The following is a 57,671-nucleotide window of genomic DNA, read 5'->3' as shown; positions in this document are numbered from 1 at the left end:
AACAGATCCACAGCGGCTTTTTTCATCCATAATACAGGCATCTAACGTCACCCGACCTTCTCTGTCCGGACGGCCACCAATACCGACAGAAGCACCTGTTGGATCATTCTCCACTTCCATCACCCCTTTTTCAACGGCATCTAAAGCGGTGCCTCCGGCACTCAATATCTCCCAGGCCTTTTTATTGGCCATAATGCCATGGTTCCAGGTAGAAATAACAACTGGTTCCTTCGAAGGAAGAATAGGTGTGTTTTTACCAAATGTTGAGAATGCGTTGAATGAAAAGAGACTGCCTAATGCAGATAGTTTTACGAAATTTCTTCTTGAAGTCATGGAGCTGTTTTTTTGTAAGCGGGGCAAAAATTAGCTAATTAATTTGAGTTGGGAATAACCGATAAAGTAAAATGTCTAATACCGATGTTTTAAAACCTCTGTGTTTCTCTGTGCATTCTGCGGTTAAATTTTAACCACAGATGCCACCTAAAGGCCGTAGAGAAAATTGTCATCGTTATAGAATTTCAGATAATCATGTAATTTGGCAATCCTATTAAATACACAAGCATTTATAATGAAACAGACGTTATCCACCTTAATCATCTTATCAATCCTATTTTTTTCCTGTAGCAAACAAGAAAAAGCACTTCACGAATATGTCAATCCGTTTATTGGCACCGGGGGACATGGCCATACCTACCCTGGCGCTTCAGCACCTTTTGGAGGAGTGCAATTAAGTCCGGATACGCGGCTAGAAGGTTGGGATGGCTGCGGTGGCTATCATTATTCAGACTCTATCATTTATGGTTTTTCACATACACACCTGAGCGGCACCGGTATTCCCGATTATGCAGACTTTCTTTTTATGCCGGCTACTGGTGAACCCAAGTTTGATAACGGCTACAAAACCTCTCCTGATCAGGGTTATGCCTCCAGGTTTTCACATAGCAACGAAAAAGCTGTGGCGGGCTACTATCAAGTTTATCTCTCAGACTATAATATCAATGTGGAATTAACCTCCACCACCCGGGCAGGTTTCCACAAATACAGCTTTGATAATCCTGAAGATGCTTACATAATAATAGACCTCGAACACCGCGATGAGCTATTGGACTATAAACTGGAAGTGGTTGACAATAAAACAGTGCAGGGTATGCGTGTATCTAAAAGCTGGGCCGTTGAACAGTATGCTTTTTTCTATGTTGAACTCTCAGAGGCTGCTGATGAATTCATATACAATCAGGATTCAACAAAGTTGATTATGAAATTTAGCCCAAAAAAGGAAATCCTGGCTAAGACCGGTATTTCAGCAGTGAGCACAGAAGGTGCCAAAAAGAATTTACATGCTGAAATTCCTGATTGGGACTTTGAAGATGTAAAAGCACGAACGCAAATGGCCTGGGATAGGGAAATGGCGAAAGTAGAAGTTGAAACCGTAAATGAAGTTGACAAAGAAATTTTCTACACGGCCCTTTATCATACCTACCTCAACCCCAATGCTTTTCAGGATGTGGATGGTCAGTACAGGGGTACTGATTTAAAAGTTCATGAAGCAAATGGCTTTAATAATTACACCATCTTTTCGCTTTGGGATACTTTCAGAGGCGCTCATCCGCTTTATACCATCATTCAACAGGAACGCACCAGGGACTTTATCAAAACCTTTTTAAATCAATATGAAAATGGTGGCAAGCTACCGATGTGGGAGCTCTCTGGTAACTACACTTATTGCATGGTCGGCTACCATTCTGTGCCAGTTATCCTGGATGCTTTTAACAAAGGACTGACAGATTTCGATACGGAGTTGGCGTTGAAGGCGATGATAAAAACGGCAACTGCCAATGAGCTGGGCAAACAGGATTACATCCAAAAAGGCTACATGGCCTCTGATGAGGAGCATGAGTCTGTTTCTAAGAATCTGGAATATGCGTATGACGATTGGTGCATAGCACAATTCGCCAAGGCCTTCGGAAATGAAGCCGTTTACAATGAATACATTCAACGCGCTCAGTACTATAAAAACATTTTTGAACCAACCTCTGGTTTTATGAGAGCGAAAAGAAACCAGCAGTTTACTGAGCCTTTTAATCCAACTGAAGTAAATTTCAACTTTACAGAAGCCAACTCATGGCAGTATAGCTTTTTTGTACCTCAAGACATCTCTGGCCTAATAAAACTTCATGGCGGTAAAGATCAGTTTGAAGAAAAACTGGATTTACTCTTCTCAACCACTAATGAAACTTCTGGTCGTGAGCAGGTGGATATTACAGGCCTGGTTGGACAATATGCCCATGGCAATGAGCCAAGTCACCACATGACCTATTTGTACAACTTCATTGGCAAACCATGGAAGACGCAAGAGAAAGTAAGGCATATGCTGGATGAAATGTACACTGACCAGCCTGATGGATTGATTGGTAACGAAGACTGTGGTCAGATGTCAGCCTGGTATGTTTTGTCAGCCGTTGGTTTTTACCCTGTTACACCAGGAAGTACCGATTATATCATTGGATCGCCCAAAGTGAAGTCTGCGAACTTGAATCTTGAGAATGGCAAAACCTTCTTTATCACTGTCAATAATCAATCAGAATACAATATTTACATAAAGTCAATTTACCTCAATGGCGAACCCTACAACAAGTCATTTATAGCACATGCTGATATTGTAAAGGGTGGAGAATTGGTGTTTGAAATGTCTTCGGAACCAAATAATAAATGGGAACATGAGATACCAGCTACAGCTATTGAAGATCAGCTGATTACAGCGGTGCCCTATATAGAAGCCAAAGGTCAGGTGTTTTTTGATTCTCTAAAAGTGGAATTGAAGAATATTGATGCCAATGCCCGTATCTACTACACGCTTGATGGCAGCACCCCTACTGCTCAATCGACCCTATATGCTGGCCCAATTATGCTGATGAATACAACAACTATTAAAGCCATGGCAATGGCTGAGGGCAATGGCCAGAGTAAGGAGACGGTTTCGAAATTTATTAAAGTAGATAACAAACGAACAGTCACTTACAAGAACAAGTATAACACCCAATATGCAGGTGGCGGAGACAATGGATTGATAGATTATATACGCGGTGGTGATGATTTCAGAACTGGCGCATGGCAAGGCTGGCAAGGTCAGGATGTAGAGTTGGTGATAGATCTTAATACGCAACAGCAAATATCAACCTTAAGTGCTGGCTTTTTGCAGGATATAAAATCATGGATCTGGATGCCGAAGAAGGTGATCTATTCTGTGTCCACAGATGGTAAGAATTTTAAAGAAGTGGCCACTCTTACAAGCAAAACAGACGACCATCAGGAAGGTGTGGTTTTGGATGACTACACTGCCAAAGTAGACGCTAAAGCAAGGTATGTAAAAGTGCAGATAGAAGCTTACGGTCAGGTACAAGACTGGCATTTAGGTGCTGGCGGCCAGTCTTGGGTATTTATTGATGAGGTGGTTGTGGAGTAAACGACAGGAAATGAGGCTCAATAAACTTTTAAGTCAAGTTGATCACCGTCCATGGCCGCTTCCTTCTGGAAAGTGGAAGTTTTATCAGGAATGGAACAAAGCAGTTTTCCTTCATTGGCAGGTTGATTCTAACATGCTACGGGATTTGGTGCCCAAAGAATTGGAAATCGATTTATTTGAAGATAAGCCTTGGGTTTCAATTGTGGCGTTTACCATGGAAAATGTGAGGCCAAGAGTTTTACCTACCTTTCCGCCTGTTTCCAACTTTGAAGAAATAAACATCCGCACTTACGTTAAAAACAAAGGCAAAACAGGAGTATATTTTTTAAGTATTGAAGCTGGAAACAAAGTATCCACCTGGCTGGCCAAGAGTATTTCAGAATTACCTTATAGGTTTTCAAAAATCAAAAGACATACAAATAGCTTCGACTCCAGTAATGCTCGCTTCAAGGATAACCTTTCCATCAATTACAACATCCTTGAAGACAAAAATGATAAAACTCAGTTGGACAAATTTTTAACTGAAAGGTATGCCCTATTTCAGGACTCCTCTTCAGGAATAAATAAATTTGAAATTCATCACCTAGAATGGCCCTTACACAATATTGAGATAAATGAGTTAACATATTGCTATCCACGTTTTAAGTCACTTTTTGAAGGTAATCCTGCGTTAGTTCATTATTCAAGTGGGGTAAAAGTATTGGCTTGGGGTAAAGAAATTTTATTACGCAAATAAATCCAATGAAATCAATATTCATAATGGTACTGCTTTGCTTATCCCCAAAATTGGTTCATGCTGATTGCTTAGCATGTTGGAGCCTCAGAAATGTAGAAATCTCTTTAGCAAATGGTGATACGATATCAGGATTTATTTATTGGAATGATCAATGGGTTAATAGCACAAAGCAAAACCAATTTCCTAAAAACCTTCTTGAGTTTCACCGAGATAAAGGTGATTCCGTATTTACTCTTCTCAAAGAAGTAAAGACAATAAATAATGACTCAATATCTGAAATCAAAGCTATCAATGAGGACGATAAACTGTTGATTCGAGTAGAACAAGTCATCGCCATTAAGGAAATAAACAAAGATGATGATATATATTGGGGTGCAGGAGAACTTAATACCTTCACATTAGAGGAAATAAACAAACTTAATACAAACCCTATTTCATTTTTTCACAAGGAGATTCCCGTTACTGATATCTATTACCTCAGCTATAATTCAGAAATTAATAAGAAAAAGCTCATAGAATTAAGTGAATTGTCCAACCAGACTCATATTTCATATGAAAGTATGGGAGTTATTATAATTACAGTTAACTATGACTGATTATGCTCAGAAACAAAACTTTCATCATCAATGCTTAGAGCAATTATAAGAGCCACCTTTACCTTTCTTGGTATTTCAGCACTTGCATTGTCATTCCTTGCTTCAGGTGATATTATCAGCATGGTTATCAGCGGATTAATATTTATTGGAGGAATTTATGCATCATACTACGTATTCAGACTTATAAAAAGCAGGCCATTTGGGGAAATAAATAATTTCTCATCTCCTGATTTAGACCATCTTATTCCAACCGCAGGTTCTGGAGTTAAAGAAATAGCCAAAGAAGAGCTTGTTGAACTCTATCAAACCGGAGTATGGAAACCTGGCAATGGGGTATTAAAGATTTGGGGAGATTGGAAAGCAAAGAACCTTGATAAACCAAAGAAAATAACAGCCATAGCATTTAATAAGGAGACAAATCAGCTTGTTATTTCCTTTAGTAAAGGAAGAGTGCTAGTGCTATCTCCCAGAATAATTCATATAACTAGTTCTTCACTCAAGATAATGTATGCTGACAAAATTTTATGGAATTGGGAAGGTGAATCATCTTTAATCTATGAGAAGCATCAGAAGGAAATAACTCGTGCATCGAACATTGAAATGGAACTGGGGGAGTTTGATGTTGATGTAAGTCAACCCGCTTTGCTATTTTATTAGAATTTGAAAAGTCTTCTTCAAAGGAATTAATTAGATTGGAATCAAAAATAATTGTTAATCAACATGGAGACAACCTATCAATTTGAAACTGAATATTTCAGATTTTCTGGTAATGAAATAGAACTTCTAAGAAGTAACTTTCCATATAAAAAAGTGAATTTTAGCGATATAAAAAGGTTATCTGTTAACAAATCAATTTCCGTTAAAAGACCATTACTACTTGGTTCTTTTGGGCTCGTATTGACTTGTTCTTCTCTCTATTTTCTGTTTTATAGTACCGGAATAATTGACTTCATTCTTTTTGACAGAAACCCACATACTCAAAGTGCAAGGGCCATAGGTAGTATTATAATAATGTTTGGTTTTTTGCTCGTTCTAGGATCAATCGCTATTTATCAAGCAACTATTCCTCAGCTTGTTTTAAGAACTGAGTTTATTGATGGAACATTTGAAATATTCAACCTTAAGACTCTTTCAAAAAAGGAAGGTTTGGACAACTTTATATTATTTCTTAAGTCAAACTTCCAACCTAATCAACTCGAAATTGATTTTAATATTTTTAGATAATTCAAGACACATGCAATACAACCTCACCCAAGCCATCCATATTTTAGAAAGAACACCTGCTGTTCTTAAGACCTTTCTATATGGTTTATCAATCGAATGGACAAGCTCAAATGAAGGACCTGACACCTGGAGTCCATTTGATATTATTGGCCACCTTATTCATGGCGAACAGGAAGACTGGCTCAAACGAAGCAACCTCATCCTTAGTAATAATGAAGACAAGACCTTTCAGCCATTTGATCGGTTTGCTCAATTTGAACATAGCAAAGGCAAAAGTATAAACGAACTGCTAGATGAGTTTGAAGTGCTTAGAAATAAGAATATTGAAAAATTAAAAGCACTCAATATCTCTGAAGAGCAACTTAAACTTAAAGGTAAGCATCCGGTATTGGGTGATGTTACCTTAAAGGAACTCCTCTCCTGCTGGGTAGTACATGACCTCGGCCATATCAGTCAAATCTCAAGGGTAATGGCCAAACAGTACAAAACCGAAGTCGGCCCATGGATTGAGTTTTTAGGGATTTTGAAATAAAAGCACCAGCTTCAGGCTGGTGCTTTTGGGTTTTAGTTAGATCCTAATGTCTGCGCTTGAACAACTTCATTTTCATTCACTTTATAAAAATCATATTCCTTTTCGAGAAACTCCAGATAAGACTGTCCTTTGGCATAATCGATATTATCGCCAAAGAGTACTAACACACCTTCCAAAGGCTCGTCATAAGGGTTATAAATAACGTGCTTAGTGTATGGCCCTATAAATACACTCATCCCTGGTTCTACCTCTATCTCCTCATCTCCAAACAATGCTTTACCACGCCCCTTAGTAAAAATGAAAAGATTGGGCACTTGTCCTTTATCCAGATTCCTATCGGCATTGGCTGCTTCTTCTGCACCAATCGAAAACCAGGCCACTCGCTTGTCCTTCATCGTATAAAGTGACACTATCTCAGCTCCATGACTTGGCAGAGAGCTGTCTCTAGCAAAACGGGTCACTTCAATATCATCCTTTTTCCAAAAGTGCTCCAACACCACATAACTAAGGGCTGCATCCTTTTGAGTAGACACAAATCCATCCATATCCAATATGTCCATGGCTACCACATCAGAAGGCATTGATTTGGCTGCAGCTGTACTTGCAGTATAAACCTTATTATTTACATTTTCTAAAATTGACTTGTCAGCGAACTTAAAATACCATGTCGGTTTTTCTGGCTTGCCTTTGTGTAGTTCTACCTCATGCGGCCCCAGATTATGAAAGGTGTATTGCTTGCCTTTCCCTACTTTATAACCTTCTTCTTTACGCTCGGTAATAACGTGCCACCAATCATCACCTACCGCTATTCCAAAAGTAGCTGTCATGGTCATAGGGTCCGTCTTATAACTTTCAACAAATGAGGTAAGCATCTCTTCTGTTGTTTGAGCTTGAGCGTAAGACATTGAAAAGATAAAGAGTAGCATCAAGAGGCCTTTGTAAGCAAAATCACCTCCACCCTTTTCGGTTGTTTTTTGTGTAATCATCATTTTAAATTTTGAGTTATTAATTTGTTACTGACCGCTAATTACGCAGCTCAGAAACCCTTGAATGACGATTTATAGCAGTTTGTGGTGAAATTCACCTATTTGGGATGAATGAAACAACTTATTGAAATTGCTTGTATTTTTTCAACTGCTCCATGGTTCCGACCATGTACTTTTTAGATACCGGAATTGGCTTTTCGACATGGTTTAAAAAAAGTTGAAGATCATTTTTGCCACCGCTTATTGACTGAACATGAAATAGGTTAACCATGTAAGACCGATGACAGCGGATTATAAAACCATTTTCCACGCTTTCCTCTACTAATCCCATAGAAGCTCGGATGAGAAAAGATGTGAGTTGGTTGTTATGCAAATAGGACAGTTCAACATAATTGTCCTGGGATCTGGCATATATAAACTCGGATACAGATATAGAGATTTTGTCATTATTCCCCTGACCTTCAAAGTTGATCATCGTCTTTTCATCCATTGAGCTTTCAATGTTAGTAAGCACCACATCAAACTGCTCCTTCAGTACCTTAAATTTATAATAGAAGAAAACACCAACCATAGGAAATATAAATACAGTTGATGTATTGAAAATGAATTCAATCCCACTTAACAATCTCCAATCATGCCAATCGCCTAGATAGTTGTAAGTGATAAATAAAATGACCCCTAAAAAAAGGAATGACCAAATATGCCAAAGCACAATCGATCTGACTGTCGCGGATACTTCAATTAAAGGTTTTATAAGGAATTCGTTTATCAGAGCAACAACGAGGACAACAAAAAAGAATATGCTCAATTCAAATATAAACTGCAGTGTATATTCATGGAAAGGATTATAATTACTCACCCCAAAAGGAAGAAATATTATAAGGAAGAGGTAAAGAAAGACCGCAAGGGAGATACTTAACTTCCATTTGTAATCATTTGAATTAAAAAAAGCTAAGTCTCTGTTTTCCATTTAATTCCAAATTTCTCATTTCGATTATTAAAAGCAAATAAATAAAAGTCACTTCAGCCTTAGTTTAGTTAATCATTTGAGTTCAGGTCCATTAATAGGTTTTAAATAAAGTCTTTGGTAAATTCAATTGCAATCTCCAATTCAAAGTAAATGCTCTAGAAACACATTAGTTTTCCATATTATGACCTTAAAACCAATCTTCACTTGCATTATTTACACCCTGTTAATTTTTGCTACAATTACATTATCAATTGCTCAAAACGTACCACTTAACCAGGAAGCACTAGTCAATCATCTTGATCAGGAGTTATCTGGTGAAGTGCCCAAAAGAAATCTGGAGTACATTAGCCGCCTGCATAGGATGCGTGGATCTGATGATTATAACGAGGCCATTGCCTTTATTTCGGGCAAGCTGAAAGACTACAACCTTGAAGAAATTGAACTGATCAAAATACCTACTGATGGGAAGACCATGTACGGCACACAAAAGGCAAGGCCTGCCTGGAATGTTGAGTTTGCCCAGCTGTGGGAGCTTGAAGAAAAAGATGGGGCATGGGTGAAGGCTATTAAAATTGCAGATTGGGAGTCCATACCCATGGTAGTAGCACAGGACAGTGAAAGTGGAGAAGCATCGGCTGAGCTGGTTGACATTGGCTCAGGTAGATCAGAGTCTGATTATGAAAACAAAGAGGTGAAAGGCAAATTGGTACTTACCTCCTCACAGCCTGAAAGTGTAGTGCCGCTGGCCATAGAAAAATACGGAGCTGCAGGAATTATTAGTTATGCTCAAAATCAGGTTACTGCATGGTGGAAGGAAGATGAAAACCTCATTCGTTGGGGTCATCTTGACACTTTCTCTGAGACCAAGACTTTTGCCTTTATGGTATCACTAAAGCAGGCCAGATTCTTTCAGGAAAGGCTTGCCAAGGGTGAAAAAATAAGATTGCATGCTAAAGTAGTTGCAGCTAAAACCAATGGAAGTTATGAAATATTAAGCGCTGCTATTATAGGCGCTGATGCTAATCTGGGTAAAGAAGAAATAGTATACACCTGTCATCTGGATCATCCAAGGCCGGGAGCTAATGACAATGCCAGTGGCTGTGTTGCTATTCTTGAAGTGGCACGCACGTTAAAAAGGCTTATTGATGACGGACTTGTTGCCAGACCCAAACGCACCTTAAGATTTATCTGGTCTCCAGAAATTGAAGGAACTACGGCATTATTAAATTACAGACCAGAATTTGCCACTAATACTAAATTCAATATCCATATGGACATGGTGGGTGGTGGACCAGAGACAAAGGCCATTTTTCATGTTTCAAGAAGTCCGCAGAGTCTACCGAGTTTTATTAGAAATATAGGCGCTGCCTTTGGGGAATTTTTGAACGAGAGTTCTGACAACTACGCCAGTGGTGCTCCTACTCAATATCCAGTAGTTTCATCAGAAGGCGGCAAAGAACCTTTGCATGCTGTTATTGGCAAGTTCCATATGGGCTCCGACTTTGAAGTATTTACAGAAGGATCCTATAGAATTCCATCCATCTATTTGCATGACTGGCCGGATAGGTACATCCATACCAACTATGATCTACCTGGTAATATTGACCCTACTAAATTGAAAAGAGCGGCATTTATAGGAGCAGCATCAGGTTATTATATCGCCAATTTTGGAAGTGCTGATGTGGAAAGCCTTATAGAATTGATAAAGAAACAAGTGCTTCAAAGGACCGCTCAATTGATGGAATATATCAGACCATTGTCGAAAGAAGAACAAGAGAACGCCAAGTATTACCATTGGCTCTATGAGAGAGATGCTTTCACATCAATTAAGCCTTATGCATCAATAAATAAAATTCAGGAAGAACAGTTTATTTCCTATTTGGAGGGATTGAAGAAAACCATTGGAGTAGGCAACAGATTTGAATCTGCTAATAAAAAGTCTAAAATAGTTTACAAAAGAAATGACCAACTAAAAGGCATGATGTCTGTATTTGGATACAGCTATTTTGATGATCATTATGATAAGTCAAAACCTATGCCTCAATTGATGAGCTACAGTGGCATTCTGGGTTCCGGATCTGATTATACTTATGAGGCACTAAACCTGGTAAATGGCACGAATGAGGTGATGGATATTAGAAATGTGCTTTCTGCCGAATTTGGTCCGGTAAGTTTAGAACTTGTTATTGAATATTTAGAAGCCCTTGAGAGTATCGGGGTGATCAGTAAATAAATTTGTCATCGAAAAATAAGCTTCATGAACACTTTAAAATTGTCTCTATCACTCCTGATTTTGATGTTCTCCTTTGCACAGCTTAAAGCTCAGGATGAAACCAATGAAAAAAAACTGTACCATGTACTCCTATTTCAATGGGCAGCAGATGCGGACTCAGAAGTTATAAATGAAGTAATCAGCCTTTTTGAAGGTCTTCCTGCCAAGATTGATGGATTCGAAAAAATTGAGATCTTAAAATTAGAGGCATCATCAGATAAGTTCGATACCATCATTATTCAAACCTACACATCTAATGAAGCTTTGGAAACCTATAAAACGCACCCTGATCACATAAGAATCACACAAATAGCTCCCAAACAGTTCAGCGGATTTAGCAAATTTGATTATTGGAAGTAAATATTAGATGGATTTTTAAGGATTCGTATGCTTAGGTAACCACAATTCAAAGCACTATAAAGTCGTTTAACCATTAAAATGAACGGCTTAAAGGAAAACACAGGTTAGTTGAAAATTTTTGGACACCAAATTATAATAAAACATATTACTTTCGTTTTATTCCCTGTCCACCTAACCTAACAAGTTGATTACAAGTAGCTTAAAACAGAGAAGTATATTCTGCTGTGTTCTGCTGCTCATGCTGATTAAAGCCAGTGCAATGGCCCAGAGCATAAGCGGAACAATCACCAATGAAAAAAACGAACCTGTACCTTTCGTAAATATTTTTGTTCAGCAACTGAACTCAGGCACATCTACAGACGATCAGGGAAAATATTTTCTGCGATTAGATCCGGGCATTTATGATATAGTGCTGTCTTCTATTGGCTATGAATCTCAGATAGTAAAAGTATCCGTTGGAGATAAACCTACCATCAGAAACTATCAAATGGTTTCTTCAGCACAGGAGCTTGAACAGGTAATTATAAAAGCCTCAAAGCGTGACCCTGCTTATGAAATTATTCAAAAGGCCATTGACCATCGAGATGACTTTTTCACACAGATTACCAGTTTTAGAGCTAATGTCTATACCAAGGCAACTGAACTTATGGAGCATAAACTAAAGGACAAAAAAAGTAAAGTAAATGTTGCTGTTGAATTCAATGGTCCGGAGGGCGTAGAAGATCCATTTGACAAACCCACCATTGACGACAAGTTCAAGAATATTAATATGGTGGAGATCAAAAGTACTTTAAGCTATGAAGCTCCTGAAAAATACAAAGAAGAGAGAACCGGTTATAAGCTTTATGGAACAAAGGCAGGTCTTTATTTACCTAACTTTAGCGAGACTGACTTCAACTTCTATCAGAACCTGGTAGAAATGAAAAATCTTGGTTCCTCTCCTATTATCTCGCCCTTGAGTAGGACTTCTATTCTTACCTATAAATTCAAATTGGAAGAGACAAAGAAACAGAATGGTATTGCTGTTCATAAAATTAGGGTTACACCAAGAAAATCGAGTAATTCTACCTTTGAAGGGCACATCTATATCAATGACAGTATTTGGAATATTAATAGATTAGAACTTACCATTGAGAAAGGTGGGCTTAAGCTCTATGACGAGTTAACCATAAAGCAAGATTATAATCAACTTGCAGACGGCACGTGGATTCCTTATCGATTGGAATTTGATTATTTCACTAAGGAAGGAAGACGAAAAAGCTTTGAGGGGAATACCCTCATCTTTTATAAAGACTTTGAAAAGAATGTCCAGTTCCCTAAAAAGTTTTTTAATAATGAAGTAGCTGTTACGACAGCTGAAGCCTACAAAAGAGATTCCAGTTATTGGAATCTGGAAAGGCCAGAGCCTTTGACAATAGATCAAAAGAAAGTAATCAGTTATAGAGATAGCATTGAACTGGCGCTCAATGACAAAGACTATCTAGACTCCATTGAAGCGCGCTATAACAAAATAACCCTTGGTGAAATAATCTATGATGGTGTTGGATGGCGTAATACTGAAAAAAAACGAGATCTGTATTTTGGATCTCTACTTAGTACCATAGAATTTGAAGTTATAGGAGGATGGCGCTTGGGGCCACATACTTCTCTTTTTAAGCGCTGGGAAAGTGGTAGACTATTATATACATTCGGCCATGTAAATATCGGCCTCAAAAATGAAGACCTGCAATGGGGCAATAGTACCTTTTTTAGATATAATCCCTATTCCTTAGGTGATGTGCGGCTATATTTTGGTAGATCCTTTTATTCTGTCAATAGCTTTGATGCTTATCTAAATCAGCTGAGGATTTCAAACTACATCCTTCATGATCATGTAGGCCTTTGGACCAGGAGGGAACTCTTTAATGGGTTTTACATTAGTGCTGAAGCTAAGTATAGCCAGCGGCAGTCAGTTGAAGACTACGACCGCACTACAGTAATTAATAAAGTCATTGATGAAAATGATCCCCTCTCCTTTGAGGACTATGAAGCTTTGATAACAGAAACCCGAATATCATACACACCCATGCAGAAATACATGCGCGAACCTAATAGGAAAATAGTGCTGGGCAGCAAGTTTCCAACTTTCAGTGTTGGACATAAAAAAGGATGGCCAGGTCCTTTAAGTTCAGATATTAATTTTGATTTTCTTGATTTCTCTATCAATCAGGATATCATTTTAGGCATATTTGGCAACTCAAAATATAAAGCTCAGGTGGGCAAGTTTGTGAATACCAAAAAGCTTGAGTTCATTGATCTAAAGCGGTTCAGACAGTCAGACCCCTACCTTTATTCTGATCCACTAAACTCTTTTCAACTGCTTGATACAGCACTTAACGCTACAGACTACTATCTGGAATTCCACCACATTCACCATTTTAATGGGGCTTTAATAAATAATATCCCGCTGGTTAAAAAGCTGAGATTCAATGTTGTGGCTGGGGTTGGCGCAATGTGGATAAAACAAAGTGACTATCTGCATAAAGAGATATTTGCGGGGGTGGAACGGGTGTTTAAACTAGGTGCAAGAAGAAGGCTAAGAATCGGCATTTATGGTGTAGCCGCAGACTCAAACAAAACGCCTTTTGATAAGGATTTTAAAATCTCCTTTGACATTATAGACACCTGGAAGAAGAATTGGTCTTATTGACGAACTGGCACCACTAACTAACTTATTAAAAAAGTGTATTTTTAAATACACTTAACTATCAGGTAATCGCACCAACATCATGAATGGAGTAGCCTTGCTCGATATAAAATCAAAACTATAATGTTCAAATCACTCAAACATCTTTTACTACCATTGCTGTTTTCAATACTTCTTACAGGTTGTAAAGATGATCTTGAAGAAGATGTTAATAATAACAATCCAGATGAAGGTGAATTCTCTGTAGACATTGGTGATAGTGAAATTCCATACATCACTATTGATACCCGTGGAGTTAGCATTGAAAATGAACCAAAAATTATCGCAGATATGGCGATATACGATAAAAAAATATTATCAAACACAGGCATTATTGGCATTGAATATAGAGGATCTACCTCTTTTCGACTTTCTGATAAAAAATCATTTGGTCTGGAGTCATGGGATGAAGGTGGTAATGATATAAATGCCTCATATTTTGGATTTCCTGAAGAAGAGGACTGGATATTAATGGGGCATGTTGTTAATGAAAAGGAGGGGTATATTTTTGATAACACATTGATGTATCACTTTCTAGGTTATGAAATATCACGCAATATTGGGAAGTACGCCAGCAGAACAAAATTTGTAGAACTGGAGCTAAATGGAGAATATCAAGGAGTATATGTTTTCATGGAGAAACTTAAAAGAGATAAGAACCGAATTGATCTCTCAAAATTAGAACCCTCTGAGATAGAAGGTGAGGATATAACCGGAGGCTATATATTAAAAATTGATAAAACTTCAGGGGGTGATCTCAACCTTAACGAACCTTTAGAATATTTTTTAACCAACTGGGATGATGATGCCCGGTATTCTGAAAACCTTGGTTTTAGATCAAATTATGATATTAACGGTAATATCATTGACTTCCCGGCTTTTGGTGAACCCTACCATGAAAATCAATATTTAGAGACCTATTTTCTTTATGAGTATCCTGATGCTGATGATATTGCAGATGAGCAAAAGACCTATATTCAGGACTATATCAATTCGTTCGAAACAGCATTATTGACCGACAACTTTGACACAGAAGAGAGAACCTATACTGACTATATGGACATTGGAAGTTTTGTAGATTATTTCATTATTAATGAGTTGTGCCGTAATGTGGATGCCTTCAGACTAAGCACTTATCTAACTAAAGATAAAAACTCCAAACTAAGTATGGGTCCGGTTTGGGATATGAACATAGGTTACGACCATGGTGACAGAGTGCCTATTGATAATTGGGTTATCAACTATAACCAGTATGTAGAAAAAGATGCCTGGATGATGCCATTTTGGTGGCCTAGATTATTGGAAGACCCACAATTTAGAGCAGCAGTAAAGTCAAGATGGAACTCTTTAAGATCAGATGAGTTAAGCACTGCCAAATTACATTTGATAGTAAATGAAACATCTAACTATTTAATTAAACATGGCGCAATTGAAAGGAATTATAATCGATGGACAATAGGGGTGCCCGTTGATTATCTGGGCAGTATAGAGAGCTTGAAGGATTTCCTTCAGACACGCGCTGAATGGATGGATTCAGAAATATCGAATTTTTAGAACTGGTAAGTATGCTTCAATACTATTCATTAGTAGAAATATAAACCAATATAAGATGACCAAGGAAAATAATATTCTAGAAATCACGCCCGTATTACCAAGTTCAGATATTAAGAGAGACGTACAGTGGCATAAAGAAAAGACGGGGTACGAATGGATTGGTGGCGATGATATGTATTGCATATTAAGAAGAGAAAACTCTTTTATTCACTTACAGTGGCATGCAGACACGGATGATGACCCATTGCTGGGAGGAAGTGTGATTAAAATTTTTGTAAAAGACATTGAGCCGATTTTTGAAGAACTGGTAGCAAAGGGTGGGGTTAACAACGATTTGTTAAGACGAAATACAGCCTGGGGTACTCACGAATTCGGAATGTATGACCCAAATAACAATTCCATTTTCTTTGTACAGGATGTCTAGTGCTTAGGCTTTCTTAAACTCTACAAAAAAGGTCGCCCCCTCTCCTTCTACACTTTCGCACCATACTTTTCCATTCAGTGCTTCTACGTACTTCTTAACAATAGAAAGACCTAGCCCGGTAGAGTCTTCTCCTGCCGTGGGTCGAGCGCTTAATTTATGGTATTTGCCAAAAAGTTTCTTCATATCTTCTTTATTGATACCCTGCCCCTCATCTGAAAAACCAATTTTTACATACTCACCATTTTCCTCCATGCCTACATTAATTTTTTTCCCTATTGGCGAATATTTTACAGCATTTGACATCAAGTTTTCTAAGACCTCAGTAGCATAACCCCTATCAACTTTCACATTAGAAACTGCTGGTAGATTTTCCACAATCTCTATCTCCTTTTTGGCAGCCATATCATCAAAACTCTTTACTACCTCATCGAGCAAGACATTAATATCCACTTCTTCAATAGTGACATTTAATGTTTTGGACTCAATAGCACTGACGTCCAATATCTTACTTACCATCCTTTTCAACCTTGATGTGGACTGGTCTATTCTGGCTATATAGTCCTGCTGCTCTTGATCTTGTTTCTTTGAAGTCAATTTGATGATATCAAGCATACCACTTATTTGATTCAATGGGCTCTTCAGATCATGAGCCACAATGCTAATCAGATCGTTCTTTTCTTCATTTAACTGCACTAGCTCTGCATTGATATTTTCAATCTGCTCTTTTTGCTTTTGTATTTCCAAATACTGAGCCTTTAGCTTATTGTTATCACGCTGCTTAATTAGATATGCTAAAATACCCAGTGCTATAACACCAAGAGCTAGTACGGTGGCGTAGATTAGATATCGCTGTCGGATACTACTTTTTTCAAGCTGGGCTTCTTTAAGCTGTAAGTCAGACTCTTGAAGCTCAATCTGGGAGTTCTTTAACTCCAGCTCTCTTAAACGTTCCTTTTCCTGAAGCTCATTTTTTTGAAGCTCAATATTTTGTAAATCCCTCTTCTGCTCAAGTAGAAGAATTTCCTGATTTTGTCTTTGGCGATCTATTTTCTGCTGCTCTAGAAGTAAACTTTGTAGTTGCCTTTCCTGATCGAGCTGCTCATTTTGCAGGGCTGCATTTTGCAACTCCTTTTCTCGAAGTAAAAGCTCAACTTCCTGCTTCTCTTTTTCTGCATTTATTTTTTCATTTCTCAGCTCCAAAGACTGCATTTCGTGATCAATGATATTAAGTTTAGACTCCTTTTCAGCTGATTCTATGACAAAGGATTTGTGCTTTTCCTGAGCCTGCTGTACTTGTTCCCGGTATAGCAGACTGTCTTTGACCAACGAGTATTTCTCATAATTTTCCAGAGCACTTTTGTAATCATTTTGCTTTTGGTTAATCTCTGAAAGCCTCTTATAATTTGTGGCTAACATTCGCTTATTTTCTGTGTCTTTTAACAAATTAATGGCCATTTGAGTATGCATTTCTGCATCTCTGAACTGACCTGAGCTCACCTCAATAGTTGCCAAATAATTATGCATTACTGCAATCTCTACAGGAGTGCCGCTTCTTTCTTTTATTTTCAATGCCTCATTAAATGCTCTCCTTGAGTCCCTCAACTCTCCCTTTTGCTGGTAGATAACACCTATATTAATGAGGTTGGAAACTATATTATTATCATTTAAGCCATTGCGGTTCATTTGCTTATTTAGATCTAGCGCAGCTTTGTAATAAGAAAGAGATTGATCCAGATTTTTAAGATCTTTATAATGATACCCTATGGTATTATAAGAAATAGCCATGTTTATTGAGTCCTTAAGGCTTTGATTGATCTTGAGGATTTCAAAGTGACACTGGAGCGAATTTTGATAATCACCCAACTGATAGTAAATAGAAGCTATCTTTTTATAAGTGCTTATGATTTGATCCCGATTACCCTCTGATTTTTCAATCTCAAGGACACTATTATATTTTTCAAGGGCTTTTTTTCTTTGGTTTAAGGCCAAGTGCACTTCCCCCATGCTATTAAGAAGCTTTATATCCTCTTTACCGAGTTCAGTTGACCTGAACGACAAAACCCTGTTGTAATAGACTAGCGCCTTTTCTGGCACATTCCACTCATGAAATAGTTCACCTAATCTGTGGTGAGCCCACTGTTGATTTAAAGTGTCATTTCTTTTCTCAACTACATCAAGTGCTTGTAAGTAGTAATTGAGACTTCCTGAATAATCGATTTTAGACTTTAAAGCCTGGGCTATAATAAAAAGACTATTAACCGTTCCTTCATAATGATCAAGACTATCTGCAAGGCTGAGTGATTGATTGGCAACCTCTATTGCCTTGTCATAATTGTAGGTCCTTAGCTCGGTATGTGCCTGCTCCACAAGGGCCTCAATCTTTGCACTATTATTAGAAACCTTCTGACCATAGGTTTCCCCCAAACAGAATATCAGGCAGCTTATAAAAACTAAATGCTTACAATACAAGCGTTTTATCATGTGGTTGATTAAAGCCTTTCGAACTAATTTCTAAAATAAGATAGGTATAATAAATGATTATTTTAAAAGACTGATAGGCATTAAAAGCTGATAAATAACAGTATTACAATTGATTATGAGATAATTACCATACTCAGGCCATGAGTGAATCCATAAAAACCCAAAATACGTCAGGCATAATTCTATAAACGAAATAGTTAAGAAAGAATACAAGTATCTGGGGAATACCAACTGACAGAATTGCTTTAACCCATTGTTTCACACTGTTAGCTTTAAAAAACAGAATAACAACCAAAAGATTGTATCCAAAATTAACCGGGCCATAAAACAATCCTAGTGTGTTTGAATCTATCAAGAGGAGTAATGGAGCCATCAAAATAAGGATAATAAACTGACCTACTCCTATGTAGATATTTAAGACCACATTCTCAACATAGTTAAAGCCACTGCTAAAGAAGAAAAGCCAGGTGAATAGACTAAAAAAAGGAATTGCTGTAAGTGTAAAAAAAGAAAAGTACCTTGATGAATAATTAAAAAAACCTTTAAGATCTTTTAGCTGAAAAAAGACTGCATCAGCATTTCCAGGGTCGAAAAAATCAAAATTGAAAGTAATGAAAGTTGCAAGAGCTCCTACTAAAATGGCCATCTTCACCGGGCTTGCGTAGCGCATCCGTTTACCTTCGATGTACTCTGATATTATTACTTTAGGTTTGATAATAAGGCAATAGGCACTGAATAGAAACCCTTTATTAAGCTCCGCAGAATTGATAACAGAATTCCAGAAAAATTTCCAATTGAACCTTCCTTGATTTGTCTTTTGACCACAATTAGAACAATATTTATTCTCAACACTATGACCACAGTTCAGACATACATTATCAGAACTTTCCATTTTTTTTACTAAGGCAGATGATAATTGCCTTATAAGGTATAAATTATATTACTCTATATCAATTTGAGCTATGTCGATAAAAACAAAAAGGCCATCCGCTAGCTAGCGGATGGCCTCATTTTACTTGTGGGTTTATAATTATAATAAACCGTTCGTTTTACTTACTGCAGCAGCACTTTCTTCTAGTTTAGCTTTTTCTTCTGCGTCAAGCTCGATTTCAACAATCTTCTCAACTCCATTACGACCGATGATTGCAGGTACACCAATGCAGATATCGCTTAAGCCATATTCACCATCCAGCATACATGAACTTGGAAACATCTTTTTAGTATCACAAGCGATGGCCTGAACCATAGCTGAAACCGCAGCACCTGGCGCATACCAGGCAGAAGTACCTAATAATTTTGTAAGTGTTGCACCACCTACTTTTGTTTCTTCTTTCACATAAGTAAGTTGATCAGCACTTAAAAACTTAGAAACAGGAACACTATTTCTTGTAGCTAATCTTGTCAATGGAATCATTCCAGTATCACTATGTCCACCTATCACCATGCCGTCAACATCAGAAGCAGGGCAATCTAAAGCTTCAGACAACCTATATTTAAATCTTGCAGAGTCTAATGCTCCACCCATTCCGATAATTCTATTTTTTGGCAATCCTGTAGCTTTATGAGCAAGGTAAGTCATTGTATCCATCGGATTAGAAACAACAATGATGATTACGTTTGGAGAGTGCTTGATCAAATTTTCAGCTACAGACTTAACAATTCCTGCATTAGTAGAAATCAACTCTTCTCTGGTCATCCCTGGCTTTCTAGGAATACCAGATGTGATAACCGCAACATCACTATTAGCAGTTTTAGAATAATCGTTTGTAGTGCCAGTTATTTTGGTATCAAAACTGTTCAAAGAAGCAGTCTGCATTAAATCCATAGCTTTACCTTCGGCAAAACCTTCTTTAATATCAATTAGTACTACTTCAGCGGCAAAGTCTTTAATGGCGATGTATTCAGCACAGCTAGCTCCTACGGCTCCTGCACCTACAACGGTAACTTTCATATGATGTAAGTTTATTATGTTTTATAAAAGAATTAAATCGATTCAACAAAGTTAAAAAATAGGGTCTAATAAGCTAAGAAAGGAATGATAACATTTCGTTACTCTTATTCAACCTTTCTGGCCTCATAATTGCTTTACCGAGATCAAAACCAAAAATCTATATCAACCATGAAAAATACTACTGCCTTAATTATTACTCTATTATGTTTATTTTATTCACTAAATAATTATGCACAAGAAAATGCTTTTGAAAACCCGTTTTCAAAAGGCAAAAAGCTGATTGGTGGAGGAATAACATTTCAAGATTCTGCTAATGAATCAATCCCATCAGATTCAAGCGACTATTACCGAGAAAATAGCTCAAATGGATTTGGAATCTCGCCCTATTTTGGTTTTTTCTTAAGAGAAAATGTTGCGATAGGAGTTAAAGCAAATTATTCTACATCAAACTATGAATCAGAAACTAAATATGCTAGTAATGGATACTCCAATAGCAGAAAAAGCAAAGATTATGGAGTTGGCTTTTTCTTGATACGTTATTTTACAATTAAAAACCGATTTGGGTTATCTCTTAATCCAACCATAAATCTTACTCGTTATAAAGCTGAGCAACTCAGTAATTCTTTCAATTTCGATCCTTATGATCTATACAATTCTAATTCAGATGACTCAAAGGGAATAGGTATTTCAGCAGGGTTAAATGCAGGCCTATATTATGCAATCAGCAATAAATTCATAATTGAAACCAAACTTCTAGGGCTATCAGCCAGATATTCTGAGGGAAATACAACAAGAAAAAATATCAATGGGGATACTGTTTATACAACAGACGATAAAAACAATTCCATCAACCTCAACTTTGTAAACACAATCTCATTCGATCAGGTGTTTACAATCAACTACATTTTTTGATTAATCTTCTTTATAAACCTGTTTAAGATTAAAGAAACCGAGTGATGATTTGTAGGTCTTAAAAATACTGGTGTTGTAGTCGCTATACATGCCAGCAAGTGCTTCCAACATTTTGGTTTTTATTTTAATGTTATCATCAAAAATAGAGAAGATGTTCTCCTGAGGGATAACATAAAACTCAGCTGTTTCAGAAGTAACAAAGGCATTCAATTGCCTTTTTCTATTTTTAATCAGGCAACTCTCGCCCAAAGAGGCTCCAGATTTTACTTTTGTTAAAACTTCAAAAGTATCATTGACATCTATATTCAAAGAAACCTCCCCTTTCTTCAAAAGATACAATGCATGACTCGGATCATTCCTGAAAAACACAACCTCATCCTGAACATAACTGCGTTCATGCATGTGCGGAATAAATTGATACAACTGCTTATAGTTCAGATCAGAAAAGATTCTCATTTTAGTGAGAAACAAAAAGATATCCTGCTCTTTCTGTGTGTATGTCTTTTTAAATGGATTGATCATGTGCTATTTCTAGGCTATACGCTTTTTTGGTACTGGGAGTAATTTTAAACCTTTCGTCTATTCTATGACCTACTACCCAAACTATCTTATTTTCAGAAAGCAACACCATTACGCGCTTTTTCAAGTTTAGAGGAATTTTCGCATCTATCATAAAATCACTTAGCTTTTTTTTGCCCTTCATTCCCAAAGGTTGAAACCTGTCGCCTTCCCTCCAATAACGCAACCTTAAAGGGAACTTAAGTAGGTCAAAATCTAGCTTAGCCACTTGAGAATCAATTGAATATGATAGGTCATCGCTAACTTTACCACTTATAGTCAACCCATTTAAAAACCCATTCCCATCCTGCTGGATTTCTACCGGCAAATCATCGTTTTCTAACTTAGGAGAGATTATGATGTGGTCCCTATCAATATTCATGAAGTGAGAACTGGACTCAAATTGCTTGCCTGAAAGCACATCTTCACTTAAGATATCCAGTGTATTCTGCAGGTGATCATGATTAAATCCATATTCCTTTAAAACACTTTCAAGAACAACCCATTCTTGTTTTTGAAATTGCGACTTCTTAATAAAAAGATGATCGCCTTCTATTTCAAAAGCTTTTTTAAATTCTAAAATCTGTTTCTCCAGCAAAGACTCAAGTGATTGCAAACGCTTAGCAGTAACTAAAAAGGATGACTCTAGTGAAGGATTGATTTCCTTTAACAGCGGAACTACTTTCTTTCTGATAAAATTACGCTTGTATGCTGTGCTACTGTTACTTACATCCTCCCGCCACTGAATTTTAATATTCTCAGCATAGTCCAGCACTTCTTGCTTGGTAAATTCCAACATTGGCCTGACCAATTGATCATTCCTAATAAGGATACCTCGGAGGCCAGCAACACCAGTTCCTTTGACAAAATTGAATATTGAAGTCTCAATACTATCATTTAAGTGATGAGCAGTAATCAGATAGTCAAAACCCTGTTTATCCATTAATTCATCAAACCAAGTATAGCGTAATTCTCTGGCTGCCATTTGAGTAGAAATTGAGTTATCCGTGGCATACTTTTTGGTATCAAAAGATTCAGTTAAACAATTAAATCCCAAGCTTTCAGAAGTGTCTTTCACAAACTTTTCATCACCATCACTATCAGAGCTACGGAGCTTAAAGTTGCAATGTGCTACTGTGACACTAAATCCGCCTTTCTTAAGCAAATCTAACAGAACCATTGAGTCTATCCCGCCACTAACCGCAACCAATAACTTCTCATTAGGGGTAAACAATTTGTGTTTTTCGACAACTGCTAAAAACTCTTTTAACATAGAGGAGCGTAACTTTTTAATTAGTTTTGCAACAGAATTACAAACATGATAAAATTAATCATAAAATATCCATTAGTTGTTTTATTAACCTTGGGCTTATGCTTTAGTGCTAATGCTCAAAAGAAGGTAAAGCTAAAGAAGGCAGATAAGCTGGTAGGTGGCATAGATCAAAGTGGAAAACGCTTTGATCGCTTTGTTGGAAATGTAGTTTTTGAACAAAACGAAACGACCATTTACTGCGACTCGGCAATTCTTTTCAAGAAAGAAAATCTTGTTAGAGCTTTTGGTAGAGTTAGAATTACGGAAGGTGATTCTATAACAATAACCGCCAAAAGACTGAATTATAACGGTGATAATAAGAAAGCAGAATTGCGTGAAAATGTGGTTTTTAAAAAGCTAAAAAGTGTAACACTCTATACTGACTTTCTTGATTATGACAGAAATCGGCAGCAAGCCAAATATTTTAATGGCGGCCGATTGGTGGACTCAACCAATGTATTAACAAGTAACAAGGGCTACTATCAGGTGAATACTAATATGGCATCTTTCAAAAAAGATGTTGTTGGCAAAAACCCAGATTATACACTTAAGTCTGATACGCTTCAATATCATACTAAAACTAATATTGTTTACTTCCGGGACTATACAGAGCTTACAGATGTGGAAGGCAACCAATTCTATTATGAAGAAGGAGAATACAATACCAATATTCGAAGGTCCGATCTGGCGGATGGTGAGGTTGAAACAGAATCTTACATTCTTACAGGTAAAAGACTTCTCTTAGATGACCTTAAAAAACTATATAGCGCCACAGGAGATGTAAAAATGGTGAGCAAGGAGCAGGATGTAATTATAACAGGCGATTACAGCTTGTATCAAAAGGACAAAGGCATAGCTAAAGTTTATGGCAATGCGCTTATGAAAAAAGTAATGGGGCTTGACACACTATTCTTAACTGCTGATACTTTGATGGCTATTGAGAATAAAGATCCAACCAAAGAGCGAGTACTAGCTTATAAAAACGTGCGTATTTTTAAGTCTGATTTACAAGGTAAGTCAGACTCCTTATCATATATAACTGCTGACTCTACTTTATTCTTCTATCAGGATCCCGTTCTATGGACTTCTGGGAATCAATTGACTGCTGATTCAATAAATGTTTTAATTAACCAAGGCACTATTGATCGTTTAAATATGAATGAAAATTCCTACGTGGTTTCTACTGATAGTATCGATAATTTCAACCAGGTAAAGGGTAGGAAGATGGTAGCCAGATTTAATAATGGTAGTATTAATAAAGTAAACGTATATGGAAATGGTGAAAGCTTGTTTTTTGCTCTAAATGATGAAGAGACTGCACTCATGGGGATGAATAAGATTTTTTGCAGCGATATGGTCATCAACTTTAAAGCGAACAAAGCTGACAATGTATCATTTTATGTGAATCCTGATGCCTCATTTATTCCTCCACATGAGCTAAAAGAACCAGACAAAAAACTTAGTGGATTTGCATGGCGGATTGAGGAAAAACCAACTTTAGAGGAGATGAAGCTACTTGATAAAGCAGAAGTTGAAATTGACAATTCGCCTCCTGTGAACACGCAACAGGTTAACAAAAAGGAGGTTTTGAAGTCGAAAATTGAGAAAAAGAATTAGATTCAAAAAAAGGTTACTAAAATCCTATAAATCAGTATTAATTTTTAGGTTTTTTTATTAACTTACCTATCAGTTTAAAAACTATTGTAAGCTTTTGATGATGACTTGATTATGAAAATGTTTTTTTCAGCGGTTTTAATCCTAATTTCAGGCTTGTGTTTACAAGCTCAGAATTTCGAGGTTGCTGAGACAACAGAAATCTTCAAGGGCAAAGTTGGTGAGAAAATAGTAGCTCAAATTCCAATTAAAAACTTATCAGACAGACCTATTCAACTCGTTGTGAAACGTTTGGATAAAGTCATTGGCACAAGTCAAACCACCTATTTCTGTTGGGATGGTCAATGTCAGCCAAGTACTCAGGACATATTACCAATATCAAAACGCTTATCTGCAAGTGAAACTTCACTAAAACTCGAAAGTGTTTTAGAAGCCGGCTTAGTACCGGGAATTAGTTCAGTGAAGTATTTAATATACAACAGAGACAATCCTGCCGAAGCTGTTGAGTATGAAGTTAATTATACCATTGAAGAAGATAATGAGGGTAAAATCCTTTATTCATCTCCCGATGTTAAATTAAAAGACATCTACCCAAACCCAGTTACAGAATATGCTATCATTGATTATGAATTAATCAATGATAACACCAACGCCAAGGTTGTTTTGCATAATGTGCTAGGCAGTGTGGTTGGAGAGTATGTTTTGGCACCATTTGAGAGCAAACTCAAGATAAATGCAGACGAGTTTAACCCAGGCGTATACTTCTACACACTCTACATCGATAATGACGGTGTGATCACTCATAAGCTTATTATAAGAAAATAAGTCTCTAGTGAAATAATTTCTATACTTATGATGTTTAACAGTAAGTCATCACTTGTTGATTATTAGTAATTACTGACCTATATTTGCAGGCTTATGTTGAAACAGGGGTATTTCCACTATTTTTTTATTGCTATTTTCATTTTTTTACTGGCTTCATGTAGCAAATTCAGAAAAATTGAAAAAAGTCAGGATTGGCGTGTTAAGTACGATGCGGCCATTAATTATTATGAAAATAAGGATTACTATCGTTCCAGCATTTTGTTTGAACAAATTCTACCTATTGTAAGAGGTTTGCCTGAAGGTGAAAAAGTACAGCTATTTTATGCCTACGCTCATTATTATCAGGAATTCTATCTTCTTGCAGCTCACCATTTCAAGGTATTTTACGAAACTTATGGAAGAAGTGAGTTTTCTCAAGAGGCCAGATACATGCATGCATATTCGCTGTATGCTAATTCGCCAGCATATAACCTTGACCAGACTTCTAGTATAGAAGCAGTGATAGCGATGCAGAATTTCATGAACAAATATCCTAATAGTAAGTTCAGAGAGGATGCGGCAAAAGTTATAAACGAGATTCAGGTTAAACTGGAAGAAAAGGCTTACGCAAATGCAAAGCAATATTACAAGCTTGAGTATTTCAAAGCATCTATTGTAGCATTCGAAAGCTTTGCCAATGACTTCCCAGACTCTGAATACAATGAAGAAATTGCATTTTTGAAATTCATGGCTCAATTTAGGTTGGCCGAAAAAAGTATAAGTTCTAAACAACTGGAGCGTTATAGAGTTGCAAATCAATTCTATCTACAATTCCTTGATGACTATCCTAATAGTGAATATCTTAAGGAAGCAGACAAACGCTATGGCAGTAGTTTGGAGAAAGTAAATCAACTAGCAAAAAAGTAAATAAATAATAATATGGCTATTCAAGCATCAATTGAAACAAGAGATATGGATAAGATTGCCGAAAAAACTGGCAATGTGTACGAATCGATTGTGGTTATCTCTAAAAGAGCTCGTCAAATAGCGGTAAACGTTAAAGAAGAGTTGAACTCTAAACTTGCGGAATTTGCCTCTACTGTTGACAACCTTGAAGAAATCTTCGAAAACAGAGAGCAGATTGAAATCTCTAAATTCTATGAAAGACTTCCTAAGTCTACTAATGTAGCTATCGAAGAATTTGTAGAAGACAAAGTGAGTTACAGACATAGAGAAGCAGAAGAAAATAAATTAGAACTTTAATCAGTTATCACATGCTCCGCGGTAAGAAAATAATATTGGGAGTATGTGGAAGTATTGCGGCATATAAATCCGCACTGATTGTTCGTTTACTTATCAAAGAAGGTGCAGAGGTTCGTGTTATAATGACGGACGCTGCACTTGGTTTTATCACCCCACTTACACTCTCCACACTTTCTAAAAATCCTGTTTACAACAAATTTAGTAACAGCGACACTGGAGAATGGCATAATCATGTAGACCTTGGGCTTTGGGCGGATCTTATTTTGATCGCTCCTGCTAGTGCCAATACAATAGCTAAAATGGCCAATGGCTATTGCGACAATTTATTGCTTGCTACTTACCTGTCCGCAAAATGCCCTGTATTTGTAGCTCCAGCTATGGACTTGGACATGTATGCCCATAAGAGCACTCAGGATAATCTTGAAAAACTTATCTCCTATGGCAATACAATCTTAGATGTAGCAAGTGGCGAATTGGCCAGCGGCCTTGTAGGTGCTGGTAGAATGCAAGAACCTGAAGAATTAGTAAATGCTTTGGAGAAACATTTTTCTACGGGAAGATTGACAGGCAAAAAAGTTTTGATAACGGCTGGACCTACTTACGAAGCTCTGGACCCCGTTCGGTTTATCGGAAATCACTCTACAGGTAAAATGGGTTTTGCCATAGCTGAGGCCATGGCCAATGAGGGTGCTGAGGTTGAACTTGTAAGTGGCCCAACGGTACAGAAAAAAACGCATGCTAATATTAATCTGCATCCAGTTACGTCTGCGGAAGATATGTTTTTAAAATGCAAGGAGCATTATCAAAACTCCGACATTACTGTACTATCAGCAGCTGTAGCAGATTATAGACCAAAAGTGAAGGCTGATCAGAAGATTAAAAAGAGTGGTAATGAAATGGCCTTGGAACTTGTCAAGACTTTCGACATTGCATTCGAGCTAGGCAAACTCAAAAAGAACGGCCAAATAAATATCGGCTTTGCTCTAGAAACAGAGAATGAGAAAGTTAATGCCAAAAAGAAGATAGAAGCCAAGAACTTTGATCTCATTGTACTTAACTCATTAAACGATAATGGAGCTGGTTTCGGACATGACACCAATAAGGTCTCAATAATCGACAAACAAAATAATATTACAGAATTTGAGTTAAAGAGTAAGCAAAAGGTTGCTTCAGATATTGTGAATTCTATAATTGATACACTTGCAAAATAATCTCCTATCCATATTCTTTATTTTTCTTGGGCTCAATGCATTTGGGCAAGAGTTCAACTGTAGAGTTACGGTTAATGCGGATCAGGTACAGTCATCAGACCGTGGAGTATTCAAAGACATGGAGACGGCTTTTGCTCAATTTGTAAACTCCAGACAATGGACTGATGATACCTATGAGAGTTTTGAAAAGATAAATGTTAATATAATTATCACACTTCAAAACCCTAAAACCATTGGGGTTTATGAGGCCAATGTTCAGGTACAATCTGCCAGACCTATTTACAATTCTAATTATGAATCGATACTACTAAATTTTGCAGATAGAGACTGGCAATTTGATTACATAGAGTCACAGCCTTTGGAGTTTAATGACAACAGCTACATCACCAACCTCACTTCTCTACTAGCATACTATTGTTATATAATATTGGGCCTTGATTACGATTCTTTCAGTGAGTTGGGAGGAACTGAATATATTCAAAAGGCACAGAATGTTGTTAATAATGCTCAGCAAGCAAACAGACCGGGATGGGATGCTCTGGGAAGCACAAGGAACCGGTACTGGTTGATGGAGAACTTGACCAACCAGCAGATTCAACCTTTAAGAAGAGGATTTTACAAATATCATAGACTGGCATTAGACAATTTTGAAAAAGACCCAGATAACAGTAGAAAATTGATTCTTGAGGTTCTTAGAGAATTACGAAAAGTAAAGACTTCATTCCCCAACTCTATTTTAGTAATATCATTTCTTGATGCCAAAAAAGACGAGCTTATCAACATATTCTCTGAAGGCAATATCCAGGTAAGAAGAGAGGCCTATGACATCCTCGTTGCCGTTGATCCATCAAAGAGTGGTGATTATGAAAAGATCATTAAATAAGACAAATGGCTAAGCGTCTTGTCAGATATAACTCAATAAAAAGCATCTTGGACAACGCCTCAGAAATTACAGGCAAAAAAGTTAATATTGTATTCCGCAACGGACAGGTGTCTTTCGCTCTGGCAACTTCAATTTCTAACAACGAAATTGCTTATAGAAACATGCGAAATGCAAGTCAAAAAGCGGATTTAGAAAATATTGCTGAAATAATCATAGACCTCAACGCATAGATGCTCAAACATCTTTCGATTAAAAATTATGCACTAATTCAGGAGCTGAACATCTCTCCTTCTGATAACCTCAATATTATAACCGGGGAGACCGGAGCTGGTAAATCTATTATGCTCGGTGCCGTTGGGTTGTTGCTTGGTAATAGAGCAGATACCAAAGCTTTGCTAGATGAAAATGTTAAATGCGTTATTGAGGGGCTATTTGAGATCAGCAATTATAATCTTAAAAATGTATTCAGCAAAGAAGACCTTGACTACGAAGCTAATACAATAATAAGAAGGGAAATTAGCCCATCAGGCAAGTCACGTGCTTTCGTTAACGACACCCCTGTAACCCTTGATATCCTAAAGAAATTAGGAGTCAAATTGATGGACGTTCATTCTCAGCATGAAACACTTCAATTAGGTAAAAATAGCTTTCAGCTAAAGTTTGTGGATGTGTATGCTGGCACATTACAACTGAGAGCTGAATACAACCGGTCCTTTCAATTATATAAGCAGTCACTGCAAAAGCTTCAAATTTTAGAAGATGAGAGTGCCAATGCAAAAAAAGAAGCTGAATACAATACCTTCTTACTTGATGAGCTGGTTAAAGCCAATCTCAAAGAAGACGAACAGGAATCGCTTGAAGAAACGGTTCGGCTTATGGAGCATGCTGAAGAAATTAAACTGAAGCTTAACCAGACCATAGAAATACTATCACAAGGAGAATATGCAACAACTTCTGGTTTACAGCAGGTGCGTGCATTATTTACCAATCTTGCCAAGTATGGTGACACCTACAAGAACCTTCACGACAGGTTGGAAAGTGCATTGATTGAACTTAATGATATCGCTGGAGAAGTAGAGAAGGAAGAAGAGAAAGTAAGCTTTAACCCTGAAGAAGCTGAAATAGCACAAGAAAGACTCAGTAGCATTTATCAGCTCCAGCAAAAACATGGTGTGCTTGATATTAGTAGCCTTTTGCAAATTCAAAGCGAGCTTCAGCATAAGGTAGAAAGAACCATGAATTTGGAGGATGAAATAGCCAACGCTACTTCAGAAAAAGAAAGATTACTTAAAGAGACACAATCACTTGCAGAACAGTTGTCAAAAAAACGAACAGCTTGTTTCTCTAAGCTTAGCACTCAGCTGATGTCTTTGCTGAAAGAGGTAGGCATTGGTGATGCTACCGTACAAATAGAAAGGAAGCAGATTGAACTGGAAGCTTCAGGATCTGATGAAATAAGTATCTTATTCAGTGCCAATAAAGGTATAGCACCTCAAGAGTTAGCAAAAGTGGCCTCAGGTGGAGAATTTTCCAGAGTAATGTTCTGCATTAAATATATCCTCGCTGAAAAAGTATCGCTTCCAACAGTAATATTTGATGAAATAGATACAGGTGTCAGTGGAGAAATAGCCATTAAAATGGGTGGTTTGATGAAGAAAATGGCACAAAATCATCAGATTATTACCATAAGCCATTTGCCACAAATTGCTGCCAAAGGCGACCAGCATTATTTTGTTTTTAAAGACAACTCAAGTGCCAAGGCAGTTAGTAAAATAAGAGAATTGCAAGGTGAAGATCGCGTTACAGAAATAGCCAAGATGATAGGGGGCGACCAGCCATCAAATATCGCGTTTGAAAATGCGAAAGAACTCATGCAGTCTACTTAATTTTTTGTATAATACAGGTTGTTATGGATAGAATGCCCAAAATAATTGAAGGATTTACCCATACTGAATACCTAACTGTATTCAGTGCTATCATATTTGGTTATGTAGGTGCAGAGTACTTTCAAGGATGGGGAGCAATCATCAAAAATAGAAGGCGCGTAAAAGCATATTGGCAGCACACGCTTTGGACAATTTTTGCTTTTACATTATTTATCCAAAATTGGTGGGGTATTTGGCCTAGAACAAGACTGATTAATGAGAGTATTTTCTATTTCTTCTACTCTCTTGTACCTATATTCTTATTCTATATTATAAGCGTTATTCTCTTTCCAGATTTCAAAACCAGCAAGGACAAATACGACCTGAGAGAATATTTCTACGATAATACGCGATACCTATTCGGGTTATTCTCTTTGTATTTTGTATTCACCATTATTAGTTCCTTTGTCTATCCGGACATTGGTAATGTTTTAGTGCAAAATCTCATAAGAGGCTTTGGAGTCCTTTTAGCAGCAGGTGCCGCATATTTTCATAAGAACAAAGTAATCCACGCCATATTTCTGGTCATCGGTTATATAGCTCTATTTATGTTCTTTATGGCACTGCCAAGTTAGTAGATAATGCACAGGATAATTGGATTCATACTTGGCCCCTCGTTATTTATATTATTACAAGCCTCTGGTTTTAATGAACCCATTTATGATGTTATTGGATTAGCCATCTGGATGATTGCATGGTGGGTTACGGAAGCAGTTCCAATACCTGTAGCTGCACTTTTACCAATTATAATTTTACCACTTACTGGCATTTTCACAGTTTCTCAGGCCACAGCTCCTTATGCAAGTCCGATTATATTTCTGTTTATGGGCGGTTTTCTTATTGCATTAGGTCTGGAAAAGCATGGCCTTCACTTAAGGTTGGCATTAAGTTTATTAAAAATTACTGGTTCTTCTGGTAACGGCATTATTCTAGGTTTCATGATTGCCTCCGCCTTATTAAGCATGTGGATTAGCAACACGGCAACAGCCGTAATGATGCTTCCTATTGCAAGCTCTGTAGTAGCCTTGTTGTCCTCAAAGCAAGGGCTTAATAAGAATTTTGCACTTGCCTTAATGTTGAGTATTGCTTATTCAGCCAATATAGGTGGCACAATTACATTAATCGGAACACCTCCGAATGTGGTAATGGCAGGGTACCTTAATCAGTTACTTGATTTTCAAATGGGGTTTGCAGAATGGTTAATGATAGGAATACCATCAGGGCTGCTGTTATTGACCATTACCTATTTCCTTTTGACTCGAGTCCTGTTTGCTAATAACATCAAACATGTAGAAGGCTCATCAGAACTTATTGGTGCCGAGTTGAAAAAACTGGGTAAAATATCAAAAGAAGAGAAATTGGTCATTACAGTGTTTTTAATTACAGCCCTTGGTTGGATTTTAAAACCTCAAATCAATGATCTTATTGGAAAACCACTGCTTACAGATCATGTAACGGCTATGATTGGTGGAGTGTTAATGTTTTCAATGCCTGTAAACCTGAAAGATCAAAACTTTTTGATGCGTTGGGAAGATACTTCAAAGCTTCCTTGGGGTATATTGCTACTATTTGGAGGCGGAATGGCACTAGCCAATGCCCTGGCAGAAGTTGGCATTATTGAGATGATTGGCGAGTTTGTATCTTCAATAACAGAAGTTCAACCGCTTGTTTTTATATTAGTTATCACACTAATAGTCTTATTAATGACAGAAGTAATGAGCAACGTGGCTTTAGTAACCATTCTAATTCCTGTAATCATAGGGGTGGCAAATGGCATTAATTTAAATCCACTACTATTGATTATACCAGCAACTTTATCCTCCAGCTGCGCCTTTATGATGCCAATCTCAACTCCACCAAATGCTATTGTTTTCTCAAGTGGACATATAACCATGAAGGACATGATGAAAGCCGGTGTCTGGCTAAACCTTATTGCGGTTATAGTAATTGCATTCTTAAGCTATTGGATAGTTCCATTTATCATCCAATAAAAAAGCTGAAACCATTGGCCTCAGCTTCTTTTAATAATATTTAGTTTGAAATTCTATAATGAATCATTCTTCTTTTCTTCAATGATATAGGAAATACCTAATCCCAAACCTCCGAAGATAAAGATCATTGAGAAGTAGGCTACTTCTTCCATTCTAAACAAGCTATCTAGCATGTACCCACAAAGAAGGCCAAGTCCAGCACCTATAAAAAGAAGTCCAAACCTAAGCGCCCATGATGTATTTGCCATTCTTTTAGTTGAGCCCGGATCCATGCCTTTTTCTATCATGGCTTTTCTTTCATCGTTCTCATATCTTCTCCATTGCACTACCCCATAGGCAATCGCTGTTATTGCTATTATTGGGATAAATACTGCTATTACTCCTGGTTCCATAATCTTATAATTTGAGTTTTTAATTTTTGGGCATTTGACACCAATCTTTTAAACTAGGTTACACCCCAATTTAAATTTTATTTTTATTTTGATAAAGCTGTAACTTAATACTCGAGAAGGTAGTCCAATGACCGTGAATCAACTGACAGATGACGAGGTTATCGATAAAGTACTTGGGGGCAACTCTGACTCCTTTAGTATTTTAGTTGATAGATATAAGGATCACAGCTTTACTTTAGCTTTTAATGTCATGAAAGATGAAAAGGAGGCTGAAGATATAGCTCAGGAAGCCTTTATAAAAGCTTATAAGAACCTCAAGAAGTTTAACAGAGAATCTAAATTTAGCACCTGGCTTTACAGGATAACTTTTAATACGGCCTTAACTGCTAATAAGAAAAAAAAGAAATACAGCAGCACCTCTTTTGATGATTCTCCAATTGAACTCATTGACTCTACTAAGAATGAACTTGAACAGGCCGAGAAGAAAAAATTCATACTTCAGGCTCTGGATCAACTAAACGAGCAAGACAATGTGGCTTTAACTTTGTTTTATTTAAAAGAACAGTCATTAGAAGAAATCTGTGAGGTGACAGGCATGAGTTTGTCCACTTTAAAAGTAAGACTCCACAGAGCAAGAAAAAGAATGGCTATTGTGTTAAATGACATATTAAAAGAAGAAGCCTTAAATTTATAATTATGGAAAATATGAATATTTCAGATGAAGAATTATTAGACTTCATTGATGGCAATTCATCATCTTCAGAAAAGAAAAAGATAGAAAATATATTAGAGAATGATGCTGACCTCAATGAGCGTGTAAAGATGTTCTCTAAATCAGAAGGCCTTTTAAAAAATGAAATAAAGAGCAGTCCGTCAAGAAACTTTACCGCTATGGTGATGGATAGGGTTACTGCTTTAAAGAATCCTTATCACAAAGGTGGTATTGCCATTTGGATACTCACATTGATAAGCGTAATGGCCTGCTCCTACTTCTTAACAGATATTACCCTCAATATCAATTTAGATTTTATTGACCAATATATTCCCGAACTACCAATTATTGACACACCTACTGACATCAAAGTAGACCAGCCTTTTAATATGCTATTAATTAGTAAGGTACTTCTCTATGGAATGCTGTTTATAGCCCTAATGCTACTAGACAAAACTGTATTGAGGCCATATTTTAAAAACAGACAAATGACGCATCATTAAGATGTCTAATATAAAATAAGTTTAGAATATTTAATCTGATCTGTTTCTGTGGTGATTGCGAGGAAGTAAGTACCTGGTGGGTACAAGAATGTTAACAGATAAGTCAAATTATTTGAGCCCCTAATGCTCTTTGTTTGAATATGCTTGCCATTAGGGTCTATAATCGCGATAGATTTTAAAGTCTGGTCTTCATTAAGTTCAACTGTTACAAGCTCACCTAATCTTGCCGGGTTTGGATATACATTAGATGTGAGTACCACTGACTCCTCTTCAATATTTTCACAATCAAAAATTGTTTCTCCAATCATTTCTTTAAAAGACTCTAGCTGTACGTAGGTATTGGTGCCCGGACATAGTGTGCTACATCCATCTCTATGTCCAGCAAGTGTGTTTAACTGCTCTCCTCTATGAATTGAAGATGAAAATGGATCAAGAGACTCCTTTATCAGTTTCCAGGACGTCAGCTTAATAAGAGATTCAATAGCTTCTTCACTGGGAGTAATATTACCTTCTTCAAAATTTCCCAGCAGACAAATCCCCATTGTACCGCTATTCTTTCCACAAAAGTGTGCACCTATCACATTGTCCTGATCTCCATCATCAGGGTCTCTCCCTTTATAAATTGTTCCTTCTTTATCAATCAGATAATTATACCCTATATCTGACCATCCGTTAACTTCTGTATGGTACAGGTAAATATCACGAACAACCTGAATGTAATTAGTACTTGTATTTGAACCTGCCGAGTGGTGAATGATAACATGCTCAACATCACTAAATGACCTACTAAAGTTTGGAGCCTGCAGACCCGATCGCCATTCTGATTGATCTACAGACTCAGGTTCAGCACAAGGTTCATCACCGTCCATATCAAGCCTACTTCTCACATCTGTTTTAAAATGTCTATAACTATTCAATAAGTAGATGATGACCTCTCCCTGATATGGACCAGAATTAAGAACCAATCTCTTTGCAGGTGAGTTTAAGGAAACTAAATTAGCCTGATTTCTAGCTTCTGGAGCGTGTTCATCTTTTGAAAGGATGTACTCTTCGGAATCTACTTGAATTGAAGTTCCGACAGGAAATGTGTCATTAGAAAAGCTTAGTGAAAATGCTGTAAATTCAAAATTCACATCCAAAACATAGGCTTGATTAGGCATGACAGTCAGTGATTGCTCAAGGTAATAATCACCTCTTTTGACTTCATATGCACTTTGAGACCACGATGTGTAAGTGCATAAAATCAAACCTATAACTCCTATCAATCTTTGAATATTCATCGCTTCAATATTAGATCGTTATTATCATTAATGAACGACCATTAATATAACTCTTAAACAAAATTGAAGTTTCAACTTTACTAGTGCAATTACGAAAAGACAAGGCACAAAAAAAGGCCGTTGAATAACGGCCCCTTTTCAAAATAAATATTCTATTTATTAATATCTGTAAGCTTCTGGCTTGTATGGGCCTTCTACCGTTACCCCTATATAAGCAGCTTGTTCTGGAGTTAACACATCCAGTTCCACACCAATCTTAGCTAAGTGCAGACGAGCCACTTTCTCATCTAAATGCTTAGGCAATGTGTATACTTTGTTTTCGTATGCATCACTGTTAGTCCAAAGTTCAATTTGAGCCAGTGTTTGGTTAGTGAATGAGTTAGACATTACGAATGAAGGGTGACCAGTAGCACAACCTAGATTTACTAATCTACCTTCAGCCAATAATATAATATCATTACCATTTGCCAAAGTGTACTTATCTACCTGCGGTTTAATTTCATCTTTAGTTGCATTGGTGTTCAACCAAGCAACATCAATTTCATTGTCAAAATGGCCAATGTTACAAACAATAGCCTTGTCCTTCATTGATTCGAAATGCTCACCTAAGATAATGCTTTTGTTTCCAGTAGTGGTAACAATAATATCACCTTCTTTAACCGCATCTTTCATCTTCTTAACTTCAAAACCATCCATTGCAGCCTGCAACGCACATATTGGATCAATTTCAGTAACAATTACTCTTGCTCCTGCACCTCTCAAAGAAGCTGCAGATCCCTTACCTACATCACCATAACCACCAACTACAGCCACCTTTCCGGCCATCATTACGTCAGTAGCTCTTCTAATTGCATCAACTAATGATTCCTTACAGCCATATTTATTATCAAATTTAGACTTCGTAACAGAATCATTTACGTTAATGGCTGGCATCACTAAGGTGCCATTCTTCTCTCTTTCTACCAATCTATGAACGCCTGTAGTTGTTTCTTCAGAAAGTCCTTTAATACCAGCAACAAATTCAGGGTATTTATCAAATACCATATTGGTCAAATCACCACCATCATCTAAGATCATGTTTAATGGTTGACCGTCAGGAAAAATTAAAGTCTGCTCAATACACCAGTCAAATTCCTGCTCGTTTAAACCTTTCCATGCGTAAACAGGAATACCAGCAGCAGCAATGGCAGCAGCAGCATGATCCTGCGTAGAGAAAATATTACAAGATGACCAGGTAACATCAGCACCTAATTCAACCAATGTTTCTATTAAAACAGCTGTTTGGATTGTCATGTGAAGACAACCAGCTATTCTCGCTCCTTTTAATGGTTTCTGTGCGCCATATTCAGCTCTTAGAGCCATCAAACCTGGCATTTCAGCTTCTGCTAATTCAATTTCCTTTCTACCCCAGGCAGCTAAGGAAATGTCTTTTACCTTGTACTTTAATTTTTCGTCTATCATGATGCTTTAATTTTCAATTACAAAATCGGAACACAAAATTAGTAAAATCAAAGGTGAAATCTTCAATATGAGTTTAAAACAGTAATAATTCCTAAACAAACTGTTTATTTAGACTATTTTCCTAAATTAGAACAATAGAGGCTCACAAAACAGGAATAATTCCCATGTCAAACCTTGATATTGTAGACCATCAAATTTTAAAGCTTTTACAAGCCGATGCCAAGCTCAATGTAAATGATATCGCACAGCGGCTTAACCTTACCAAAACACCTATTTATGAACGTATCAAACGGCTGGAGCGAACCGGTGTGATTGATAAATATGTTGCTTTGGTTGATAGAAAGAAATTTACACCTTCAATAATAGTATTTCTATCAGGATCACTGAACGTAAGTAAATTTGAGCAGACTCAAGAATTTTATGATGCAGTCATGAAAATAGATGAGGTGTTAGAATGTTACCTCTTGGGTGGTGATAAGGACTTTTTACTAAAGGTCATTGCCAAAGACCTTGACTCCTATCATGAATTTTACTCCGAGAAAATCGCATCTATCCCACACATTGGGGAAATAAGGAGTTCTTTTGTTTTGAAGGAAGTAAAACACACTACCACAATTCCAAACATGGAATTGCAGTAGTGGTAAATATCTTAGGCAGCTACTCTACCAAAGTAGCGAAGCGTTTTATAATGAGACTTAAGCGCTCCAATGAAGGTTTTATTTTCTATATATGGCACTCCATATTCTTTAGCTGTTTCTTCAACAATCTTGGAAAGTTGTGGGTAATGAACATGGCAAATGTTCGGAAATAAATGATGCTCAATCTGAAAATTCAGACCTCCACATAGAAATGTAGCTAGTTGGCTTTTTCTAGAAAAGTTGGCCGTTGTTTTCATTTGATGAATTGCCCAAGATTCACCCATATGACCTGCTTCATCTGGTTTTGGAAAGTCCATGCCTTCAACAACATGGGCCAATTGAAATACTAATCCCATTACAAAACCTTCAGCCAAGTGCATGCTGATAAATCCAATTAAAAATTGCACCCAGGTAATATCCATTACCAATAGTGGAATTACAATGAAAAGGGTGTAATAAACTGCCTTGAAAAAGAATAAGTTGAAATATTCAATTTTTGGTCTTTTAGTATTATCAGTATGACCTATTTTATCCTGAAAGAATTTGACAAAATCCTTTCTAAATACCCATGATAATGAAGCTAAACCATATAAAAAGAAGGCATAATACTGCTGATACTTCATAATTGGTTTTCTTGGCTCCTCAGGAGAAACTCTTACCAGTCCAGGGGCAACATCAAGATCCTCATCGTGACCAGGTATATTAGTAAAAGTATGATGCACTTTATTGTGAGCCACACTCCAAACAAAAGCATTGGCACCAATAATATTGAACCAATAACTCATTAATTTATTTACTGTGCTGTTTGATGAATAAGAACCATGAATAGCATCATGAGCTACATTGAAACCTATGAATGACTGCACCATTCCTAAAAGAATCGCCAATAAAAGAAGGACAGGTAATGAAAAGTTACCTAATACGATTAGCAAGTATAGGCCAATTAAAGAACCTAAAAAGAAAACAGACTTGAAGACCATCATGCCATTAGCGTTTTTACTAATGTTATTGGTCTTGAAATACTCCTCTATCTTTTGCTTCAATTCTGGATAAAATTCTGCTTGATTTTTTCCGTTAAATCTTACTTTCATCTATTTTATTATATCGTTTGAATAGCCTTTTTTACAAGATACTACCTTTAATCAACTCACAAAAGTAAAGTTTAAGTATCTGTAAAAGAAGTTATTTGAACGGTATTATCACTTATAGGCCTATAAGCTTAATTAATAAGGTTTAAAACTGAGGATGGAGTTTCGATCCCGTTCCTAAGTTCTGAATCAGGAACTACAGTTTGGTAAGTAGTTACCATCGGCACCACCCCGGCCCAAATATCCAATTCATAATCTTCCTTATCATCTTTTGGGCCTCCTGTTCTAATTTTAGCTGAAGCCTGATCAATCTTAATCTCAAGTACAGAAGTAGCCTTGAGTTCTTTACTATTGGGCTGCCTCGACTCCTCCCAGCGTCCCGGTACCAGCTGATCTGAAATGACCTTCAACGCATGCAACTTCTTTTCATCGGTTACTAATTTGGCCGTACCGAAAACAACAACTGATCTGTAGTTCATTGAGTGATGAAAGGCAGACCTCGCTAATACAAGTCCGTCCAAATGAGTAACTGCTAAAGACATCTGAACTCCAGTTTCTAATTGTTTGATTAGCCTGCTAGTTGTTGCACCGTGTAAATACAAACTATTTCCCTCACGGCCATAGATAGTAGGTATAACAAATGGCTGATCACCAACAACAAAACTGGCGTGACAAATCTTTCCTGCATCAAGAATTTCAAAAACAGTTTCTTCATCATAGTATCCACGTTCTGGTACTCTTTTGACTTTATTTCTTTGATCTATTCTATAATCTCCCATAGTATTTTAATTATTTGACTTTGAATACGAAACAATATTATTAATTTACCGGACTATCTATTGGTACCATTTATAACAAACAATAGGGTCCGGTAATGTTTCCATGGAAATCAACTTTAGTAATTGACAATTTGGCTTTAAGAGCCAAATACCTACAATTGACTGATCAGTTTATCAAAGAAATCTCAGCTGGAAGATTAGCTCCAGGCCAGAAAATTCCTGGAACTAGACAACTTGCCAGTCTGCTTGACATAAATAGAAAAACTGTAATAATGGCCTTTGAAGAGTTAGAAGCTCAAGGGTGGCTTGATATCAAATCTTCCTCAGGGACTTATGTAAGCATGAAGCTTCCCATAACTATTGCTGATAATATTACCACCTCAGCTGTTCCCTATGACAATTTCAACATAAGGCTAATTAACAACTATGATTTTATTCCAGCTTATGAACCCATTCCCCCCGCCTCAATAAATATTGATGGAGGTTCACCAGACTATAGATTGGCTCCAATCGACTGGCTGTTCAAAGAATGTAGGTCAATAAGTAAAAGTAAATATGGACAGCGCCTTTTGGCCTATGGAGGAGTTAAAGGAAACGAAGACCTGCGGCAAGCTCTTACAAAGTACCTCAGAGAGACCCGAGGGATGACCTTATCAAAAGAAAATATACTTATTACCAGAGGTAGCCAGATGGGAATATATTTAGCAATGTCTGGTTTGCTGAAACCAGGTAATAATGCGGTTTTTGGCTCAACAAGTTATGATGCAGCCGAATGGGCTGCTTCAAACAGTCAGGCTAATATTATAAGAGTTAATATTGATGAGGAAGGCATAGATACTGATCACTTGGCTAGTATTTGTAAGCAGCAAAAAGTCCATCTGGTTTATGTTACTCCGCATCATCACTTTCCAACAACTGTTACACTTTCGAATGAAAGGCGTATTCATCTACTTCAACTATCATTAAAGTACAAGTTTATAATACTGGAAGACGATTATGACTATGACTTCCACTATGCCAGCAACCCCATTTTACCGCTGGCAAGTCTGAATACTGGAGGCAATGTCATTTACATTGGTTCATTCAGTAAAATCTTCGCTCCAAATGTGAGGGTAGGATACTTAGTTGCTAATAAGGAAGTGATTAAAAATTTAAGTCGGCTTAGAAGAATAATTGACCGCCAGGGAGATCAAATTATGCAGAGTGCAATTGCAGAATCAATTACCAGCGGAGAGCTCAACAGACATTTAAAAAAGTCTTTAAATGTTTATCGCCAACGTAGAGACAGTTTTTCAAAGCTCATCGATTCTGAAGTTTCTGATTATGCTTCTTACAAGCTACCTGAAGGCGGAATGGCTATTTGGTGTGAGTTTAAAGGCCTGCAGTTAGCACAACTTAAACCAATAATCAATAGTAAAGGACTCTATATGGATATTGATCCTGATTTATCGGTAAGATTCAATGCTCTTAGGCTTGGATTTGCGTCAATAAATGAAAAGGAACAAAAGAAAGCTTTTGAAATATTAGGTCCAGCCGTTAAACAGCTCGCATCTTTAACTTCTTTTTAATCTCCTCTACCTGCACTTTGAAGTTGGCGTCCACGTCCATCATATCATTAACTGACTGCACAGCATGGATTACAGTACTATGGTCACGGCCACCGAAATGATAGCCTATGCCTTTTAAGGAATGGTTAGTATACTCTTTAGCAAAATACATGGCCACCTGTCTGGCAATAACAATTTCTTTTTTCCTGATCTTATCTTTAAGAAGATTAATATCTACTTTGAAGTATTCTGCAACAGTTTTTTGGATATAATCTATACCAACCTCAGTTTCAATATCATGAACTATATTCTTAAGTGTTTGTTTCGCTAACTCAAGATCAAGTTCAACTCTACTTAATGAAGCATGAGCAATTAACGATATTAAAACCCCTTCCAGCTCACGAACATTTGTATCCACACTATATGCCAGGTATTCAACCACATTATCAGGAATGTAAATACCATCGGCCTGCATCTTGCGCTGGATAATAGCTACTCTTGTTTCATAATCAGGCTGCTGCAGATCAGCAGTCAGACCCCATTTAAATCTTGATAGTAATCTTTCCTCCAAGCCTTTGAGGTCTCTTGGAGGGCAATCACTAGTCATTATGATTTGTTTGCCCGCCTGATGCAGGTGGTTAAAAATATGGAAGAAGATTTCCTGAGTTCTTTCTTTACCGGCAAGGAATTGAACATCATCAATAATGAGGATATCCACCTGCATGTAGAAATTCTGAAACTCCTGAATTCTATTATTTTTTAATGCGTCTATAAACTGATTTGTGAACTTTTCAGAGGATACATAAAGCACAAACCTGTTACCAAGATTATTTTTTATCTCATTACCAATAGCCTGGACAAGGTGTGTTTTACCAAGACCAACCCCACCATACAACATCAATGGATTGAATGAGGTAATTCCTGGCTTTTGTGCAACTGCATAGCCAGCTGACCTTGCCAGTCTATTACAGTCACCTTCTATATAGGTGTCAAAGGTATAGTTAGGATTAAGCTGAGACTGCTGATATAGGTTATCTACAGACTTTAACGCGAAGGGAGACGTATATTCTTCCTTTGTGTTACCGAACTTACTCGTTTTACTGTTTCCTGTATTTGGCAGATTTACTGATAGCGGAGCAGTTTTGCTATTCCCTTTATCAACAATAACAGAGTACTCTAACCTTGCCTTCTCGCCCATAACTGATGTTATGGCCTTTTTAAGAATATGCACATAGTGCTCCTCAAGCCATTCATAAAAGAATTGGCTTGGAACCTGAATTGTCAAAACATCATTTTGACATTTTAGAGGTGTGATAGGCTCGAACCAAGTATTAAAACTTTGTTCAGCTACGTTCTCCTTGATTACTCTCAGGCAATCACTCCACACAGTCGCGCTATCAATCTCCATGTACACTGGTCAGACTATTCAATTTAAGTTAAGGATGTATTATTCAACTAAAAAGGGGAGTCAAATTTGGGAAAAAAAACATGAAGTTAAAAGAAGGCATGAACGCTATTTTTCATAAAAGTTGTGATTTACGGAATAGCTATATGAATTCTTCAAAATGTTAAAACAATTTGTCTACCCTTCACAATCAACGCAAACGTTTGAGGTAAATTGCTTTCAAAAAACTTAACTTTACTCTTCAATTTTTTCTTTCGAAAATGGACAAAAACAAAGCACTATTTAGTCAATTTAAAAAGGTTAGCAAAGAAGACTGGGCAAAAAAGGCATCTGCCGATTTGAAAGGTGAAGATGTTTATGAAAAATACCAGTGGAATAAAGGTAATCTTACCATCTTACCTTATTATGACCAGAGTGACCTTGCGGACATCTCCAACTTAGAATCTTTCGGAAATAGACTTTATAAAAATGATGACCCATCGGGGGATCCAAGAGCTTGGGTGAACCTTCAACGGATATTGGTTCAAGATTCAAGTGATGCAAATATTATCGCAATAGAAGGACTAAATAATGGAGCTGATGGAATTATCTTTGACTTATCAACTGCCAAAAACATTGATTTAAATGTATTACTGAAAGATATTAAGCCTGAATATTGCTACCTATCTTTTGAAAAAGCCAATAATACAGATGGCTTAACAGTAATCAATCATATATCATCACATTTCCAAGAAGTAGACATAAAGGGCCATATTTCAATTAAAGACATTGAACCTAATGATACTTTGAGTGAAGTGAGCAAGTACAAAAATCTGAAAAACTTCAGATGTATAAATATCAGTTCGACTGAATCTGCGCCAAGCGAGCAAATAAGCCAAACCCTGGCTCAAATAAACAGGCAAGTTAGGAGTTTGCTTTTGCATGGTTTTGATCTTGCATCAATTTCAAAATCAATTTTAGTAAGCCTTGAAGTTGGGAATGATTTCTTTATTGAGGTTGCGAAAATCAGAGCGTTAAGGAATTTGATCTTTCAAATGTTTCGAGCATACGGTCACATTGAATTTCAACCTGAGGACATCAGTATAAAATGTATATCTACCAATTGGAATGATGAAAAGTACCAGCCTCACGCAAATATGTTAAAGGGAAGTACCGCTGCTTTATCTTCCATATTAGGAGGCTGCGATTTGCTCGAGGTCGAACCCGAGTTAAAAGATAATTCACAGTCGGTTAGAATAGCCAGAAATGTTTCAAATGTTCTGAAAGAAGAATCTTATTTATCAAAAACAGCAGACCCAGTAGCTGGTAGTTATTATTTGGAAAGTTTAACTGATAAGATAGCAAAAGAAAGCTGGAAGCTGTTTCAAAAGAGTTTGGAAAATGTAAAGATGGAGGGATAGGATATGAGACCAGAATTTGACAAAATAGCATACAATCAATTCAGCCCAGAGGATAAACAAGTAGAAAGCGCAACGACTTGGCCAACCGCTGAAAAAATAGACGTTAAACCTGCGTTCAATATAAATGATATCAAAGAGATTGAGCACATTGGCTTTTCAGCCGGACTGGCTCCTTATTTAAGAGGTCCATACTCAACCATGTATGCAGGTAGACCATGGACCATCAGACAATATGCAGGTTTCTCAACTGCAGAGGAATCAAATGCCTTTTATAGAAAAAACTTAGCTGCTGGACAGAAGGGGTTATCGGTAGCTTTTGATCTGGCAACACACAGAGGCTATGACTCAGACCACCCAAGAGTAACTGGTGATGTTGGTAAGGCGGGTGTGGCCATTGATTCTGTAGAAGATATGAAGGTGCTTTTTGATCAGATTCCATTGGATCAGATGTCAGTTTCTATGACCATGAATGGAGCTGTACTCCCTATTATGGCATTTTATATAGTAGCAGCTGAAGAACAAGGTGTTGATGAAAAGCTATTGAGCGGCACCATACAAAATGATATTTTGAAGGAGTTTATGGTGCGAAACACTTACATCTACCCTCCCCTTCCATCAATGAAATTGATCGCTGATATTTTTGAATATACCTCTCAGCGAATGCCTAAGTTCAATTCAATAAGTATTAGTGGTTATCATATTCAGGAGGCCGGTGGAACTGCTGATATTGAATTGGCCTATACTTTAGCAGATGGTCTTGAATATCTGCGCACCGGGATTAAAGCTGGTATGGATATAGACTCCTTTGCTCCACGGCTTTCATTTTTTTGGGGAATTGGCATGAACCATTTTATGGAAATCGCCAAGATGCGAGCCGGTCGTTTACTTTGGGCAAAAATTGTTAGTCAATTCAATCCGAAAAATTCTAAATCTTTAGCCTTAAGAACGCACAGCCAAACCTCTGGCTGGAGCTTGACTGAGCAAGACCCTTATAACAATGTAGCCAGGACCTGCATTGAGGCGTTAGCCGCTGCTTTGGGTCATACACAATCATTGCACACCAATGCGCTCGATGAGGCCATTGCGCTACCAACAGAATTTTCTGCCCGGATCGCGAGAAATACGCAACTCTACCTTCAAAATGAAACAAACATTACCAAGGTTGTCGACCCATGGGCTGGTTCTTATTATGTCGAATACCTTACTGATCAGCTTGTGCACAAAGCCTGGGCATTAATTGAAGAAGTTGAAGAACTAGGCGGTATGGCAAAAGCAATAGAAAGTGGATTGCCAAAAATGAGGATAGAAGAGGCTGCAGCTAGAAAGCAGGCAAGGATAGATTCTGGAAGAGATATAATAGTTGGTGTAAACAGATTCCAAACTGATGAGCAGCCTGACTTTGATACACTTGAGGTTGATAACACAAGAGTGCGTGATGGTCAAATTGCTCAATTGAAGGAAATTAGAAATACCCGCAACACTGATAAGGTTAATGAAGCTCTGACAAAATTAACCAGTACCGCTAAATCAGGAGATGGTAATTTATTAGCTTTAGCCATAGAAGCGGCCAGGCATAGAGCAACGTTAGGGGAGATCTCTGACGCTCTTGAAGAAGTTTATGGTCGTCATAAGGCTACAATTAAATCTATAACTGGTGTTTATTCTGGCGAAGTGAAAATGGACGAGAACTTTAAAGAAGCAAAACGTTTATCAGATGAGTTTGCAACTCTGGAAGGCAGAAGACCAAGGATTATGGTTGCTAAAATGGGACAGGATGGTCATGATCGTGGTGCCAAAGTAATAGCCACGAGTTTTGCTGACCTTGGTTTTGACGTGGATATCGGGCCCTTATTTCAAACCCCTCAGGAAGTTGCACAGCAGGCAGCTGAAAATGATGTTCATATCATTGGTGCTTCCAGCTTAGCCGCGGGTCATAAAACGCTTATTCCAGAATTAATTAGTGCTTTAAAGCAATTAGGCAGAGAAGATATTATGGTAATAGCCGGAGGGGTAATACCTCCAAAAGATTATGATTTTCTTTACAAAGCAGGGGTAAGTGGAGTATTTGGCCCGGGTACAGTAATAGCCGAAGCCGCCAAAGACATTCTAAAAAAGCTGATGGAAACTGAATAATAAACGTTTTGAATCGACTATTATTGGTGAACTAGAAGGAAAAGGTCTAATTATCAGCGCTTTATTGTACAATTTGACTTAATTTTATAAGATAAGATAAAATCTTTCCCAACTATGAAATCAGTACATTTCAAAGCCTTTGCTATTGTTTTATTATGCCAGCTAGCCTTGGTCGGTAATACTCAAGCCCAAAAATGGGATAAGTACATAAATAAAGCCGATGAGCAATATGAAACCGGTGATTATGAAAAGGCAAAAAAGACACTCCTTAAATTCAAGAAAAAAGTAACTAAAAAACTAGGGGTAAGCAATCAATACATTCCCAGTTATCATTTGAGGTCTGCTAAATTCAACCTGGCATTGGGTTATCTTACCACCTTCGAAAGTGAACTTGAAGAAGCCATTAATGCAAGTAAAGCCGTTTATGGCGATCGATCCATAGAAACTGCGCTTACCAGAATTGAAGCGGCTGAAATAATGGCTCAGTATGGCAATTTTGTAAAGGCTAAAGTTTATTTAGATGATGGTCTTTCTACATTAAAAGCTACTGAAGCCTATACCGACCAGGTAGAAGCTCAAACAGATCTTACCACTGCAGATATTTTAATTGGCCAGGGTTACTTTATTGAAGCTTTGGAAGCTCTTAATAAGAATATTGATTTTTTAAGGTCAAGAGCGGTTAACAAAGAAAGCTTTGTGGATGATAAAGGCAGACTACAATCAAGAAGATTACCTGAGGAAGAAGTCAAAGAAAGAATGGGCGATTATGCAGATGCATTAACACTTAAATCAAATGCTCTTAGGCTGAAAGGTAATTTCAAAAGTGCTGATAGTGCCTTTTTAAGAGCTGAGGCATGGATAGACTCAAACATGGGCAAAAGAGACATTCACTATGTGAAAAACCAATTTTTACATGGTAAGCTCTTAGTAGAAAATGGGCTGGATGTTGATAATATGCCAAGAGAAACAAGATTTGATAAGACACTCAGTAATCTAAGAAGTCAGCACGAAGAAAGTCACTATTTAGCATTTGATTTATATGAAACCCTTATCAAGCAGTATTTGTATAACAACCAAAAAGCTAGATATAAAAATGCTAAAATTCTATATGAAAAAGCCATAAAAAAGAACTTCACAAGAACCAGCCTTCATTACATTAATTTGGAAACGGTTGAGTTCGATTCTAAACTTACTAAGGATAAAACCAAAAATGTTGGTGCACAGGCAAGTGCTATTTTAACCTCAAACAGCGGCTTACCAAAATACCACAAAAAGACCATTTCCTTGCTAGAGTATCTGTATCGGTTAGATATTCAAAATCAGAAGTATGCGCAAGCAGAAGAAAACCTTGTAGACATACTGGAAATTAAAAAAACATTATATGGTGAAGAGTCTCCACTATATCATCTGTCAAAAATTGAGTTAGCTAACTATTACATTGATTATACTGATAAAATCAAAGAAGCTGAAGCCATCTACCAAGAGAGCTTTTATGGAGTAATAGAAAAGCAAATTGATCCATGGCATAAAGATTACGTCAATATACTTAATCACCTAGCCGCATATAATGAAATTACAGATCAGTATAAAAAAGCCAATGACATACTTAATGATGCACTATTTGCTGCACGTGCCAAGTATGATAATAAGGATCCTGATTATGGGGTAGAATTAACATACATTGCTAACCTCCAGTTAAAAATTGGTGACTATGAAAACGCCAGCAATAATATTACTGAAGCAGTAAAAATATTAGAAGATGAGCGCAGAAATGAATACCGAGTCGTTGATTATGTTCAAGCTTTGGAAGTGCAGGCACAACTATTCGCTATTCAAGGGTTGTTTGATGATGCAGAGCGCACACTAACAACCTCCTCCAAACTACTAAGACGTGCCGAATCAACGGTATATTATGATGAACTTGGTGCTGCCGAAGACCTGTCTAATTTATATATTACACTAGGCCGATATAACGATACAGAAATCCTTATTGAAAGGCTTGTTGAGGCATACAGTAAGAGGTATGGCCCAGAATCGAGAAGGCTGATTGTTCCTTTGGTTAATCAAGGCAAAATAGAATTAATCAGTGGTGATTATCCCGATGCTGAAAAAACAGCTCTTAAAGCTCATAGATTTAGCACCTCAGTTTATAATGAAAATTCTACTAAGATTGCCCCTTCATTGCTTTTACTTTCAGAAATATATACAAGCATTGGTGACTATGAAAAAGCTGAGAATAATATAAGAAAGGCCATTGAAATTCAGGAAGCTCAGTTTGGCAGAAACCATGTGGATGTTGGCAAATCACTAACTCAGTTAGCCATTATCAAATTTCACAAAGGAGATGACTTAGATGAAGTTGAAAATATACTTAATGAGTCGAAAGATATCATAATAGCAAAGCTGGGTAACAGGAACCCTACCTATGCCAATATTCTGACAGATATGGCTAAAGTCTACATCTCGCAACGCAAGTATGATGACGCCTTTAATGCACTGACCCTTGCTGAGAACATTTGGATTTCAAAAGTGGGTAAGAGAAATAACATCAACACTGCTGCCATTTACACGCTTACTGGTGATATTCATTATTTACAACGCAGCTATGACCAAGCTGAAGAAGAATATGAAAAGGCCAAACGACTTTATGAAAAATTCTTCAATGAAAATCATCCTGAATATGTAAAAGTACTTTCCAAGCTAAGTAAAGTTTACTACATGGAAGGTGATTCTAAAAGGTCACTTCAAAATATAGAAGAGGCATTAGCCAACTACCAGAACTTTATCAAAGAATATTTCCCTGCTTTGAGTGAGCGTGAAAAAGCGAAATATTGGAACACTATTAAATCTGACTTTGAGTTCTACAATACGCTTGCTTTCAGCAATATGTCCACCAATAAAAAGATAATTGGCGATGTTTATAATAACGCACTTTTAACCAAGGCAATTCTTTTAAACTCTTCAATTAAAATTAGAGAGCGTATACTTAATAGTAACGATGAGGATTTAAAAAATAAATACAACAACTGGATAGAAAAGAAAGAGCAGCTAACCAATGTACTTTCAATGAGTATCGAGCAGCTTCAGGAAAACCAGATTGACCCTGCAACATTAACTGCAGAAGTTGAAAGACTGGAAAAAGAGCTTAGCCAAAAATCAGAGCTTTTCTCTCAAAGCTTTGAGGATAAAAAGATCGTTTGGAATAATGTTCAAAAGGCACTGAAACCAAATGAAGTGGCTATCGAAATGGTCAGATACCGTCATTTTGACCATGTTTTCACAGACTCCATCATTTATGCTGCTATATATGTAAAAAATGAAAAGGAGACTCCTGAGCCGGAAGTAATCTTAATTAGTGACGGTCATGAGCTAGAAACCAAATACTTTAAGAACTATCGAAACAGCATTATCTATAAATTACCAGATGCCTTTAGTTATGAGAAGTATTGGAAACCTCTTCAGGATAAAGTTGGAGCCTATGCAACTATCTATTTAAGTGCTGATGGTGTTTATAATCAGATAAATCTGGAAGCAGTGCCGACCCAAGATGGTAAATATGTGATTGACAACTCCAATATTATACTGGTAAGTAATACCAAAGACATTTACTTTAGACAGGTAAAAACGCAGCTGGTTCAAGACGAAAAGCGAGCCTCTATGTTTGGTAATCCTGATTTCTACCTTACGGCCAGCGCTGGTGAGATAAACTCTTTACCAGGCACACAAAAAGAGCTCAGTGAGCTTGGTGTATTGCTAAAGGAAAAAGGATGGATAGCCAATAGCTACTCACACAAAGACGCTAGCGAAGAACAAATTAAAAGGCTTGACAACCCTAAAATCTTCCATATAGCTACGCATGGATTCTTCTCTCCGAAACAAGAGCTCAAAGCTTCAGACGAATTAACAATAAGTGAGTCAGAAGCTTCTGCCAACCCATTATTAAGAACTGGCCTGCTATTATCAGGAGCTGGAGACCTCTTGAATAAGACCTCCTATAACTACAACATGGAAAGTGGTATTTTAACAGCTTATGAAGCTATGAATCTAAACCTTGACCAAACAGACTTAGTAGTATTGAGTGCTTGTGAAACCGGTCTCGGAGAATTGGCTGTGGGTGAAGGCGTTTATGGTTTGCAACGGGCATTTATGGTGGCCGGAGCCAAAACTTTGATCATGAGTATGTTTAAAGTTGATGATGAAGCCACTCAAAAACTAATGGTTAAATTTTACAAAAAATGGCTTGAGACTGGCAAAAAGAGAGCTTCGTTTGTTGAAGCTAAAAAGGAGCTAAGAGTTGAGTACCAAGATCCCATATATTGGGGCGCCTTTATCATGATAGGGTTAGATTAAAGCTATTCAAGAAGAAAATCGATTTAAAATCCCTATCAATGTGATAGGGATTTTTACATATAAATAATTGATAATTAATACTTTAAAGACTATAATATCAACTTAAACAAATAGTGATAAAAATTTTATTATGATTAATGAAAAATAATCATATAAATTTGTGATTCAAATGAAAGCCAAAAGCACACATATCATATTAGTGCAAACTAGCCCTGCTAGTGGAATGGCTAACTATGCGCCTACTTTTAGGCCAGTAACTACTTCTAGGCCCTAGGGTCTATACTATTTATGGCGGAGTTACGTACTCTGCTAACCTCCGAATCTTATTTTGTCACAATTAACTCTCGCAAGAGAAACTAATCCATTTTAATAATGAATTTTATCATTAAGGTGGCTGATGAAAGTCACCATCATTATGCTGATACCATCTGTCAAATGATGGAAGAAGCTGCCCGAGTAAGAGGCACAGGAATCGCGAAACGCGAGCCTGAATATATTTGCAAAAAAATGACTGAGGGCAAAGCCGTAATAGCCCTTGATCATGATGCTGTCATTGGCTTCTGCTATATCGAAAGCTGGCAGGACAAGAAATTTGTGGCCAACTCTGGGCTTATAGTACATCCGGATTTTCGACAAACCGGATTGGCCAAGGCCATCAAACTGGCAACATTCGAATTGTCCAAAAAGATGTTTCCTGAAGCTAAACTTTTCGGTATCACCACCAGCTTAGCAGTAATGAAAATCAACTCTGACCTGGGCTACAAACCAGTAACCTTCTCTGAGCTCACTCAAGATGAGTCATTCTGGAAAGGGTGCCAGAGCTGTGTAAACTTTGATATCCTAACCAGGACCAATCGTTCGATGTGTTTATGTACTGGTATGGCTTGTGACTTAAGCAAGGTTACACCCAAAGAAGCTGAGAAAAACAGGCAAAAGGCTTGGGAGAGTTTTACGCAGTTCATGAAAGAGCGTAAGGTTCGCATTCAGCAAAAAATGGTCAAATTTCCATTCCTTAAACCAGCATTAAAAAACACAACCGTTGATTCGGAAACAGTGATAAAACATAAACTTCCATGAAGAACAATAAAGTAGTATTAGCATTTAGCGGTGGACTAGACACCTCCTATTGTGCTAAATATTTAGCCAACGAAAAAGCGTTAGAAGTTCATTCTGCCATTGTGAATACAGGTGGTTTCTCAAAAGAAGAATTATCTGCCATTGAGCAAAAAGCAATTAATCTTGGTGTAGCAAGTCATGTTACGCTTGAAAAGACCAATGAATATTATAATAATATTATCAAATATTTGATCTATGGTAATGTGCTAAAAAATAACACCTATCCGCTTTCAGTGAGCGCAGAACGCATTTATCAGGCCATTGCTTTAGCAGAATATGCTAATAAAATAGGGGCTTCAGCCATTGCTCATGGAAGTACCGGAGCAGGAAATGATCAGGTGCGTTTTGATTTAGTATTTCAATTGCTTGCGCCAGAGCTTGAGATCATCACTCCTATTCGTGATATGTCATTATCTCGAAAAGAAGAAATTGATTATCTAGCCAAGCATGGACTGGCCTTAGAATGGCAAAAAGCTCAGTATTCCATTAACAAAGGCCTTTGGGGAACGAGCGTTGGTGGAGCAGAAACTTTGACTTCTCATCTGGCCTTACCGGAAGAATCATATCCGAGTCAGGTTGAAAAATCTACTTCTGAGGTGATTGCCCTTCAATTTGAAAAGGGAGAGATCAAAGGCATCAATGGTAAAAAATTAGACCCTGTTTCTGCCATTCAACAATTAGAAGAGATTGCCAATAAATACGGAATTGGCCGCGACATCCATGTTGGTGATACAATTATCGGCATAAAAGGGAGAGTCGGATTTGAGGCGGCCGCTGCATCAATTATCATAAAAGCACACCATCTGCTCGAAAAGCACACACTTTCTAAATGGCAATTACATTGGAAAGAGCAGCTCGCCAGCTGGTATGGCATGTTTATACACGAGGCGCAATATTTTGAGCCTGTAATGCGAAACATTGAGAAATTCTTAGAAGACACTCAAACCAATGTAACAGGAACGGTAACCGTTGAGCTTCACCCCTACCGATTTATAGTTCAGGGTATAGAATCAAAATATGACTTGATGAAATCTGGCTTTGGTGACTATGGTGAAAAGAATAATAACTGGTCAGGTGATGATGTAAAAGGGTTCATTAAAATAATGGCCAACCCAATGAAGATATACAAACACGTAAACGACAAGGCATGATTAAAGCAGGAATAGTAGGAGGAACAGGTTATGTTGCAGGAGAATTATTAAGATGCCTTATTCATCACCCAGAGGTGGAAATTGACTTTGTTTACAGCCACTCAAAACCAGGAGAGCAAATCAGCAAGGTTCATCAGGATATGCTGGCTTCAGATTTAACATTTACTGATAAAGTGAACGCTAGTGCAGATGTTGTTTTCCTTTGTTTGGGACATGGCAACTCTATTAAATTTTTAAAGGAACATCAATTCTCAGCAACAACAAAAATCATTGATTTGAGTAATGATCTGCGACTTAAAAAGGATGCTATACTTGATGGTAAAAAGTTTATTTACGGGCTTGTGGAATTGAAGAAACATGACATTCAATCAGCACAATTTATAGCAAACCCTGGTTGTTTTGCCACGGCAATTCAATTAGCACTGCTGCCACTTGCCAAACACAAACTTCTAAATGATGAGGTACATGTGCATGCCATTACAGGTTCTACGGGTGCAGGTCAGGGACTGACAGAAACTTCTCACTTTAGCTGGAGAAATAACAACCTGTCTATTTACAAGGCTTTCAGCCACCAGCATCTCGATGAGATTGGTGAAAGTGTAGTTTCTCTTCAGTCTGAATTTAATCAGGCTATAAACTTCTTGCCACTCCGTGGCGACTTTACGCGTGGCATTCTGGCAAGTGTGTATCTCAACTGCAGTTTGGAGGGAGAAGAACTGGTCTCATTATTTGAAGACTTTTATAAAGACGAGCCATTTACTATTGTTACTAAGGACAATGTTAACCTTAAACAGGTGGTAAATACCAACTACTGCTTTCTTCAGGTTCAGAAAATTGATGGTAAAGTATTAATCACTTCGGTAATTGATAACCTACTCAAAGGAGCTGCCGGACAGGCGATCCAGAATATGAATTTAATGTTCGGATTGGAAGAGCAAACCGGATTGGGTTTTAAAGCTTCCTATTTCTAAAAATACAATTATGAAAATATCAATAATAGGAGCTGGCAATATTGGAAAAGCTATAGCTAACGGACTTTTAGAAAAAGGTAATGTTTCAAGCTTATACCTTACTAAAAGAACTCTTGACGATCTGGAGAATTACAAAGGCAATAAAGTGGTTACTTTAACTACAGATAATGTTGAGGCGGTTAAAAATACTGACCTTATCATTTTTGCAATACAGCCGAGACATTTTCAGGCGATTCTTGAAGAGGTAAAAGGTCACATTACCGAGCAACATGTCATCATTTCTGCAATTACAGGGTTCAAAATTTCGCAGATTGAAAATGTTATTGGTGACGATAAACATATAATTCGATCTATGCCAAACACAGCCATTGCAGTAGCTCAGTCGATGACCTGTCTTTGTGCGAATAAAAAGGGCAATGAAAAAATGGCTCTTGCCAAAGAAATCTTCAAAAACTTAGGTTCCGCTATCGTCATCCCTGAAGAGCAAATGCAGGCTGCAACGGTAATTTGTGCAAGTGGTATCGCCTTCTGGATGCGATTAATTCGTGCAACCACACAAGGCGCTATTCAATTAGGTTTTGAATCTAAAGAAGCGCTTCATATGTCAGTGCAAACCTGTCTGGGAGCAGCCAACCTTCTGGTAGCTTCAGGCAGTCACCCAGAGCAGGAGATAGACAAAGTGACCACACCAAGAGGATGCACTATTGAAGGATTGAATGAAATGGAACATCAAGGTTTGAGCAGTTCACTCATCAAAGGACTGGTGGCATCCTTTGAAAAAATCACCCAAATTTCTAAAGACTAAAAATGGATTTATTTAATGTATACCCAAGATTCAATATACAATTGGAGCGTGCTTCAGGAGTTTATGTATATGATGAAAAGGGCACTGAATATCTTGACCTTTATGGTGGACATGGAGTAATTTCTATTGGCCATAGCCACCCTCATTATGTAAAATCAGTAACTGATCAATTGAATAAAATTGGCTTTTATTCCAATTCTGTTTTAATGCCTATTCAAGAACAATTGGCTAATAAGCTAGGTCAGTTGTCAGAATATGATGATTATCATCTGTTTTTATGCAACAGCGGAGCTGAAGGCAATGAAAATGCCTTAAAAGTTGCCTCATTCCATACAGGTAAAAATAAAGTAGTTGCTTTTAAGCATAGCTTTCATGGCCGAACAGAAGCAGCTTTAAATGTTACTGATAACGCGAAACTTAAAGCACCTATTAATGAAAGTGCTTTTCCTGTTGAGCTGATTGACCTAAATGATGAAGGTCAGCTATCTGATACTCTAAAAAGCAATGATGTTTGTGCTGTAATTATTGAAGGCATTCAGGGTGTAGGCGGATTAAATATGCCCACTGATAATTATTTGCAGTTCCTCGAAAAGGAGTGTAAAGCTCATGGTGTGATGTTGATTTTGGATGAAATACAATCTGGATTTGGTAGAAGTGGGAAATTCTTTGCACATCAGCATGCAGGTATAAAAGCAGATATAATCTCAATGGCCAAAGGCATGGGCAATGGCTTCCCGGTAGCTGGAGTTTTAATAAATCCGGAAATACAGGCCTCAAGTGGAATGCTTGGGACGACTTTTGGTGGAAATCATTTGGCTTGTGCAGCAGCACTGTCTGTTTTAGAAACTATTGAGAATGAAAGGCTAATGGAAAATGCAGAGACCATAAGTAAGCAATTAATTGCCGAATTAAAGCAGCTTCCAAAAATCAAAAAGATAAAAGGCCGAGGCTTAATGATTGGTGTTGAGTTGGATGAACCAATAAGCCAGCTTAGAAGCAAAATACTCAACGACTATAAAATATTTACAGGTAATGCATCAAACCCAAATGTGTTGAGAATTCTTCCACCATTAGGTATAAAATGGGAACAGGTTCAGCCATTTGTAGAAGCATTAAAAAAAGAACTCGCGTGAAAAATTTTACTTCAATAAAAGATGTGCCTGATGTAAAGGCACTGCTCCAGTTGGCTCAGGAGATAAAAAAACAACCCTATAACTATAAGAGCTATGGAGAAAATAAAACATTAGGCCTCCTCTTTTTCAACCCTAGCCTGCGCACCAGAATGAGCACCCAAAAAGCCGCTCAAAATTTGAGCATGCAAGTAATGGTTATGAACCTTAACAGTGATGGCTGGCAAATAGAGTTGGAAGATGGGACAGTAATGAACCAGGGCACTCAGGAGCACATTAAAGAAGCTGCTGGCGTGATCTCTCAATATTGTGATATTATGGGGGTTCGGACCTTTCCTTCCCTGACTGATAAAGAAGCTGATTACAGTGAAAAGGTACTGAATAAATTTCTTGAACATTCCTTAATACCGGTTATCTCATTAGAAAGTGCTACCCTTCACCCTCTACAGTCATTTGCAGATCTCATTACTATTGTAGAGCAAAAGAAAATTGCAAAGCCAAAAGTGGTACTCTCCTGGGCTCCACATGTGCGTTCATTACCACAAGCAGTGTCCAATTCTTTTGCACAATGGATGAGCAATGCGGATGTTGACTTTATAATCACAAATCCCGAAGGGTTCGATCTGGCCGATGAATTCACCAATGGAACAAAAGTTATTCATGATCAGGATGAAGCACTGGCTAACGCTGACTTTGTATATGCCAAAAACTGGTCATCTTATGAAGACTATGGTAAAATCAGAACTGACCTCAACCAATGGCAAATCACCAACAAAAAGATGGCCTTGACCAATGATGGAAAATTCATGCATTGCCTTCCAGTTAGAAGAAATTTGGTGGTGGCCGATGAAGTGCTAGATTCAGAAGCATCCATTGTTTTACAGCAAGCTAACAACCGAACTTATGCCGCGCAGGCCGTGCTATTAAACATCTTGAGAAATGGCAGTTGATTTAAAAGTTATTAAGATTGGTGGTAATGTAATTGACAACCCTGCCATGCTGGACAGTTTTCTACAGGATTTTGCTGCATTAGAGGGGTCGAAAATATTGGTGCATGGTGGTGGCAAAAAGGCCACTGAGTTAAGCCAAAAGATGGGTTTTTCTCCTCAAATGGTAGAGGGCCGAAGAATCACTACAGATCAGGATATCGAAGTGGTGACCATGGTGTATGCAGGGCTCATCAATAAGTGTGTAGTGGCTAAACTTCAGAAGTTAGGGAATAACACTATAGGCCTGTCGGGAGCAGATGGTAATGCTATTCTGGCTTCCAAACGTCCGGTAAAAAATATCGATTATGGTTGGGTTGGTGATATTGAGAAAGTAAATGCCGGTTTTTTAAGATCACTTATTGACCAAGGTATCACACCTGTCCTTTGTGCCATCACACATGATGGTAATGAGCACCTTTTAAATACCAATGCTGATACCATTGCTTCCGAAGTCGCTGTTGCCATGTCAACACTTTACAATACTCAGTTGATTTACTGCTTTGAAAAGCAGGGAGTACTCACCGATGTAAATGATGAGAGTTCTGTAATTTCTGAACTTAATGAAGCAAATTACAACTCGTTAAAAGACGAAGAAGCCATTCACTCCGGAATGATTCCAAAGCTTGACAACTGCTTCAATGCATTGAAAAAGAATGTTGCTAAAGTAATTATTGGAAGTCCGGAGGTGCTAAAAAAGGATTACGAAACCTTTACTACCTTAACCTTGTAAATGGAAACCTCAGTATTATATAGCAAGGCTATTGATCTGCTCAAACAGCTGATCTCCACTCCTTCTTTATCAAAAGAGGAAGATAAAACCGCTGCATTAATTGCCGATTGGTTGAATAATGAAAACATTGAATGGAAGCAAGACCAAAATAATATTTGGGCTACCAATAAATACTTTGATAGTAACAAACCCACCATCCTTTTAAACTCCCATCACGACACGGTAAAGCCAAACAAGGGTTACACCAAAGATCCTTTTAGTCCTGAAATTGAGGATGGTAAATTATACGGTTTGGGAAGTAATGATGCAGGAGCAAGTTTGGTTAGTTTGATGGCAACTTTCAG

The 57,671-nt window shown here is 37.4% G+C and carries 51 protein-coding genes (1 of these 51 cut by a window edge); 37 read left to right on the top strand and 14 right to left on the bottom strand.

The window, feature by feature from the left end:
* Window positions 1-333, bottom strand: partial view of a glycosylasparaginase gene (locus tag E1140_RS19675; protein WP_155188221.1) — the 5' end (the start) only. The gene continues 645 nt to the left of window position 1, outside the view; only the first 333 of its 978 coding nucleotides appear in the window; its start codon is at window positions 331-333; its stop codon lies off the left edge, out of view.
* A 235-nt stretch (window positions 334-568) separates the two neighbouring features.
* Between E1140_RS19675 and E1140_RS19670 the strand changes: the two genes are divergently transcribed.
* The 6 genes from E1140_RS19670 to E1140_RS19645 all read left to right on the top strand — a co-directional run bounded on the left by E1140_RS19670 (window position 569) and on the right by E1140_RS19645 (window position 6,551).
* Window positions 569-3,463: a GH92 family glycosyl hydrolase gene (locus tag E1140_RS19670; protein WP_155188219.1), complete on the top strand. Its 2,895-nt coding sequence runs from the start codon at window positions 569-571 to the stop codon at window positions 3,461-3,463.
* 10 nt (window positions 3,464-3,473) lie between these two features.
* Window positions 3,474-4,199: a YqjF family protein gene (locus E1140_RS19665; protein WP_155188217.1), complete on the top strand. Its 726-nt coding sequence runs from the start codon at window positions 3,474-3,476 to the stop codon at window positions 4,197-4,199.
* A 5-nt stretch (window positions 4,200-4,204) separates the two neighbouring features.
* The gene (locus tag E1140_RS19660; RefSeq protein WP_155188215.1) at window positions 4,205-4,795 is read left to right on the top strand and encodes a hypothetical protein; all 591 of its coding nucleotides are present in this window, start codon (window positions 4,205-4,207) and stop codon (window positions 4,793-4,795) included.
* 30 nt (window positions 4,796-4,825) lie between these two features.
* Window positions 4,826-5,452 (top strand): hypothetical protein, encoded by a 627-nt coding sequence (locus E1140_RS19655; protein ID WP_155188213.1) that lies wholly within the window; start codon window positions 4,826-4,828, stop codon window positions 5,450-5,452.
* Between the two features lie 63 nt (window positions 5,453-5,515).
* Entirely contained in the window at window positions 5,516-6,019 is a 504-nt protein-coding gene (locus E1140_RS19650; RefSeq protein WP_155188211.1) for a hypothetical protein, read from the top strand.
* A 10-nt stretch (window positions 6,020-6,029) separates the two neighbouring features.
* Window positions 6,030-6,551 (top strand): DinB family protein, encoded by a 522-nt coding sequence (locus E1140_RS19645; protein WP_155188209.1) that lies wholly within the window; start codon window positions 6,030-6,032, stop codon window positions 6,549-6,551.
* A 32-nt stretch (window positions 6,552-6,583) separates the two neighbouring features.
* On the opposite strand, the gene E1140_RS19640 is transcribed toward E1140_RS19645, so the two are convergent.
* On the bottom strand, window positions 6,584-7,537 hold the full coding sequence (locus E1140_RS19640; RefSeq protein ID WP_155188207.1) for a cupin domain-containing protein: 954 nt from the start codon (window positions 7,535-7,537) through the stop codon (window positions 6,584-6,586).
* Window positions 7,538-7,658: 121 nt separating this feature from the next.
* Window positions 7,659-8,507 (bottom strand): LytTR family DNA-binding domain-containing protein, encoded by an 849-nt coding sequence (locus E1140_RS19635; RefSeq protein ID WP_155188205.1) that lies wholly within the window; start codon window positions 8,505-8,507, stop codon window positions 7,659-7,661.
* Window positions 8,508-8,688: 181 nt separating this feature from the next.
* Between E1140_RS19635 and E1140_RS19630 the strand changes: the two genes are divergently transcribed.
* The 5 genes from E1140_RS19630 to E1140_RS19610 all read left to right on the top strand — a co-directional run bounded on the left by E1140_RS19630 (window position 8,689) and on the right by E1140_RS19610 (window position 15,842).
* Window positions 8,689-10,740 (top strand): M28 family peptidase, encoded by a 2,052-nt coding sequence (locus E1140_RS19630; protein ID WP_155188203.1) that lies wholly within the window; start codon window positions 8,689-8,691, stop codon window positions 10,738-10,740.
* Between the two features lie 24 nt (window positions 10,741-10,764).
* The gene (locus tag E1140_RS19625) at window positions 10,765-11,139 is read left to right on the top strand and encodes a Dabb family protein (RefSeq protein ID WP_155188201.1); all 375 of its coding nucleotides are present in this window, start codon (window positions 10,765-10,767) and stop codon (window positions 11,137-11,139) included.
* 259 nt (window positions 11,140-11,398) lie between these two features.
* On the top strand, window positions 11,399-13,828 hold the full coding sequence (locus E1140_RS19620) for a DUF5686 and carboxypeptidase regulatory-like domain-containing protein (protein ID WP_185153690.1): 2,430 nt from the start codon (window positions 11,399-11,401) through the stop codon (window positions 13,826-13,828).
* Between the two features lie 120 nt (window positions 13,829-13,948).
* On the top strand, window positions 13,949-15,418 hold the full coding sequence (locus E1140_RS19615; RefSeq protein WP_155188197.1) for a CotH kinase family protein: 1,470 nt from the start codon (window positions 13,949-13,951) through the stop codon (window positions 15,416-15,418).
* 55 nt (window positions 15,419-15,473) lie between these two features.
* On the top strand, window positions 15,474-15,842 hold the full coding sequence (locus E1140_RS19610; RefSeq protein ID WP_155188195.1) for a VOC family protein: 369 nt from the start codon (window positions 15,474-15,476) through the stop codon (window positions 15,840-15,842).
* Between the two features lie 3 nt (window positions 15,843-15,845).
* Here E1140_RS19610 and E1140_RS19605 read toward each other — a convergent pair whose 3' ends face one another.
* The 3 genes from E1140_RS19605 to mdh form a co-directional block, all read right to left on the bottom strand.
* The gene (locus E1140_RS19605; protein WP_155188193.1) at window positions 15,846-18,323 is read right to left on the bottom strand and encodes a tetratricopeptide repeat-containing sensor histidine kinase; all 2,478 of its coding nucleotides are present in this window, start codon (window positions 18,321-18,323) and stop codon (window positions 15,846-15,848) included.
* 133 nt (window positions 18,324-18,456) lie between these two features.
* Window positions 18,457-19,215 (bottom strand): DUF3667 domain-containing protein, encoded by a 759-nt coding sequence (locus E1140_RS19600; RefSeq protein ID WP_155188191.1) that lies wholly within the window; start codon window positions 19,213-19,215, stop codon window positions 18,457-18,459.
* Window positions 19,216-19,353: 138 nt separating this feature from the next.
* On the bottom strand, window positions 19,354-20,274 hold the full coding sequence (mdh, locus tag E1140_RS19595; protein WP_155188189.1) for a malate dehydrogenase: 921 nt from the start codon (window positions 20,272-20,274) through the stop codon (window positions 19,354-19,356).
* Between the two features lie 168 nt (window positions 20,275-20,442).
* Here mdh and E1140_RS19590 point away from each other — a divergent pair, with 168 nt between their 5' ends.
* Complete coding sequence (locus tag E1140_RS19590) at window positions 20,443-21,186, top strand: hypothetical protein (protein ID WP_155188187.1); 744 nt, start codon at window positions 20,443-20,445, stop codon at window positions 21,184-21,186.
* Here the strand turns inward: E1140_RS19590 and E1140_RS19585 are convergent, their stop codons facing one another.
* Both E1140_RS19585 and tilS read right to left on the bottom strand, forming a co-directional pair.
* On the bottom strand, window positions 21,187-21,708 hold the full coding sequence (locus tag E1140_RS19585) for a Crp/Fnr family transcriptional regulator (RefSeq protein ID WP_246203059.1): 522 nt from the start codon (window positions 21,706-21,708) through the stop codon (window positions 21,187-21,189). It abuts the gene before it with no gap.
* Entirely contained in the window at window positions 21,692-23,017 is a 1,326-nt protein-coding gene (tilS, locus tag E1140_RS19580; protein ID WP_155188185.1) for a tRNA lysidine(34) synthetase TilS, read from the bottom strand. Before tilS ends, E1140_RS19585 begins: the two co-directional genes overlap by 17 nt.
* 45 nt (window positions 23,018-23,062) lie before the next feature.
* On the opposite strand from tilS, the gene E1140_RS19575 reads away from it, so the two are divergent.
* The 10 genes from E1140_RS19575 to E1140_RS19530 all read left to right on the top strand — a co-directional run bounded on the left by E1140_RS19575 (window position 23,063) and on the right by E1140_RS19530 (window position 32,747).
* Window positions 23,063-24,673 carry an OstA-like protein gene (locus E1140_RS19575; protein ID WP_155188183.1) on the top strand — a complete coding sequence of 537 codons (1,611 nt, stop codon included), beginning with the start codon at window positions 23,063-23,065 and terminating at the stop codon, window positions 24,671-24,673.
* A 111-nt stretch (window positions 24,674-24,784) separates the two neighbouring features.
* Window positions 24,785-25,495, top strand: a complete 711-nt coding sequence (locus E1140_RS19570; RefSeq protein ID WP_155188181.1) for a T9SS type A sorting domain-containing protein — start codon at window positions 24,785-24,787, stop codon at window positions 25,493-25,495.
* A 93-nt stretch (window positions 25,496-25,588) separates the two neighbouring features.
* Window positions 25,589-26,401 carry an outer membrane protein assembly factor BamD gene (locus E1140_RS19565; protein WP_155188179.1) on the top strand — a complete coding sequence of 271 codons (813 nt, stop codon included), beginning with the start codon at window positions 25,589-25,591 and terminating at the stop codon, window positions 26,399-26,401.
* A 12-nt stretch (window positions 26,402-26,413) separates the two neighbouring features.
* Window positions 26,414-26,737 (top strand): DNA-directed RNA polymerase subunit omega, encoded by a 324-nt coding sequence (locus E1140_RS19560; protein WP_155188177.1) that lies wholly within the window; start codon window positions 26,414-26,416, stop codon window positions 26,735-26,737.
* A gap of 11 nt (window positions 26,738-26,748) precedes the next feature.
* Window positions 26,749-27,948, top strand: coding sequence for a bifunctional phosphopantothenoylcysteine decarboxylase/phosphopantothenate--cysteine ligase CoaBC (gene coaBC / locus E1140_RS19555; protein ID WP_155188175.1), 1,200 nt, complete (start codon window positions 26,749-26,751; stop codon window positions 27,946-27,948).
* A complete protein-coding gene (porD, locus tag E1140_RS19550; protein WP_185153689.1) occupies window positions 27,938-28,831 on the top strand; it encodes a type IX secretion system protein PorD in 894 nt (297 codons plus the stop codon). Before coaBC ends, porD begins: the two co-directional genes overlap by 11 nt.
* 5 nt (window positions 28,832-28,836) lie before the next feature.
* Window positions 28,837-29,061 carry a hypothetical protein gene (locus E1140_RS19545; RefSeq protein WP_155188171.1) on the top strand — a complete coding sequence of 75 codons (225 nt, stop codon included), beginning with the start codon at window positions 28,837-28,839 and terminating at the stop codon, window positions 29,059-29,061.
* Window positions 29,062-30,717, top strand: a complete 1,656-nt coding sequence (gene recN, locus E1140_RS19540; RefSeq protein WP_155188169.1) for a DNA repair protein RecN — start codon at window positions 29,062-29,064, stop codon at window positions 30,715-30,717.
* A 23-nt stretch (window positions 30,718-30,740) separates the two neighbouring features.
* On the top strand, window positions 30,741-31,331 hold the full coding sequence (locus E1140_RS19535; RefSeq protein ID WP_155188167.1) for a hypothetical protein: 591 nt from the start codon (window positions 30,741-30,743) through the stop codon (window positions 31,329-31,331).
* 6 nt (window positions 31,332-31,337) lie between these two features.
* Entirely contained in the window at window positions 31,338-32,747 is a 1,410-nt protein-coding gene (locus E1140_RS19530) for an SLC13 family permease (protein WP_155188165.1), read from the top strand.
* A 53-nt stretch (window positions 32,748-32,800) separates the two neighbouring features.
* Here E1140_RS19530 and E1140_RS19525 read toward each other — a convergent pair whose 3' ends face one another.
* Window positions 32,801-33,139, bottom strand: coding sequence for a DUF6249 domain-containing protein (locus E1140_RS19525; RefSeq protein ID WP_155188163.1), 339 nt, complete (start codon window positions 33,137-33,139; stop codon window positions 32,801-32,803).
* A gap of 127 nt (window positions 33,140-33,266) precedes the next feature.
* Here E1140_RS19525 and E1140_RS19520 point away from each other — a divergent pair, with 127 nt between their 5' ends.
* Entirely contained in the window at window positions 33,267-33,833 is a 567-nt protein-coding gene (locus E1140_RS19520) for an RNA polymerase sigma factor (RefSeq protein WP_155188161.1), read from the top strand.
* Between the two features lie 2 nt (window positions 33,834-33,835).
* A complete protein-coding gene (locus tag E1140_RS19515; protein ID WP_155188159.1) occupies window positions 33,836-34,354 on the top strand; it encodes a hypothetical protein in 519 nt (172 codons plus the stop codon).
* Between the two features lie 5 nt (window positions 34,355-34,359).
* Here E1140_RS19515 and E1140_RS19510 read toward each other — a convergent pair whose 3' ends face one another.
* Together E1140_RS19510 and ahcY are read right to left on the bottom strand one after the other, a co-directional pair.
* The gene (locus E1140_RS19510) at window positions 34,360-35,634 is read right to left on the bottom strand and encodes an N-acetylmuramoyl-L-alanine amidase (RefSeq protein ID WP_155188157.1); all 1,275 of its coding nucleotides are present in this window, start codon (window positions 35,632-35,634) and stop codon (window positions 34,360-34,362) included.
* Window positions 35,635-35,793: 159 nt separating this feature from the next.
* On the bottom strand, window positions 35,794-37,095 hold the full coding sequence (ahcY, locus tag E1140_RS19505) for an adenosylhomocysteinase (RefSeq protein WP_155188155.1): 1,302 nt from the start codon (window positions 37,093-37,095) through the stop codon (window positions 35,794-35,796).
* A gap of 164 nt (window positions 37,096-37,259) precedes the next feature.
* Between ahcY and E1140_RS19500 the strand changes: the two genes are divergently transcribed.
* Entirely contained in the window at window positions 37,260-37,733 is a 474-nt protein-coding gene (locus E1140_RS19500) for an Lrp/AsnC family transcriptional regulator (protein ID WP_155188153.1), read from the top strand.
* Between the two features lie 11 nt (window positions 37,734-37,744).
* On the opposite strand, the gene E1140_RS19495 is transcribed toward E1140_RS19500, so the two are convergent.
* Both E1140_RS19495 and E1140_RS19490 read right to left on the bottom strand, forming a co-directional pair.
* Window positions 37,745-38,824 carry a fatty acid desaturase family protein gene (locus E1140_RS19495; protein ID WP_155188151.1) on the bottom strand — a complete coding sequence of 360 codons (1,080 nt, stop codon included), beginning with the start codon at window positions 38,822-38,824 and terminating at the stop codon, window positions 37,745-37,747.
* A gap of 128 nt (window positions 38,825-38,952) precedes the next feature.
* Window positions 38,953-39,600 (bottom strand): pyridoxamine 5'-phosphate oxidase family protein, encoded by a 648-nt coding sequence (locus E1140_RS19490; RefSeq protein ID WP_155188149.1) that lies wholly within the window; start codon window positions 39,598-39,600, stop codon window positions 38,953-38,955.
* Between the two features lie 95 nt (window positions 39,601-39,695).
* Here E1140_RS19490 and E1140_RS19485 point away from each other — a divergent pair, with 95 nt between their 5' ends.
* Window positions 39,696-41,168, top strand: coding sequence for an aminotransferase-like domain-containing protein (locus E1140_RS19485; RefSeq protein ID WP_155188146.1), 1,473 nt, complete (start codon window positions 39,696-39,698; stop codon window positions 41,166-41,168).
* Here E1140_RS19485 and dnaA read toward each other — a convergent pair.
* The gene (gene dnaA / locus E1140_RS19480; protein WP_155188143.1) at window positions 41,137-42,555 is read right to left on the bottom strand and encodes a chromosomal replication initiator protein DnaA; all 1,419 of its coding nucleotides are present in this window, start codon (window positions 42,553-42,555) and stop codon (window positions 41,137-41,139) included. The two genes, E1140_RS19485 and dnaA, sit on opposite strands and share 32 nt — an antisense overlap.
* Before the next feature lie 257 nt (window positions 42,556-42,812).
* On the opposite strand from dnaA, the gene E1140_RS19475 reads away from it, so the two are divergent.
* The 11 genes from E1140_RS19475 to E1140_RS19425 all read left to right on the top strand — a co-directional run.
* Window positions 42,813-43,952, top strand: a complete 1,140-nt coding sequence (locus E1140_RS19475) for a methylmalonyl-CoA mutase family protein (protein ID WP_155188140.1) — start codon at window positions 42,813-42,815, stop codon at window positions 43,950-43,952.
* Window positions 43,953-43,955: 3 nt separating this feature from the next.
* Window positions 43,956-46,085: a methylmalonyl-CoA mutase gene (scpA, locus tag E1140_RS19470; protein ID WP_155188137.1), complete on the top strand. Its 2,130-nt coding sequence runs from the start codon at window positions 43,956-43,958 to the stop codon at window positions 46,083-46,085.
* A gap of 114 nt (window positions 46,086-46,199) precedes the next feature.
* Window positions 46,200-50,435 (top strand): CHAT domain-containing protein, encoded by a 4,236-nt coding sequence (locus E1140_RS19465; protein WP_155188134.1) that lies wholly within the window; start codon window positions 46,200-46,202, stop codon window positions 50,433-50,435.
* A gap of 372 nt (window positions 50,436-50,807) precedes the next feature.
* Window positions 50,808-51,512, top strand: a complete 705-nt coding sequence (locus tag E1140_RS19460; RefSeq protein WP_155188131.1) for a GNAT family N-acetyltransferase — start codon at window positions 50,808-50,810, stop codon at window positions 51,510-51,512.
* Window positions 51,509-52,702 carry an argininosuccinate synthase gene (gene argG, locus E1140_RS19455; protein ID WP_155188128.1) on the top strand — a complete coding sequence of 398 codons (1,194 nt, stop codon included), beginning with the start codon at window positions 51,509-51,511 and terminating at the stop codon, window positions 52,700-52,702. Before E1140_RS19460 ends, argG begins: the two co-directional genes overlap by 4 nt.
* Window positions 52,699-53,673: an N-acetyl-gamma-glutamyl-phosphate reductase gene (argC, locus tag E1140_RS19450; RefSeq protein ID WP_155188125.1), complete on the top strand. Its 975-nt coding sequence runs from the start codon at window positions 52,699-52,701 to the stop codon at window positions 53,671-53,673. The genes argG and argC overlap by 4 nt, the downstream gene beginning before the upstream one ends.
* Before the next feature lie 10 nt (window positions 53,674-53,683).
* Window positions 53,684-54,478 carry a pyrroline-5-carboxylate reductase gene (gene proC, locus E1140_RS19445; protein WP_155188122.1) on the top strand — a complete coding sequence of 265 codons (795 nt, stop codon included), beginning with the start codon at window positions 53,684-53,686 and terminating at the stop codon, window positions 54,476-54,478.
* A 2-nt stretch (window positions 54,479-54,480) separates the two neighbouring features.
* The gene (locus E1140_RS19440) at window positions 54,481-55,611 is read left to right on the top strand and encodes an aspartate aminotransferase family protein (protein ID WP_155188119.1); all 1,131 of its coding nucleotides are present in this window, start codon (window positions 54,481-54,483) and stop codon (window positions 55,609-55,611) included.
* On the top strand, window positions 55,608-56,558 hold the full coding sequence (locus tag E1140_RS19435; RefSeq protein ID WP_185153687.1) for an N-acetylornithine carbamoyltransferase: 951 nt from the start codon (window positions 55,608-55,610) through the stop codon (window positions 56,556-56,558). The genes E1140_RS19440 and E1140_RS19435 overlap by 4 nt, the downstream gene beginning before the upstream one ends.
* Window positions 56,548-57,327 (top strand): acetylglutamate kinase, encoded by a 780-nt coding sequence (gene argB, locus E1140_RS19430; protein ID WP_155188114.1) that lies wholly within the window; start codon window positions 56,548-56,550, stop codon window positions 57,325-57,327. Before E1140_RS19435 ends, argB begins: the two co-directional genes overlap by 11 nt.
* Window positions 57,328-57,671: M20/M25/M40 family metallo-hydrolase (locus tag E1140_RS19425; RefSeq protein ID WP_155188228.1), on the top strand; the 344-nt coding region annotated here is incomplete at its 3' end.

Source organism: Fulvivirga lutimaris, from assembly GCF_009711525.1.
GTDB lineage: Bacteria > Bacteroidota > Bacteroidia > Cytophagales > Cyclobacteriaceae > Fulvivirga > Fulvivirga lutimaris.
The sequence above is the reverse complement of the archived record's forward strand: the minus strand, read 5'-3'. Positions and strand labels throughout refer to the sequence as shown.

Excerpts from the sequence above, each read along its gene's own strand:
- E1140_RS19670 (WP_155188219.1), top strand. The coding sequence starts at position 569 with ATGAAACAGACGTTATCCACCTTAATCATCTTATCAATCCTATTTTTT.
- E1140_RS19665 (WP_155188217.1), top strand. The coding sequence starts at position 3,474 with ATGAGGCTCAATAAACTTTTAAGTCAAGTTGATCACCGTCCATGGCCG.
- E1140_RS19660 (WP_155188215.1), top strand. The coding sequence starts at position 4,205 with ATGAAATCAATATTCATAATGGTACTGCTTTGCTTATCCCCAAAATTG.
- E1140_RS19655 (WP_155188213.1), top strand. The coding sequence starts at position 4,826 with ATGCTTAGAGCAATTATAAGAGCCACCTTTACCTTTCTTGGTATTTCA.
- E1140_RS19650 (WP_155188211.1), top strand. The coding sequence starts at position 5,516 with ATGGAGACAACCTATCAATTTGAAACTGAATATTTCAGATTTTCTGGT.
- E1140_RS19645 (WP_155188209.1), top strand. The coding sequence starts at position 6,030 with ATGCAATACAACCTCACCCAAGCCATCCATATTTTAGAAAGAACACCT.
- E1140_RS19640 (WP_155188207.1), bottom strand. The coding sequence starts at position 7,537 with ATGATTACACAAAAAACAACCGAAAAGGGTGGAGGTGATTTTGCTTAC.
- E1140_RS19635 (WP_155188205.1), bottom strand. The coding sequence starts at position 8,507 with ATGGAAAACAGAGACTTAGCTTTTTTTAATTCAAATGATTACAAATGG.
- E1140_RS19630 (WP_155188203.1), top strand. The coding sequence starts at position 8,689 with ATGACCTTAAAACCAATCTTCACTTGCATTATTTACACCCTGTTAATT.
- E1140_RS19625 (WP_155188201.1), top strand. The coding sequence starts at position 10,765 with ATGAACACTTTAAAATTGTCTCTATCACTCCTGATTTTGATGTTCTCC.
- E1140_RS19620 (WP_185153690.1), top strand. The coding sequence starts at position 11,399 with ATGGCCCAGAGCATAAGCGGAACAATCACCAATGAAAAAAACGAACCT.
- E1140_RS19615 (WP_155188197.1), top strand. The coding sequence starts at position 13,949 with ATGTTCAAATCACTCAAACATCTTTTACTACCATTGCTGTTTTCAATA.
- E1140_RS19610 (WP_155188195.1), top strand. The coding sequence starts at position 15,474 with ATGACCAAGGAAAATAATATTCTAGAAATCACGCCCGTATTACCAAGT.
- E1140_RS19605 (WP_155188193.1), bottom strand. The coding sequence starts at position 18,323 with ATGATAAAACGCTTGTATTGTAAGCATTTAGTTTTTATAAGCTGCCTG.
- E1140_RS19600 (WP_155188191.1), bottom strand. The coding sequence starts at position 19,215 with ATGGAAAGTTCTGATAATGTATGTCTGAACTGTGGTCATAGTGTTGAG.
- mdh (WP_155188189.1), bottom strand. The coding sequence starts at position 20,274 with ATGAAAGTTACCGTTGTAGGTGCAGGAGCCGTAGGAGCTAGCTGTGCT.
- E1140_RS19590 (WP_155188187.1), top strand. The coding sequence starts at position 20,443 with ATGAAAAATACTACTGCCTTAATTATTACTCTATTATGTTTATTTTAT.
- E1140_RS19585 (WP_246203059.1), bottom strand. The coding sequence starts at position 21,708 with ATGATCAATCCATTTAAAAAGACATACACACAGAAAGAGCAGGATATC.
- tilS (WP_155188185.1), bottom strand. The coding sequence starts at position 23,017 with ATGTTAAAAGAGTTTTTAGCAGTTGTCGAAAAACACAAATTGTTTACC.
- E1140_RS19575 (WP_155188183.1), top strand. The coding sequence starts at position 23,063 with ATGATAAAATTAATCATAAAATATCCATTAGTTGTTTTATTAACCTTG.
- E1140_RS19570 (WP_155188181.1), top strand. The coding sequence starts at position 24,785 with ATGAAAATGTTTTTTTCAGCGGTTTTAATCCTAATTTCAGGCTTGTGT.
- E1140_RS19565 (WP_155188179.1), top strand. The coding sequence starts at position 25,589 with ATGTTGAAACAGGGGTATTTCCACTATTTTTTTATTGCTATTTTCATT.
- E1140_RS19560 (WP_155188177.1), top strand. The coding sequence starts at position 26,414 with ATGGCTATTCAAGCATCAATTGAAACAAGAGATATGGATAAGATTGCC.
- coaBC (WP_155188175.1), top strand. The coding sequence starts at position 26,749 with ATGCTCCGCGGTAAGAAAATAATATTGGGAGTATGTGGAAGTATTGCG.
- E1140_RS19545 (WP_155188171.1), top strand. The coding sequence starts at position 28,837 with ATGGCTAAGCGTCTTGTCAGATATAACTCAATAAAAAGCATCTTGGAC.
- recN (WP_155188169.1), top strand. The coding sequence starts at position 29,062 with ATGCTCAAACATCTTTCGATTAAAAATTATGCACTAATTCAGGAGCTG.
- E1140_RS19535 (WP_155188167.1), top strand. The coding sequence starts at position 30,741 with ATGGATAGAATGCCCAAAATAATTGAAGGATTTACCCATACTGAATAC.
- E1140_RS19530 (WP_155188165.1), top strand. The coding sequence starts at position 31,338 with ATGCACAGGATAATTGGATTCATACTTGGCCCCTCGTTATTTATATTA.
- E1140_RS19525 (WP_155188163.1), bottom strand. The coding sequence starts at position 33,139 with ATGGAACCAGGAGTAATAGCAGTATTTATCCCAATAATAGCAATAACA.
- E1140_RS19520 (WP_155188161.1), top strand. The coding sequence starts at position 33,267 with ATGACCGTGAATCAACTGACAGATGACGAGGTTATCGATAAAGTACTT.
- E1140_RS19515 (WP_155188159.1), top strand. The coding sequence starts at position 33,836 with ATGGAAAATATGAATATTTCAGATGAAGAATTATTAGACTTCATTGAT.
- E1140_RS19510 (WP_155188157.1), bottom strand. The coding sequence starts at position 35,634 with ATGAATATTCAAAGATTGATAGGAGTTATAGGTTTGATTTTATGCACT.
- ahcY (WP_155188155.1), bottom strand. The coding sequence starts at position 37,095 with ATGATAGACGAAAAATTAAAGTACAAGGTAAAAGACATTTCCTTAGCT.
- E1140_RS19500 (WP_155188153.1), top strand. The coding sequence starts at position 37,260 with ATGTCAAACCTTGATATTGTAGACCATCAAATTTTAAAGCTTTTACAA.
- E1140_RS19495 (WP_155188151.1), bottom strand. The coding sequence starts at position 38,824 with ATGAAAGTAAGATTTAACGGAAAAAATCAAGCAGAATTTTATCCAGAA.
- E1140_RS19490 (WP_155188149.1), bottom strand. The coding sequence starts at position 39,600 with ATGGGAGATTATAGAATAGATCAAAGAAATAAAGTCAAAAGAGTACCA.
- E1140_RS19485 (WP_155188146.1), top strand. The coding sequence starts at position 39,696 with ATGTTTCCATGGAAATCAACTTTAGTAATTGACAATTTGGCTTTAAGA.
- dnaA (WP_155188143.1), bottom strand. The coding sequence starts at position 42,555 with ATGGAGATTGATAGCGCGACTGTGTGGAGTGATTGCCTGAGAGTAATC.
- E1140_RS19475 (WP_155188140.1), top strand. The coding sequence starts at position 42,813 with ATGGACAAAAACAAAGCACTATTTAGTCAATTTAAAAAGGTTAGCAAA.
- scpA (WP_155188137.1), top strand. The coding sequence starts at position 43,956 with ATGAGACCAGAATTTGACAAAATAGCATACAATCAATTCAGCCCAGAG.
- E1140_RS19465 (WP_155188134.1), top strand. The coding sequence starts at position 46,200 with ATGAAATCAGTACATTTCAAAGCCTTTGCTATTGTTTTATTATGCCAG.
- E1140_RS19460 (WP_155188131.1), top strand. The coding sequence starts at position 50,808 with ATGAATTTTATCATTAAGGTGGCTGATGAAAGTCACCATCATTATGCT.
- argG (WP_155188128.1), top strand. The coding sequence starts at position 51,509 with ATGAAGAACAATAAAGTAGTATTAGCATTTAGCGGTGGACTAGACACC.
- argC (WP_155188125.1), top strand. The coding sequence starts at position 52,699 with ATGATTAAAGCAGGAATAGTAGGAGGAACAGGTTATGTTGCAGGAGAA.
- proC (WP_155188122.1), top strand. The coding sequence starts at position 53,684 with ATGAAAATATCAATAATAGGAGCTGGCAATATTGGAAAAGCTATAGCT.
- E1140_RS19440 (WP_155188119.1), top strand. The coding sequence starts at position 54,481 with ATGGATTTATTTAATGTATACCCAAGATTCAATATACAATTGGAGCGT.
- argB (WP_155188114.1), top strand. The coding sequence starts at position 56,548 with ATGGCAGTTGATTTAAAAGTTATTAAGATTGGTGGTAATGTAATTGAC.